Annotated in this window: 35 protein-coding genes, 1 tRNA gene and 1 pseudogene (1 of these 37 running past the window's edge); 16 read left to right on the forward strand and 21 right to left on the reverse strand. The window is 67.0% G+C overall.

Annotation, left to right across the window (positions count from 1 at the left end; genetic code table 11):
- The 6 genes and pseudogenes from ACO6D6_RS14145 to ACO6D6_RS14170 form a co-directional block, all read left to right on the forward strand.
- Positions 1-108, forward strand: a pseudogene (locus ACO6D6_RS14145) (transposase); the annotation flags it as partial.
- A gap of 180 nt (positions 109-288) precedes the next feature.
- Positions 289-2,964: a hypothetical protein gene (locus ACO6D6_RS14150; RefSeq protein WP_484785888.1), complete on the forward strand. Its 2,676-nt coding sequence runs from the start codon at positions 289-291 to the stop codon at positions 2,962-2,964.
- Positions 2,965-3,040: 76 nt separating this feature from the next.
- Positions 3,041-5,317 carry a hypothetical protein gene (locus tag ACO6D6_RS14155; protein ID WP_484785889.1) on the forward strand — a complete coding sequence of 759 codons (2,277 nt, stop codon included), beginning with the start codon at positions 3,041-3,043 and terminating at the stop codon, positions 5,315-5,317.
- Between the two features lie 145 nt (positions 5,318-5,462).
- On the forward strand, positions 5,463-8,108 hold the full coding sequence (locus tag ACO6D6_RS14160; RefSeq protein WP_484785890.1) for a hypothetical protein: 2,646 nt from the start codon (positions 5,463-5,465) through the stop codon (positions 8,106-8,108).
- Complete coding sequence (locus tag ACO6D6_RS14165; RefSeq protein ID WP_484785891.1) at positions 8,105-9,214, forward strand: tyrosine/phenylalanine carboxypeptidase domain-containing protein; 1,110 nt, start codon at positions 8,105-8,107, stop codon at positions 9,212-9,214. Before ACO6D6_RS14160 ends, ACO6D6_RS14165 begins: the two co-directional genes overlap by 4 nt.
- Positions 9,215-9,229: 15 nt before the next feature.
- The gene (locus tag ACO6D6_RS14170; protein ID WP_484785892.1) at positions 9,230-10,204 is read left to right on the forward strand and encodes a hypothetical protein; all 975 of its coding nucleotides are present in this window, start codon (positions 9,230-9,232) and stop codon (positions 10,202-10,204) included.
- A gap of 356 nt (positions 10,205-10,560) precedes the next feature.
- On the opposite strand, the gene ACO6D6_RS14175 is transcribed toward ACO6D6_RS14170, so the two are convergent.
- From ACO6D6_RS14175 to ACO6D6_RS14185, 3 genes are all read right to left on the reverse strand, one after another.
- Entirely contained in the window at positions 10,561-12,348 is a 1,788-nt protein-coding gene (locus ACO6D6_RS14175; protein WP_484785893.1) for an AMP-dependent synthetase/ligase, read from the reverse strand.
- A 164-nt stretch (positions 12,349-12,512) separates the two neighbouring features.
- Positions 12,513-13,754 carry an ATP-binding protein gene (locus tag ACO6D6_RS14180; RefSeq protein WP_484785894.1) on the reverse strand — a complete coding sequence of 414 codons (1,242 nt, stop codon included), beginning with the start codon at positions 13,752-13,754 and terminating at the stop codon, positions 12,513-12,515.
- Between the two features lie 107 nt (positions 13,755-13,861).
- Positions 13,862-14,680, reverse strand: a complete 819-nt coding sequence (locus ACO6D6_RS14185) for a MerR family transcriptional regulator (RefSeq protein ID WP_484785895.1) — start codon at positions 14,678-14,680, stop codon at positions 13,862-13,864.
- Positions 14,681-14,765: 85 nt separating this feature from the next.
- Here ACO6D6_RS14185 and ACO6D6_RS14190 point away from each other — a divergent pair, with 85 nt between their 5' ends.
- On the forward strand, positions 14,766-16,127 hold the full coding sequence (locus ACO6D6_RS14190; RefSeq protein WP_484785896.1) for a glycoside-pentoside-hexuronide (GPH):cation symporter: 1,362 nt from the start codon (positions 14,766-14,768) through the stop codon (positions 16,125-16,127).
- Between the two features lie 282 nt (positions 16,128-16,409).
- On the opposite strand, the gene deoD is transcribed toward ACO6D6_RS14190, so the two are convergent.
- Together deoD and ACO6D6_RS14200 are read right to left on the reverse strand one after the other, a co-directional pair.
- On the reverse strand, positions 16,410-17,132 hold the full coding sequence (deoD, locus tag ACO6D6_RS14195; RefSeq protein WP_484785897.1) for a purine-nucleoside phosphorylase: 723 nt from the start codon (positions 17,130-17,132) through the stop codon (positions 16,410-16,412).
- Between the two features lie 200 nt (positions 17,133-17,332).
- Positions 17,333-17,414, reverse strand: a tRNA-Tyr gene (locus ACO6D6_RS14200).
- Positions 17,415-17,652: 238 nt separating this feature from the next.
- Between ACO6D6_RS14200 and ACO6D6_RS14205 the strand changes: the two genes are divergently transcribed.
- Complete coding sequence (locus ACO6D6_RS14205) at positions 17,653-18,144, forward strand: YajQ family cyclic di-GMP-binding protein (RefSeq protein WP_484785898.1); 492 nt, start codon at positions 17,653-17,655, stop codon at positions 18,142-18,144.
- Between the two features lie 105 nt (positions 18,145-18,249).
- On the opposite strand, the gene ACO6D6_RS14210 is transcribed toward ACO6D6_RS14205, so the two are convergent.
- Both ACO6D6_RS14210 and ACO6D6_RS14215 read right to left on the reverse strand, forming a co-directional pair.
- On the reverse strand, positions 18,250-18,870 hold the full coding sequence (locus ACO6D6_RS14210) for a class I SAM-dependent methyltransferase (RefSeq protein WP_484785899.1): 621 nt from the start codon (positions 18,868-18,870) through the stop codon (positions 18,250-18,252).
- Positions 18,871-18,879: 9 nt separating this feature from the next.
- On the reverse strand, positions 18,880-19,779 hold the full coding sequence (locus ACO6D6_RS14215) for a DUF808 domain-containing protein (protein ID WP_484785900.1): 900 nt from the start codon (positions 19,777-19,779) through the stop codon (positions 18,880-18,882).
- Between the two features lie 89 nt (positions 19,780-19,868).
- On the opposite strand from ACO6D6_RS14215, the gene ACO6D6_RS14220 reads away from it, so the two are divergent.
- A complete protein-coding gene (locus ACO6D6_RS14220; protein ID WP_484785927.1) occupies positions 19,869-20,777 on the forward strand; it encodes an exodeoxyribonuclease III in 909 nt (302 codons plus the stop codon).
- Here the strand turns inward: ACO6D6_RS14220 and mptB are convergent.
- Positions 20,753-22,240, reverse strand: coding sequence for a polyprenol phosphomannose-dependent alpha 1,6 mannosyltransferase MptB (gene mptB / locus ACO6D6_RS14225; RefSeq protein ID WP_484785901.1), 1,488 nt, complete (start codon positions 22,238-22,240; stop codon positions 20,753-20,755). The genes ACO6D6_RS14220 and mptB overlap by 25 nt on opposite strands.
- 281 nt (positions 22,241-22,521) lie before the next feature.
- Between mptB and ACO6D6_RS14230 the strand changes: the two genes are divergently transcribed.
- Together ACO6D6_RS14230 and ACO6D6_RS14235 are read left to right on the forward strand one after the other, a co-directional pair.
- Positions 22,522-24,393 carry a 2-oxoacid:acceptor oxidoreductase subunit alpha gene (locus tag ACO6D6_RS14230; RefSeq protein WP_484785902.1) on the forward strand — a complete coding sequence of 624 codons (1,872 nt, stop codon included), beginning with the start codon at positions 22,522-22,524 and terminating at the stop codon, positions 24,391-24,393.
- Positions 24,393-25,430, forward strand: a complete 1,038-nt coding sequence (locus tag ACO6D6_RS14235; RefSeq protein ID WP_484785903.1) for a 2-oxoacid:ferredoxin oxidoreductase subunit beta — start codon at positions 24,393-24,395, stop codon at positions 25,428-25,430. The genes ACO6D6_RS14230 and ACO6D6_RS14235 overlap by 1 nt, the downstream gene beginning before the upstream one ends.
- Positions 25,431-25,501: 71 nt before the next feature.
- Here the strand turns inward: ACO6D6_RS14235 and ACO6D6_RS14240 are convergent, their stop codons facing one another.
- Positions 25,502-26,851 carry a hypothetical protein gene (locus ACO6D6_RS14240; RefSeq protein ID WP_484785904.1) on the reverse strand — a complete coding sequence of 450 codons (1,350 nt, stop codon included), beginning with the start codon at positions 26,849-26,851 and terminating at the stop codon, positions 25,502-25,504.
- A gap of 374 nt (positions 26,852-27,225) precedes the next feature.
- Here ACO6D6_RS14240 and ACO6D6_RS14245 point away from each other — a divergent pair, with 374 nt between their 5' ends.
- The 5 genes from ACO6D6_RS14245 (at position 27,226) to ACO6D6_RS14265 (ending at position 39,202) form a co-directional block, all read left to right on the forward strand.
- Positions 27,226-28,077: a DUF4132 domain-containing protein gene (locus ACO6D6_RS14245; RefSeq protein ID WP_484785905.1), complete on the forward strand. Its 852-nt coding sequence runs from the start codon at positions 27,226-27,228 to the stop codon at positions 28,075-28,077.
- Positions 28,078-28,141: 64 nt separating this feature from the next.
- Complete coding sequence (locus ACO6D6_RS14250; protein ID WP_484785906.1) at positions 28,142-32,755, forward strand: hypothetical protein; 4,614 nt, start codon at positions 28,142-28,144, stop codon at positions 32,753-32,755.
- Between the two features lie 494 nt (positions 32,756-33,249).
- A complete protein-coding gene (locus tag ACO6D6_RS14255) occupies positions 33,250-34,335 on the forward strand; it encodes an ATP-binding protein (protein ID WP_484785907.1) in 1,086 nt (361 codons plus the stop codon).
- Complete coding sequence (locus ACO6D6_RS14260) at positions 34,332-37,634, forward strand: DUF5682 family protein (protein ID WP_484785908.1); 3,303 nt, start codon at positions 34,332-34,334, stop codon at positions 37,632-37,634. Before ACO6D6_RS14255 ends, ACO6D6_RS14260 begins: the two co-directional genes overlap by 4 nt.
- On the forward strand, positions 37,631-39,202 hold the full coding sequence (locus ACO6D6_RS14265; protein WP_484785909.1) for a hypothetical protein: 1,572 nt from the start codon (positions 37,631-37,633) through the stop codon (positions 39,200-39,202). Before ACO6D6_RS14260 ends, ACO6D6_RS14265 begins: the two co-directional genes overlap by 4 nt.
- Positions 39,203-41,732: 2,530 nt before the next feature.
- Here the strand turns inward: ACO6D6_RS14265 and ACO6D6_RS14270 are convergent.
- The 12 genes from ACO6D6_RS14270 to nuoE form a co-directional block, all read right to left on the reverse strand.
- Positions 41,733-43,964, reverse strand: a complete 2,232-nt coding sequence (locus tag ACO6D6_RS14270) for an Ig-like domain-containing protein (RefSeq protein ID WP_484785910.1) — start codon at positions 43,962-43,964, stop codon at positions 41,733-41,735.
- A 592-nt stretch (positions 43,965-44,556) separates the two neighbouring features.
- Positions 44,557-45,507: a polyprenyl synthetase family protein gene (locus ACO6D6_RS14275; protein WP_484785911.1), complete on the reverse strand. Its 951-nt coding sequence runs from the start codon at positions 45,505-45,507 to the stop codon at positions 44,557-44,559.
- A 14-nt stretch (positions 45,508-45,521) separates the two neighbouring features.
- Positions 45,522-47,093, reverse strand: a complete 1,572-nt coding sequence (gene nuoN, locus ACO6D6_RS14280; protein ID WP_484785912.1) for an NADH-quinone oxidoreductase subunit NuoN — start codon at positions 47,091-47,093, stop codon at positions 45,522-45,524.
- Entirely contained in the window at positions 47,093-48,610 is a 1,518-nt protein-coding gene (locus tag ACO6D6_RS14285) for an NADH-quinone oxidoreductase subunit M (protein WP_484785913.1), read from the reverse strand. Before ACO6D6_RS14285 ends, nuoN begins: the two co-directional genes overlap by 1 nt.
- A gap of 16 nt (positions 48,611-48,626) precedes the next feature.
- The gene (gene nuoL / locus ACO6D6_RS14290; RefSeq protein ID WP_484785928.1) at positions 48,627-50,516 is read right to left on the reverse strand and encodes an NADH-quinone oxidoreductase subunit L; all 1,890 of its coding nucleotides are present in this window, start codon (positions 50,514-50,516) and stop codon (positions 48,627-48,629) included.
- 28 nt (positions 50,517-50,544) lie between these two features.
- On the reverse strand, positions 50,545-50,844 hold the full coding sequence (gene nuoK / locus ACO6D6_RS14295) for an NADH-quinone oxidoreductase subunit NuoK (protein ID WP_484785914.1): 300 nt from the start codon (positions 50,842-50,844) through the stop codon (positions 50,545-50,547).
- Positions 50,841-51,659 carry an NADH-quinone oxidoreductase subunit J gene (locus ACO6D6_RS14300; RefSeq protein ID WP_484785915.1) on the reverse strand — a complete coding sequence of 273 codons (819 nt, stop codon included), beginning with the start codon at positions 51,657-51,659 and terminating at the stop codon, positions 50,841-50,843. Before ACO6D6_RS14300 ends, nuoK begins: the two co-directional genes overlap by 4 nt.
- Positions 51,656-52,210 carry an NADH-quinone oxidoreductase subunit NuoI gene (gene nuoI / locus ACO6D6_RS14305; protein ID WP_484785916.1) on the reverse strand — a complete coding sequence of 185 codons (555 nt, stop codon included), beginning with the start codon at positions 52,208-52,210 and terminating at the stop codon, positions 51,656-51,658. The genes ACO6D6_RS14300 and nuoI overlap by 4 nt, the downstream gene beginning before the upstream one ends.
- A complete protein-coding gene (nuoH, locus tag ACO6D6_RS14310) occupies positions 52,210-53,499 on the reverse strand; it encodes an NADH-quinone oxidoreductase subunit NuoH (RefSeq protein ID WP_484785917.1) in 1,290 nt (429 codons plus the stop codon). Before nuoH ends, nuoI begins: the two co-directional genes overlap by 1 nt.
- Positions 53,496-55,889, reverse strand: coding sequence for an NADH-quinone oxidoreductase subunit G (locus tag ACO6D6_RS14315; protein ID WP_484785918.1), 2,394 nt, complete (start codon positions 55,887-55,889; stop codon positions 53,496-53,498). Before ACO6D6_RS14315 ends, nuoH begins: the two co-directional genes overlap by 4 nt.
- Positions 55,886-57,202 carry an NADH-quinone oxidoreductase subunit NuoF gene (gene nuoF / locus ACO6D6_RS14320; protein WP_484785919.1) on the reverse strand — a complete coding sequence of 439 codons (1,317 nt, stop codon included), beginning with the start codon at positions 57,200-57,202 and terminating at the stop codon, positions 55,886-55,888. Before nuoF ends, ACO6D6_RS14315 begins: the two co-directional genes overlap by 4 nt.
- A protein-coding gene (gene nuoE / locus ACO6D6_RS14325; RefSeq protein WP_484785920.1) for an NADH-quinone oxidoreductase subunit NuoE crosses the window boundary here: on the reverse strand, positions 57,199-57,671 show its 3' portion. Its footprint extends 268 nt past the window's final position; the window shows 473 of its 741 coding nt (coding positions 269-741); its start codon lies beyond the right edge, outside the window — the gene reads right to left on this strand; its stop codon occupies positions 57,199-57,201. The genes nuoF and nuoE overlap by 4 nt, the downstream gene beginning before the upstream one ends.

Here is a 57,671-nt window from a genome sequence, read left to right on the forward strand (position 1 = left end):
CTGGGCATGGCCGTTGGTGACAGCGAATCGACCGACTTCTGGACCGAGTTCCTCAGAGGCCTGCGCCAGCGCGGCCTCAACCCCACCAACCCGCAACGCCCCGAAGGGACTTGACCATCTTCCACGTCGCCTCGGCGATTGTGAGGCACCGGAGGACGCAAGGCGACACTCCATGCACCGTGCATGCCGACGGAGAGGACATGGCTCACGCGCTTTACCTGCGATCTCGTCCGTCAGAATCTCGTGAGGCGCCAGGCAGAGCGCACCCTTGTCGCGTGAGGAGCAAGCATGGCCGTACCGGATCGAATGCCGCGACTCCCAGCGGCGCTCTCGACCAGTTCGCGGTTCGCGGATCGTGTCCCGGAATCAGAGGCTCTGCGCGCGAGTCTGGTGGTGCAACGCTCCGCCATTGATCGCGACGCCATCGACGGCCAGGTGATGAACAACGTCCTCGTGTTCTTCGGGTTCGCGGGAGTTGGGAAGTCGATGTTGTCGTTCAAGCTGGAGGAATGGGTTGACGGCCGAGACGTGTGTGCTCACCTCACATCAGAAGTTGACGGCTGGCGTGACCGTACCTGCCCGGAAGGGTGTCCGCAATGGGGTCCGGCTCCGACCGACCTAGGACCCCTGGCCACAGTGCGTTGGAACCTGCGAGCGGTAGAATCGCTCACCAACCCGGTCCCCTTCTACCTGCAATTACGCAGGTCGTTGGCTGCAATCGGGGTCGCCACCCCGCGGTTCGATGTCGGCGTCGTAGCCATGGCAACGAAGTTCCGGCCCAACGCGAGCCTCGATCCCGACGGCCCGCTGCGCGACCTGGTCACCATCGCGAACGAACGACTAACCGCCCTGTTTCCGGGCCGGGCACCCGCCGCGAACGACGATATCGCTTTGGAACACAGGCTGCTGCAACTCATAGCCCAACCCACATCCGCCGGTAACGACGCACGGGACGACCTCGCGCGAGCCGTCGCGGCGATCCAGACCGGGGGCACCGAATCTGCGGCCCTGTGTGAAGTCGCGGCCTGGCTGGGGTGGCTCCTGAGCAAGGACCTGCAAACCCTGCCTCCATCGGAGCGCCCAATCGCCGTCGTGTTCATCGACACGTTCGAGGACCTCCTCGATCCTGCAAGGGCCAGCGATGAGCGTGTTGTCAACGCGGTCGTCGGCGCCCTGCCGTACTGCCTTTTTGTGATCACCGGGCGCCGTCGCGTGCCCTGGGATCAGCGCCGAGTCAACCTCGGATACTCGGGGCCCGACACCTGGCCGTCCCTGGCTCGAACCAGGGATGACGAGCCCGAACCGCGCCAGCACAGCATCGGGACGCTTCACCCCGACGACGCGCGAATGCTCCTGGAAGACCGGCTCCGGGAGGTAGGCGTGTCCCTGGCCGACGGTCTCTGCGATCGGCTGGCCGAGTCGGCCCAGCTCCCCATCCATATCGACGCCATCGTCACCTTGGCGAGCAACCTCATGAGGGATGATCGCGGCCGCGTCCTCACCGACGATGACCTCGGCGGCGCCCTCGAACACGTCCTCGACACGTTGATCGCGACATACCCGCCGGTCGAAGCCCGTCTGCTCCAAGCAGCAGCTCTGGCGGCGCAGTTCGACGGCCCGCTCCTGGCACGCATGGCAGGCGAGACCGTGTCCGTGGCCGAGCGCTTCCTCGACAACCCGCTGATTCAGAGGATCCGTGACAAGGAATTCTTCCAGTACCACCTCCACGACGAGGTCCGCCGTATCGTCCTTGAGGCGGCCGACAGCGTCCAGAACGCCTGGAGCGCCGAAGACCGGCGCGCCGCCGCCAAGCTCGGCTTGGACTACCTGGAACAGGAACTGGTGAGGGCCCGGGATGAGGACGACTCCGAGCGTCGGATCGTCGTCCACACGACCGGCTACCGACTCGCGCTCCTCGTCGGATTGGAACCCGAGTGGGTGCTAAAGGAGTTCGTGCGTAGCCCATCGCGGGTGCGAGTCCGGCAGCTGCTCGGCGGCATTGATTGGGGACCTGGCGAACTGGTCCAGACCGCCCACTTCAACTCACTGACCACCATGCCCGCTGTCAAGCGGATCCCTGCACTTCGAAAGTACATCCCGATGTACCGGTCGGCAGGGCTGAAGCAATCGGGTCGGTTGTGGCTTGCTTACGCCCTACGAGACGCCGGCGACTTCGATGCGGCAATGCGGCTCATCCGGGAGCTGTGGGATGAACAACCAAAACGGACATACGCAGCGCAGCGGGTGGTAACTTGCTTGCTGGGGCGCAGGTTCAGCGATGCCGTGACGGAGTTCCTCACGCTCGGCGAACCGGCCGGACAGGTCATGGGGCGATTATTGCGAGACGTTGGCTGGCCGCAGTACGCGGTCCAGATGGCCGAGGCACGACGCGATGGAGCGATCGCCCAACGGCGATCGCGACGATGGATCACCGAACTGCAGACCGCCGTCGTCGACGCCAAGGGATGGGCGGGCACCGTCACCCAGAGTGAACTTGAAGCGTGCTACCGCGAGGCCCTCCTACTCGACCGGAAAGACGGTAGACGGCACTACTGGATGTGGCGAGCCCTCGCAGGGCTCTTCGACGATGACACCGTCGCAGAGTGCTGGCGCGAACTCGACATGATCCGCACCAGCCTCGGGACTCGACCGAACTCAGTGAACGACGCCCTGCTTCTGGTCTCGGGGGCGAGGCTCCTCGCCACCGGTGACGCGGCGTACGCAGACCTGGTGGTCAACGACGATGAGGTGCAGGCCACCCCAGTCCGGGTGCCGGCCGAGTTCTTGTGGGAGCATCTGCACGACCTCGGACTGGTGACGCATCGGCTGACGATCCGGCCAACCCAGTGGATCGGCGACCGACAGGCCATCAAGGAGCGCTGGATCGCGATCTTCCAAAGGATAATTGACGAGGCGCGCCAAATCGTAAAGTGTACAGGCCCAGACCCCTCTGTCAATCACTAGTGAATGCCAACGCGTCGATGGCCAAATTCGCACCAGGCGCCGCGGGTGCCAATGTCTCGAAGATTAGGAGGAACGCATGCTTGGGTGGATAATTCTGGCTTCGCTGCTCGCCGGCGACTGGCTGATATGTCTGCTGAGCGATCGTGGCACGCGCGAACATCTCGCCGCCTCCGTGGTCCGCCGACTAGTCGGCGTTGACGCATCTTTCGAAACCCTCCGTCAAGTTCATGGTGCCGGAGAGGATGTTCGACCGGTAGCTATGACACGTATCGCGACGAGCATGTTTTTTCGTCTGCAGTATGGGATCTATGGAAGCGGCTACATCGTGATGGGGGCACTGGTTGTTTTCGGCGTCCCTCCCGTGATTGTGGCTGCCGCTGGGGGGCTCGCGCTGGGTCTACGGGGCGCCTTTCCGAATCTTGGAAAGCTGGTATCTGGCGAGGCGGAGCACATGACTGAGTGGGCGCCGCGGCAACTGGTGTGGTGGGTTGCCGCTGTCATCTGCCGAATTATAGGTGTGTTTCTATCCCTCTATCTCATGTTCTCAGGGGCCTCCATGATGGGGGATGTCTACTCGCGAGACTCTTTGATTGCGATGACGTGGGGGGTAGTGATAATGCACCTAAGCTCACTTCCGGTGAAGCACTTCATGAGACGGGCTGGAAAGCGGTCACACCCCTCCTTTGCCCTGGATGCTGACGATTCAACGGTGCTGTTACTGCGATCATTCTCGGATGATGACATGTCGATTCGGGCAGCAAGCGGTGTGGCTCCGATGCTCTCGCCTCCAGTGCCTTGGGCCGACATCCGGTTCGAAGAGGTGATCGCATACAGCTGTGGGAAACTGGGGAATCTGGTGGCGATTGGGCGACCTGGTGAAACGCTACCCGAGCTTGGGGCGGCCCGCACGTACTGGGCGGACGATCAGTGGCAGGATGCTATTCGCCGCACGGCCTTGAGGTGTCGCGCAATCGTTGTTATCGCTGGAGCATCCGACGGCCTGCGGTGGGAGTTGGAGCGACTGCGAGCGTGGCGTGTCCTGGGTAAATGTCTCGTGGTCCTACCTCCGGATCCGAATGGGAAACGCGCCTTGGCACGCTATGCGCAGGTCGTGGAGCTGCTATCGTCCAGCGGTTCAAAACTCGACGGCAAACCCGTCTCATCCCGGGTTGGGGTTCGCGTGGACAACGACGGCAACCTTACTCACTACATTTCCGATGGCCGCGATTGGGAAGCCTACGCGGGCATGTGCTCCCTTTTCGATATCGAACTTTCTGGAGGCTGGGACGCGTCGGCGCTAAATAGCCAGAAGACTTTCGCGGATTATCTGACCGATCCGGCCCTCAAGGGGGTCGATCCGCTGCGCGCACTCCGGATGGCCAGCTTTGGGTACGAGAAATCATTTTTGACCCCTAGGCAGGACGCTCACGATTCCTTTGACCCCTTGCTGACGGAGGGACTGCCTGCACCCATGCTGGCAGAACTCCACCAGAGCCTGCTGAAGATCATCACAAGTTGGCACGGCAAAAGTGGTGATGACCCGATGAGCGCCTGCGATCATGTCCTGGGCGAAGCAAACGAGGAGGAGCACCCGGGACTTTGCGCCTTCGTCCACGCGGTCCGAGCTCACGCCTTCGCGAAGCGAGGGGACAAGCATGGCGCCCGTAAGGATGCAGGCCGCGCACTGGATCTAGCTAAGTCATGTACCAAAGTCGTATCATTGCCCATGACGAGGGTGAAACCACCCGAGATTTCACACCGTGCTGAACTAGTGTTTCTGCATATTGCAATTAGCGAAAGAAAAATCGATCAAATCGTTAAGCGCGCTCGGCGAGCATCTGAGTTTGCGGCACTGGCGGAAAAACGTGATGCTGAGATCAAGGCCTTGTTGACTGGGGCACGTGCTTGCTGTGCCAACGATTCGCACCCGAAAGCCGAGGAGCTCGCCAAGGAAGCCCTTGACCTATCTGTTATCATTGGAAACAGTTGGCTCGAGAGTGAATCCCAGTTGTTGTTGTGGAGGTCGTACCGCGTCACGAGGCGCATGGAGGATGCCCTGAAGGCGATTCAACGATGTGTGGAGCTTTTCGACTTGCTCGAGCAAAAAAGCAGAAGCATCAACTCGCGTCTGTTGATGGCATCCACACTTTCGGCGGCAGGGCGACCGGAACAAGCCGGGTTTTGGGTCCGCGATGCCATTTCCCGATTGTCCGCTATTCGCGACAGGACACATCGCCAAGAATTGGCGTTGAGCGTCGAAAACGAGATTGGTTACCTTGAGGAGGCGGGGCTGCGGGAGGGCGACGAGTTGCGTGACCTGCTCCAGCCGTTCCGCCAGCACGTGGAGGAATGAGCCGGCTGGAGTCATGGGTGTGCCTGACCGGGCCGCTACGGTCGGCACTGCAACCTGCGAGTGCCGACCTGTGACCTACGCCATCGTCCGTCAAGTAACGAGCGAAGGAACGTTGCGCTTGCTGTGTCGTGGATAAGGAGTTGCGATGGCTGTTACGGATCGGTTGCCGGTCGCCGTCGGAGGTGGGTCTGCGACCTCCCGGTTCGCTGACCGGGTGGTGGAGTCGGAGGCGCTGCGTCTCAGCCTCGAGGTCCATCGGCACGCTATCGACTCCGACGTCATAGACGGCCGGGTCATGAACAACCTGCTCGTGTTCTACGGTTTCGCCGGGGTGGGGAAGTCGACGCTGTCGAAGAAGCTCGAGGGCTGGCTTTCCGGGCGTGAGGTGTGCTCGCACACCGGACCACGCGGTGGGCGGACCTGCCCCGAGGGATGTCCCGAGTGGGGACCGCCACCGACCGTGCCCGGCGTCGTCACTGCCCGATGGGATCTGCGCGACGAGGAATCCCAGACCAACCCCGTCGTGTTCTACCTGCGGCTTCGCCGCGCCCTCGCCGACGCCGGCTACCGCACCCCACGCTTCGACGCCGGCATCGTCGCGATGGCGGTCAAGTTCCATCCTGAGGGGGCCGAGCCGCTGACCGACGTGATGCGGATCGCTGAATCCTTGATCGCGGAACTGTTTCCCGACTGGTCCCCGCCCGAACGGGCCGAGATGCGCTACGACCAACGACTCCTCAAACTCCTCAAGGCCGAGGGCGCCCCCGTCCACGACGCCAGGCGCCGCATCACACAGGCCGTGGGCGTCATCACCACCGGCGAAGCCGACTCGATCAAGCTCCGTGAGGCCGCCGGCTGGGTCGGGTGGCTGCTGTCCGACGACCTGGAGCAGCTCGAACCGGAAGACCGACCGCTGCCAGTCGTCTTCATTGACACGTTCGAGGTCATTGAAGACGAGCGGCATCCGGAGCGAGAACAAATGGTCAACGCGGTGGTCGGCGGTCTGCCGTTCTGCCTGTTCGTGATCACCGGCCGCGAGCGCGTCGACTGGGCCACCACCTTCAAAGGCCTAACCCACGGTGGCGCCGGCACCTGGCCGTCGCTGACCCGAACCGCCCTCGGGGATCTCGAACCGCGCCAGCACAACATCGGAGAGCTCTCCTTCGCCGACGCCTTCGATCTCCTCCAGTCCTACCTCGCCACGATCGACGCACGGCTGGACGATGGGCTGTGCCGGAGGCTCGCGACCGAGGCACGCTGGCCGATCCACATCGACGCGATCGTCACCCTCGCCAGGGAGCTAGCCGCCGAGAACCCGGGTTGCCTGCTCGTCGAAGAGGATCTCGAGGGCAAGATCGACCGGGTGGTCGGCCGGCTCCTGGAGCGCTACCCCGAGGATAAAGCCGACCTCCTCCAGGCCGCGGCCCTCGTCGCCCAGTTCGACGCTCCCCTGCTCGCCGCCATGACCGGCGTCGGGGTCGGCACCGCCCAACGTTTCCTCACCAACCCCCTCGTCCAAGTGGTCCGCGACAAGGAGCACTTCCAATACCACCTCCACGACGAGGTGCGCCGCATCGTCAACCAGGCCGGCACCTTGGCCCGCTACGCCTGGAGCGAGGTGGACCGCACTGCCGCCGCTCAGCGCGGCCTCGACCACCTGGAGCAGGAGCTGAACGACGCGTGGGCGGCGCACGACCACGAGCGTCACATGGTGGTGCATGCCGCCGGGTATCGCCTCGCGGTCCGGGCCGGTTTGGAACCGCGATGGGTGATCTCCCAGTTCGGCAAGGGTCCGTCGCGCCTGCGGATCGCGCGCTTGCTAGGGCCCATTGACTGGGGAGACTCGCTGCTAGTGCAGACCGCGTACCTGAGCGCCGTACTAGCCAAGGGACCTTCGGTCAGGGCGGCGGAGTTGCGGGAGTTCCTGCGGCGGGACACGACGATCGCGGTTAATCGGACGGCGAGGCTGTGGCTCGCGTATGCGTTGCGCGACAAGTCGGATTATCAGTGGGCCCTTGACCTGCTGCGTCAACTCTGGGAAGAAGAATCGGCCAACGTGTATGCCAGCCAGATCGTCGTCACGTGTCTCACGGGGCGCCGGTACCGGGAGGGGATTACCGAATGGCTTACCCTCGGGGAACCAGCTGGGCTTCCGATGGGACGATTGATGTACAACCTCGGGCTCCCCGATATCGCGGTCCCCATGCTGGAGGAGCGCATCTGTCGATCTCGGGAGCGAAAGCAGTCCGAACACTTCATCTCCCAGCAGCGCACTTTGCTGGCCGAAACCCGCGCCTGGGCTGGTGCATCAGACCCCGCCGAGCGCGACTCGATCATCGAGGCGCTGGAGGAAAGCTACCGCGAATCCCTGCAACTCGAGCGCCGCGACGGGCAACGTTACTACTGGCAGTGGCGCGGGTTGAGGGACATCTTCGACGATGACAAGGTCGCGGAGAGCTGGAACGAGCTGGGCCGCGTCACCGACCCCGAGGGGGCCTTCTTGAAGGAGGAACGGAACGCGCGCCTTGTCGTCGCAGGGTTGCGGCTACTCGCCACAGGAGACGACACCTACGTCCGCGAAGTCCTCGACAACCCCACTGGCATCCCCGACGACCGGCCTCCGCGCGTCGACTTCCTCTGGGAGCACCTGCACGACCTCGGGCTCATCGATACCCCACTGCCGAGCTTGGATACGCAATGGGTCGGGGAACGCGAGACGATCAAACAGCGCTGGATCACGCTTTTCCACCGCGTAATCGACGACGCACGAGCCCGGAAGGGAACGAAATGACTGATTTGCTGACGGCCTTCGAACACCTGGGAAAGGTCGTGCGCCCCACGGCCTGGGGCAACCCTGTAGATCTGCCCGCCATCCGCGCCGAGCTGCGGGCTCGCGCAGGCCGGCCCGGCACCACCGACGCTCCACGCACCACCTGGACGTACGAGTATCCCGACCTCGACAAGGTACCCGACGCCATCACCGCCTGCGAGGCCGCCCTCAAGGCCGCTGACCTGCACGAACAGGAGGTCTGGGCGCTCCAGACAGTCCTCGAAGAGGCTCGCGACGTCTCCTCCGAGGCCAAGAACCACACCGCCGAGCGCATCACCGACCACACGACCAAGGTGCACGGCAGCATCACGCCCGACGACGTTGCCGCCGCACAAGAGGTCCTGCAACGCCCCGCCGACCCCGGGCAGGAAAAAACGGTCGACGCGGAGAGCGTTGCCGAGGCGATGCGCACCTGTTTGCAGCGGCTTGAGATCGAGGGCTGGGAGGTAGTCGTCGACCCGGACATGGCCGCAGACATGTCCGTCCTCGGCGGAAAGCACCGCGTCAAGGTCCGCGCCGACGCCACCTTCGCCCCGTGCGCCGTCCAGCAACTACTCGTACACGAGATCGGCACCCACGTCCTACGCCGCCACCGCGCCGAGGGGCAGCGGACCCCCGTGGCCCGCTACGCCGTCGGCTCGGCCATGCGCACCGAAGAGGGCTTCGCGGTGTGCCGCGAGAACCGCGCCGGCGTCAACTTCAACGCCCGCGACCGCGTCTACGCCGCCCGTGTCCTCGCTGTCGACATCGCGCTGCGGACCGGCATCGTCGATGTCGTCAACGCGCTTGCCGAACACCTCGACATCGATACCGCCGTAAGCATGGCCGTCCGCGTCAAACGCGGCCTGGAGAACCCGCATGAGCCCGGGGCGAACGTCAAGGACCACGTCTACTTCACCGGCTCCCGCATGGTCGAGGAGCACCTCAAGGCTCACCCCGACGATCTCGGCCTCCTGTTCGCCACCAAATGGCCCCTGGAGGAACTCCCCAGGGTAAAAGCCTTAGTCAACGCCGGACTCGTCGCCCCCATCCCACCCGAACTCGCCGACCCTGGCATCGTCCTCTAGCCGAATGGAGCACCCATGATCATCGAGTTTCGCATCTTCATCGCCGCACCCTCCGAGATGGAGGAGCAACGCGAGGCGGTGCGCGACGTCATCGCCAAACTCAACAACGACCCATTGCTGCGCAACCGAGTCTCGCTGCGGCCGATCTCGTGGAGCAGCCCCAACGGCACCGTGCCGATGCTTGCGCGCCACGACCCACAGGAGACGATCTCGCAGAACCTGCCGCGCCCCTGCGACTGCGACTTCGCCGTCGTCATCCTCGGCTCCCATCTGGGACACCCACTACCTGACCGGTACGCCGACGAATTGGGGCTGCCCGAGGTAACCGGAACCGAGTGGGAGTACTACGACGCTATGAGCGGCGCCAAGCGAGCAGTCCACCCTACCGAGGTGCTGCTTTACCGTCGCCGCTGCGACGCGGCCAAGGACGCACGAGGGCGACGTCTCGTCGAATTCTTCCAGAAGCTTGAAGACCTCAAGCGCGGCTACAACCAGTTCGACGAAACCGCCGACTTCACCAAGAACCTCGAGCACCACCTCCGCAGCCTCATTGCCCAGCGACTGGAGCAATTCGCCGACGCGGCCACGATCGCCCGCTGGGTGGAGTCGCCGACAACGCCGCTGCCGCACTGGGTGCCGCAGGTCCTGGGCGACATCACACAGGAGAAGACGCGGAGGTCAGCGGTGGCGAAGGCCGTCGGGACGCTGATCTGCGCCAACGACGACATCGACCACGTCCTGACCGTCAGCGAGACGCTCGGGGAGAACTCCGGCGGGTTCGAGACCGCCGAACAGCTACGGCTGCACTACGCCAAGCTGTTCCCGCTCATGACGCAAAGCCAGGGCGGCCGGGCCGTCACGGTGTTCGAGCGCCTCGCTCGCGACGACGTTCTTACCGAGGAACAGCGGAAGGAGGTTGCGGCGGGCGCAGGTCGCATGGCGAGCCTCCTGCCGGTCCTGGCCGAGGACCGGCCCGCCGCCGAGAACTGACAAAGTTCTCGCGGGATCGTGAGAAAGGCTGGAACCCCCCTTGGCAGGACCTTGTAGGGGCTTGAAGGACATTCCCGCATCGCCCCGATCCCACTTGGCCAGGATGGGCGTCGCACTCTCCGCGCTGACCCTCGCTCTCGACTGAAGTGCAGTGCGTTTCGTGGACAAACCCACCACCGGGTAGAACAACCGTGGCAGGGTTTACCCGCCGGGTACTGGAGTAACCTCGATTCAGGCTGCCCTTTCGTCGCAGCCCGGCTCAGCTGGCTTTGGGGCCTTCACAAGCTGGCTGGATTCCACCTGAGTGATGCCAGACACGATTTCCTATTCGCTCAGTGAGACCAGTCAGCCGACACTCAACTGGAGCGCCGCCTCCGTTCCAGTGCCTCGTACATGCCGTCGATGAGTTCCTTGAAGCGCTCCTCCACCTGCCGGCGGCGCACCTTCAACGTCGGGGTGAGCAGGCCGTTGTCCGTGGTGAGGTCGCCGTCCATCAGTTCGGTGGCGCGGGGTTTCTCCTGGCTCGGGAGTTTGTCGGTCAGGGCGGTGACCCGTCGGCGCAACTCCTCGGCCAGTTCGTTGGACTTCAGCCAGTCGGCCACCTCACCCGGCCACTGCATCAGTTTCCCGAGCTCCTCCACGTGCGGCAGCGACGGTTTGACCAGCAGCGTCACGCAGGGCCGGTTGTCGCCGAGCAGGACGGCATGCTCGAACAGCGGGTCGGCGAGGATGAGGCCCTCGATGGGTTGTGGCGCGACGTTCTTGCCGCCAAGGGTGACGATGATGTCCTTGATGCGGTCGGTGATTACCAGGAACCCGTCGACGTCGACGTATCCGGCGTCCCCGGTGTGCAGCCAGCCGTCGGAGTCGATGGCGGCGGCGGTGGCCTCCTCGTCGTTCCAGTACCCGGCCATCACGTTCGGGCCGCGGAACAGCACCTCACCGTGCTCGCCGATGTGCAGCTGCCCGCCCTTGAGCACCCGCCCCGTCGTGCCGGTCTTGAACCCGCCCGGCGAGTTGAAGGTCACCAGCGGCGAGGCCTCGGTCAACCCGTAGCCGGTGTAGATGGGCATCCCGACCGCCGAGAAGAACTCCTCGATCTCCTTGCGCAGCGGCGCCCCGCCACAGGCCATGACCGCCTTGTTGCCCCCCAGGGCGACGCGGATCGAGGACAGGACGAGCCGGTCGGCCATGCCGAGCTGGGCGCGCCAGAACCACACAGGTTGCCTTCCCTTGCGGTAGGCCCGCTGGTTGCGGGCCCCCACCCGCAGCGCCCACTTGAAGATGCCACGTTTGATCCCCGAGGCCGCGACCTTCGCGTGCGCCGTCGCGAACACCTTCTCGTACAGTTTGGGGACGCTCACGAGCAACGTCGGTTTCGCCTGCACCAGGGCATCGGCGACGGTGCGGGCGTCGGGAACGTAGGTGTTCATGCAGCCCTTGAGCAGGACGATGCTGGTCCAGGCCCGCTCCAGCGCGTGCGAGAGCGGCAGGAAACACAGCGAGTGATCCTCCGGCCCGAAGTGGAACATGTCCTCGATCGCCTCCTTCTGGGCGATCATCGCGGAGTGCCTGAGCATCACCCCCTTCGGGTCGCCGGTGGTCCCGGAGGTGTAGATGATCGACGCCAGATCATCGGGACCCGCCTCCGCGAGACGGGCCTCCAGGGCCCGGGCGTCGGGTTCGGCCCGGAAGTCGTCGTAGGCGACGACCCGTTCCGGCATGCCATCCCAGGGTTCGAGAATCACCAAGTGCTCCAGCTCGGCCAGGTCATCGACGACCTCCAGGACGCGTTCGCACTCGCTGCGACCACCGACGAACAGGATCCGCATCCCCGAGTCGGTGGCGATGTGCCGGATCTGTTCCGGGGTGGAGGTGGCGTAGATGGGCACCGGAATGGCCCTCACGGTGGCGGCGCCGAAGTCGATCTCCGACCACTCAGGGCAGTTGTTCGCGAACAAACCGATGCGGTCACCCGGCCGGATTCCCCGGTTGAGCAGCCCCTGCGCCGCCTCGTCGATGCGCTCACCGAACTCACGGAAGGTGTGGGTGCGCCAGCCGTCGCCGACCCGGATCCGGGTGGCTGGGCGATCGGCGTGCTCGGCGATGGCCGCGCGCATCTGCACGGCGAGGTGCTGGATCATTGGTCCTCCTGGTCGGGAACCAAGGATAGAGGGTCATGGCGACGGCGAGTCCCCTAGGACCTGTTGCGAGGAGTGTCGCCCGGGCGAGGAAGCACCGGAAGGGATGTCGGATCACCCGATCCGGTGCTTCCGCAGCCGGGCATGACTTCCGCACCAGGACCCGGCTACGGGCACAGCCGGTGGAGCCCGCACGTGACCGTGCCATCGTCCAGGGTCAGGACCGGGCCCGTTCCGGTGAGGATCAGGCGGAACGACGGTTCCCCGTCGATCTGCTCCAGCGCGGAGGTCAGGGCCCTGTGCCCGTTCGCGATCCGGGCCCCGGCCAGCTTGACCTCAACCGCACCCCAGCGGCCGTCGGGATGCACCACCACGGCGTCGATCTCATAGCCGTTGGAATCCCGGTAGTGCTGGATCCTTCCCCCGAAAGCACCCGCCAGCACCGCCAGGTCGTGGTGAACCGCGCTCTCGAACAGGGCGCCCGCGGTAGCCGGGTCCTGTCGCAACGAGGACATTGGCGCCTGGAGGGCGACCGCGGCCAGCGCGGGATCGGCCAGGTGCAGTTTCGGGGAGGTCCGGAGCCTGGCCCGCGAGCGCAGCTTCGGCGCCCAGGGTTGTTGCCGCTCGACGACGAAAATCCGGGCCAGCAGGTCCACGTAGCGGCTGACGGTCGCGGCCGACAGGTCCGGTGCGATCGGCGCGAGATCCCGGGCCAGGGTCTGGAAGGAGACGGCGGAGGCGCTGCTCGCGGCGATGGCGGTGAGCAGTGCCTCGACCACCGCGGGTGAGTTCCGGATCCCCCCGAGCCTCGACAGATCGGTGCGGATGACCTCGTCCAGATACCCACGCAGGAGCAGGGTCGCGTCCTCGGGCGGGGCCTCACGCCAAGCCGGGAAACCGGGGCGCAGAAGCCGGCCTAGAACCTCCTCGAAGGTCAGCACATCCGGTTCCCCAGCCGGCCGCTCACCTTCGAAGAGCCCCGACAAGGAGACCGCACCGAACCCGGGGTCGTGTTCCCACCAGGAGAGGGTTCGCATCCGCTGGCGCATGAAACGTCCGGCTCCCGTGTGCCGGGTGTGATCGTCCGCCGGGGTCGCAGATCCGGTGAGGATGAACTGCCCGGGGGCGGATTCCCGGTCGACGGCACGCCGCACCTGGTCCCAGACCTCGGGAATGATCTGCCATTCGTCCAGCAGGCGGGGACGGGCACCGACGAGAAGCTGCCCCGGGGCGAGATCGTTGAGCGCCCGCGCGGCGGGATCGTCCATGAGCACCGACGATCCCGCCGCTTCCAGGGCGGTTCGGGTCTTCCCGCAGGCGCGCACGCCCTCCAGCATCACAGCTCCGGAGATCCTGAGCGCGCGCCTCATCGCGCCGTCCATCACGCGTGGAAGATAAGCCCCGGTCATCGTCCGCCTCCTTGGCCTTGAGTCCGCAGACATTCTAGGCATCAGTTTGCAGACATTCTAGGCATCAATTTGCAGACGCTGTGGGCGTGGATTTGCAGAATCCGTTCTCAGGCGACCGGAACACAGACCTCAGTGAGGTACTGCTCCGGATCCTCGGCCTGAACCGGGCCGACGATGTAGCGGTTGTACATGGGGCCGGTGATCTTCAGCCCGGAGCGGGTGATGTACTCGGCGAGTTCCTCGTTGACGGGGCCGAACTGGTCGTAACCGCCGCGGAAGGCCGCCACCACGACCCGCTGTTCCGGCAGCTCCCGGATCACGAGCGGTTCGGACGCGGCGGCGCCGGGGGCGACGGGTTCCCAGAGCTCGATGTCGATGTCGGATTCGCGGTACTCGGGGTCGTGGAAGGTGGCCCCGCAGGGCTCACCGGTGTACACGAGTCCCTGCGCCTCGAACGCTTCCATGAGCTTCACCCACGCCTTGGGTTCGTCGGTGTAGGCGTCGATCTTCGTGCGCAGGGCGGCGACGAGCTGCGCGGGATGGGTGGTGATGGTGATGTCGGCCATGGTGGCCCTCCTCGTGGTGTGGGAGATGAGTCGGTCGATCTCGGCGATGCGGCGACGGACCGCCTCGGCATCGGCGACGAGTTGATCGCGCTGCACGGCGAGCGCGCGACCCAGCGCCTCGGGGTCGTCGCGTTGCGGGAGCAGGGCGGCTATGGCGGAGACGGAGAACCCGACATCGCGCAGCTGACGGATCAGCGTCGCGTCGCGCACCTGCGAGGATGCGTAGAACCGGTGGCCGGTGAAGTCGTCGGTGGTAGCCGGGCTCAGGACGCCGTTGGCGTCGTAGTAGCGCAGCATCCGCACCGACAGCCGGGTGAGGGTGGAGAACTCCCCTATGCGGATCAGTCTCGTCTCGGTCATGACACCATCGTGGTACCTGACACCGTGTCAGGGTCAACCGGGCCGGATTCCCCATCCGGCCTCGCGACCTGCAAGACTCTCCGCCATGAAACCGGCTCCCTGGCGCAATCGGCTGAGTTTCGGGCTGGGCACGCTCGGCCGCGACATGTCAGCCGCGCTGGTCAGCATGTACCTGATGTTCTACCTCACCGAGGTGTTGCACATCTCGCAGTCGGCGACGGCGGTGGTGACGGTGGTTCTGGTGGCGATGCGGATCTTCGACGCCCTCAACGATCCCTTCATGGGTGTCATCGTCGACAACACCCGCTCCCGGTTCGGAAAGTTCAAGCCGTGGATCGCGCTGGGCGCGGTGCTGTGGGGGGCGGCCACGCTGGGGATCTTCGTGGACCTCGGGCTCTCGGGGGCGGCCTTCCTGGTGTGGTTCACCGTGGTCTACCTGGTGTGGTCAGTGGCCTACACCATCAACGACATCTCCTTCTGGGGCATGCTGCCCGCCCTCTCCCAGGACCTGAAGGAACGGGAACGCATCGGGGTGATCGCCAGGATCTGCGCCAACCTCGGGTTGTTCTCGGTGGTGGTGGCGGTGGTGCCCGCGACGAAGGCGCTCGGCGGGCTGTTCGGCAACGAGCAGCTGGGGTGGCTGGCCTTCGCGGCGCTGCTGGTGGTGCTGATGCTGGGTTTCCAGTCGTTGACGCTGCTGTTCACCAGGCAGCAGGTGACGGTGGGTGCCTCGCAGACCCCGTTCCGGGAGCTGGTGCGGGTGATCGGCCGCAACGACCAGCTGCTGTGGGCGGCGGGGGCGATGTTGTGTTTCATGGGCGGCTACATGACCGTCACGAGCCTCGGCATCTACTACTTCAAGTACGTCTACCGCGACGAGGCGACCTATTCGGTGTTCGCCGCCATCCTTGCGGTGACGCAGCTGGCCGGGTTGGCGCTCTTCCCGCTGGTTCGGAGGTTCCTGCGTCGTTTCCAGATCCACACCCTGGCCACCCTCCTTTGCATGGTGGGGCTGGTGGTGTTCTGGTTCGCGGGTTCGTCGCTGACGGTGGTGGCGGTCGCGGGGGTGCTGCTGTTCACCGGGCAGGCCTTCATCCAGCTGCTGATGCTGATGTTCATCGCCGACTGCGTCGAGTACGGGCAGTGGAAACTGGGGCGCCGCAACGAGTCGGTGACGTTGGCGGTGCAGCCGTTCATCTACAAGGCCTCGAACGCCATCGGCAGCGGTTTCGTCGGCCTGGCGCTGCTGGTCTCCGGGATCAGCGGCGCCCGAGTGGTCGAGGACGTGACGGCCGCCGGCGTCGCCGCGTTCAAGTCGGTGATGCTGCTGGTCCCCATGGTGCTGATCGCGGCGAGCTGGCTGATCCTGCGCGCCGGGTACCGGCTCGACGAGAAACGCTACGCCGAGATCCTCGCCGAATTGGAGGGCGGGGAAACCTCCGCCTGACGATCTCCCCTCCCCGGGGCGAATCCATCTCCCCGACCACACTCGCCTTGGTTTCGACACGCCCCACTCGCTGACGCTCGTGAGGATCGGCTCAACCAGCTTCACCATTTCCAAGCCGGTTGAGTCAACATGTGAGCGCCTTTCTCCTCCGAAGCTGGTTGAGCCAGCACGTGAGCGCCCGGTAACCAGACCCGACCCCGGCCACCCAACCACGCGCAAGAGGTTTCGACACGACCAGCTCGCCAAACGAGCAGGCCGGCTCAGCCGGTTTCTCGCGACGCCCTACTCGCGGGCCAGCAGGGCGGCCACCGCTATCTCGAGGGCGTCTTCGAACATGGTTTCGCGTTCGGTGGCCGTGAGGTCGGCGGAGTGGTCGAGGAGGTGATCGGAGACGGTCAGCACCGCCAGGGCCTCGGCGTTGTTGCGGGCGGCCGCCGCGTACAGACCCGCGGCCTCCATCTCGACCGCGAGGGTGCCCAGCTTCGACAGCTCCGGGATGATGTCGGTGCGGGGGTGGTAGAAGTAGTCGCTGGTGAAAACAGAACCGACGTGAACCGCCCTGCCGCTGCCCCGTCGCGCCTGCGTCACGGCGGCGGCGAGCATGTCGAAGTCCGGCGCCAGCGACAACGTCACCCCGGGGACCGCGACGGTGGCCACCGAGGAGTCGGTGTGCGCGGCGGAGGCGATCACGACGTCGCGGACATGCACCCTGGGTGAGAAGGCCCCGCAGGTGCCGACCCGGCAGATGCGCCTCACCCCGTGGCGTGAGAACAGTTCGGTGGCGTAGATGGACATCGACGGAACCCCCATCCCGGAGGCGGTCACGGTGACGGGAACCCCGTCAAGGGTGCCGGTCCAGGTTCCGATACCCCGGACATCGGAGACCAGCTGGGCGCCGTCGAGCCGGTTCCGGGCGATGTGTTCGGCGCGACGCGGGTCGCCGGGCATGAGGACCAGAGGGGCGATCTCACCGGTTTCAAGGGAGAAGTGCGGAGTTGATGACATGACAAGAGCCTAGCCACGTGCGATGGCCGGATGGATGCCACCGGCGACGTGGTGCTGAGAGCACCGGAACTCTCCGACGCCGAACCCCTCCATCTGCTTTTCCGGGATCCCGGGTGGCGGCGAGGCCCGCTGCCATCGTCGCGGGACGGTTACCGGGTCGTGAAAAAGTTCAAGCCCCGGATCCATCCGATCCGGGGCAGTGGCAGGTGTTGGATTTGAACCAACGTAGGCAACGCCGACGGTTTTACAGACCGCTCCCTTTGGCCGCTCGGGCAACCTGCCGAACACTGGCTGACCAGCGACGGAAAGAGTATCAGTGCCGGGGCGGATACGTCCAACCCGGGGTGCGAGCGGGCTCCCGTGAAAAGTTTTGAGGCTGTGGTGAAAGGTTTTGTACCGTGTACCCCACATTTTCTTTCCAAATGACATAACTCGCGGGCGGTGGGGGACGGGGTGGCGGCGGGGAGAGGGACCGGGTGGGGCTGGCACAATGGGTGGCCCACGATCCGAGGAGGAACCCATGGCAGCGGACAGCTCTTTCGACGTCGTCAGCAAGGTTGATCGCCAAGAGGTGGACAACGCGCTGAACCAGGCCGCCAAGGAGGTGTCTCAGCGCTTCGACTTCAAGAACACCGACTCCTCCATCCGCTGGTCCGGGGAGGCCATCGAGATCGAGTCGAGCGGTGAGGAGCGCGCGAAGGCGGTGCTGGATGTGTTCCAGTCGAAGCTGATCAAGCGCGGGGTCTCGTTGAAGGCCCTCGACGCCGGCGAACCCCGCATCTCCGGGAAGATGTGGAAGATCACCTGCACCACCAAGCAGGGCATCAAACAGGAGGACGCGAAGAAGATCTCCAAGCTGGTGCGCGACGAGGGCCCCAAGGGCGTGAAGGTGCAGATCCAGGGCGACGAGCTGCGGGTCAGCTCGAAATCACGCGACCACCTCCAGGAGGTCCAGCGCCTCATCAAGGAGGCCGACTACGACTTCGCCGTGCAGTTCGTGAACTACCGCTGAACCGGCGGGGCCGCCAGCTCGGCCGTAAGCGGCGGGAATGGGGTCGATGACACCGGGACCACCCGTCCCGTGGCTGCTGGGCCACCGCGGTGATACCGCGACCCGTCAGGCCTTCGCGACCGCCAGGAACATCGGGAAGTCCTGACGCTCGCCGTCGACCTCCTTGCCGACCACCCCGGCGTCGTGGAAGCAGATGTCGCGGTATCCCGCCTCATCCAGCCAGCCACGCAGCTCGTCGCGGCAGAAACCGTGATGACCGTGGAAATCGACGGCCGTGGCGTGGTAACGCTTCGCGGCGTCGTGGTCGAGGTCGGCGATCACCACCACCCCACCCGGGGTCATCGCCTGGCGCAGCGCCCTCAACAGGTCCGGCACGTCGTTGACGTGGTGGAGGAACATCTGCGCCAGCGCCAGCTCGTAGGGTCCACCCGGGATCCCCTCGGACAGGTCGGCCACGGCGGCGCTCCAGTCCCCCAGCCCCTCGGATACCAAGGCCTTCGACGCGACCTCAACCATCGCCGGTGAGGAGTCCAGCAGGGTGGTGGACCCGAGCACGTCGTGCAGGCAGCGGGCCAGCATGCCCGTCCCGGAGCCCAGCTCGACAGTCACCGGATGCCCGTCGAGGGGCACCACCGAACGCACCACGGCGGCGACTCTGCGGACCCTGGCCATCCGTTCCAGGTCGTCGTCCCAGGTGGCGGCCCGTTCGTCAAAATCTTCACCCATGACCTGAGCCTACCGGGCGGGTTCGGCGGCCCGCTTCGGAATCAGGTGGATCACCGCGACGATCACCGCTCCGATCACGAGGCCGAGCACCGCGGAGCAGGCGGTTTCCACCACCCACTCCAGCGCCTCACCGGCCACCGGAGCCGAGGCGGTGGAGTGGGCCAGACCGTGAACCAGCCCCAGGGGCGCATCCCAGCCGAGCTTGGCGGCACCGTCGAGGAGGATGTGCCCACCAACCCACAGCATGGCGGCGATCCCGATCACCGAAAGCGTGGCCAGCAGCCTCGGCATGGCGGCCACCAGGAAACCCCCGAGCGCACGACCCACCCCCTTGCCCTGCTTCAGTTTCAGGCCGACGTCGTCCATCTTCACGATCAGCGCCACCACACCGTAGACCAGCACCGTGATCAGGATCCCGACCAGAACCAACGTGATCGCGCGGCGCCAGAAACCCTCCTCGGCGAGGGAGTTCAGGGAGATCACCATGATCTCCGCGGACAGGATGAAATCGGTGGTGATGGCGCCGTTGACCAGGACGTTCTCGTCCTTCTCGCCGCGATCCGCCGCCGGCTCGTTCTCTTCGCGGTGCCCGGAGACGGCCTCCCAGACCTTCTCGGCGCCCTCGAAACACAGATAGGCGCCGCCAATCATCAGGATCGGGGTCAGGATCCAGGGAATGAACTGGCTCAGGGCCAACGCCACCACCAGGATGATCGCCTTGTTCCGCAGCGAACCCTTCGCGATCCGCCAGATGATCGGCAGCTCCCGGGCCGGGCTCAGTCCCGTGACGTAGCGCGGGGTGACGGCGGCGTCATCGATCACGACCGCCATTGCCTTGGTGCTGGTTGCGCTGGTCAGTTTCGCGATCATCGCCACGTCATCCAGCAGCGCAGCCAGGCCTCCGGCCATGTGTTTCCTCCAACCTCTCGGGTCGTCAAAAAAGGTAGCATCCCGGCCAATCACCCCCGCCGGCATTAACATGCGACGCCATGAGCAACCTGCGTCTGATCTCCCACAACGTCAACGGCATCCGCGCCGCGCTGCGCCGGGGCCTGCACGATTTGTGGCGACGCGAGGAGGCCGACGTCCTGTGCCTACAGGAGGTGCGCTGCCGCCTCAGGGACCTGCCCGCCGGCGCCTTCGACGGACATCACGTCGCCTGGTCCATCGGCGAACTGGCGGGTCGCAACGGCGTGGCGATCCTGACCCGTGACGCACCGGAACGGATCGCCACCCTCGACGGCACCGCGGTGATCATCACGCCCGACGGCATCCCCACCGAGTCGGAGGTGGAACGGGTGGGCAACCGCGACCTGGCTGCCTTCGCCGGTGAGGGCCGCTACGTGGAGGTCGACCTGGCCGGGCTCCCCATCCGCGTCGCATCCCTCTACCTGCCGAAAGGCGCCGTACCGGAACATCACGCCCGGAAACCAGAGGAGGCCGACACCCCGAAGTACGAACGGAAGATGAAGTTCCTCTCAGGCCTGGCGCGTCACCTGACCCGGGCCCGCAGATCAGCGGCGCAGGCCGGGCGCGAGTACGTGATAGTCGGGGACTTCAACATCGCCAACACCCGGCACGACCTCAAGAACTGGCGCTCCAATCAGCGCACCGACGGTTTCCTGCCCGAGGAACGCGACTGGTTCACCGCCCAGCTCGGGCCCCGAACCCTCGTCGACGTGGTGCGTTCCATGCACCCGGACCAGGACGGCCCCTACTCGTGGTGGTCGTGGCGGGGCCAGGCGTTCGCGAACGACGCGGGCTGGCGCATCGACTACCACCTGGCGACGCCGAAGCTGGCGCGGGCGGCGGTCAGGGCGGAATCGCTGCGCGAGGCCGACTACGACTCCCGGGTCAGCGACCACTGTCCCGTCGCCGTGGACTACGACTCGGCCAAACTCTCCTGAGGGGCCTTGGCGTCCCATCTCTGGGTGAGTTCGTGGGCCTTCACGGATTCCCAACCAGCCCAGATCAGCAGCAACGCAACCAGCCAGGTGCCGTTTCGGACCGCGAAGACCATGGCCTCGTAGGCCAGCAGAACCGCGGAGATGATGATGGCGATCCGGAGCCGACGGGTGTTGGGACGGGTCATGGGGAACAGCACCCCACCCCACAGCAGGTACCAGGAGTGGAGGGCCGGGAGGGTGAACGCCGACAGCAGCAACCCCCACCCGGTGAAGTTGAGGGGGCGGCGTCCGAGGTGCCGGATGGCCAGCCACACGATCCCGATGGCGCAGACCAGGAGCCCGAGGGAACGCATCGCACCGACGGCCGCCTTGCCGCCCTGGTCGATACCCGCCTGGTTCAGGAGGTACTCGACGGCCTCCCCGAGCAGATTGAACGGTGAGGCGCTGGTCACCTTGCCGGGAACATCGACCGCGTTCACCCACCCGAATCCGAGCCCGGTCACGACGCTCAGCAACGCGAACACCGCCACCGAGACCGCCAACGACGCCAGGGCCCGGGCCGCGGCGATGGCCAGCGGACGGGGTTTCCACGAGGTCCAGGGGTGGGTGATGAAGGGCAGGGCAACCGCGACGAAAACCGCGGGCTGTTTGATGGCGGCCCCAACCCCGACCGCGACCGCCCCCCACCACCAGGTGCGCCACTTGGTGGTGATCCAGATCCCCATCATCGCCAGACCCATCATCAGGGCGTCGTTGTGGGCGCCACCCACGAAGTCGATGATGACGATGGGATTGGCCAGGACGAACCAGCTGGCGGCTGCCGGGTTGATGCCGAACCGTCCCGCGATCCTCGGCAAGGACCAGCCGATCATCCCCACCCCGATCAGCGCGGGCAGCCGCATGATCACCGTCGACCAGTAGGGATCGAACCCGACCAGCACTATCAGCCAGTGGTTCAGCCGGAGCGCCAACGGTCCGTAGGGGGCGGGTGTGTCACGCCACACCCAGGCCACCTGGTCGGCGAACTGTCCGGGAAGGATCCCGGGCCCCACCAGGTAGGGGTTGAGATCGTTGTTCAGCAACCAGCCCTGGGCCGCGTAGGAGTAGGCATCGTGGCTGAAGATCGGCGGAGCGACCAGCATGGGGGCCGCGACGATCGCGAGCACCGCCCAGTGGCGCAGCTGCGGCTGTCCCCGCGACTCCCTTCGCGCCGGGCGCACTCTCAACCAGAACTCGAGCATCAGGGCAAGCCCGGCCATGGTGATGATGGTGCCGATCCACGTCCACTCGACACCGGCCAGCCCGTACGACGCCATCGCCCGGGTCAGCGGGGAGACCCGCGGCAGGTAGGCGGGGGTCAGTGACCCCAGCACCAGCAGCACCGAACCCAGGCACCCCACCAGCACCGCGCGCGCCCTGAAGGCGTCCTTGAACGCCTTCAATCCTCGCGACGCCGCGGGCATCAGAACTTCCCCCGTCGCCGCGGCCGACGGGCAAGACGATCATCACGGACGCCCGGTTCACGGGGCACCGAACTCCCCCCGCGCGGCGCGTCAAGGGGACGCACCGGCGATTCAAGGGAGAAGTCGTTGATCCGGGCCATGAAAGGCATACTACGGGGCGGCGACACCAAGGACGTCCTTCGTCCCCACCGACCCCACCCGTTCGGGTCCCGTTTCGTTCGGGTGAGGATGTCACCGGATGCGCCGCTATACACTTGCCCGGAGCTTTGAGACTGAGAGGGTTGTTCGTGGCTGAGACGCGATCACTGGATCGGGTGGTGATCCGATTCGCCGGGGATTCCGGCGACGGGATGCAGTTGACGGGGGATCGTTTCACCGCCGAATCGGCATCGCTCGGCAACGACATCGCCACCCTGCCCAACTATCCCGCGGAGATCCGCGCCCCGCAGGGCACCCTCCCCGGGGTTTCCTCCTTCCAGGTGCACTTCGCCGACTATGACATCGTCACCCCCGGCGACCGGCCAGACGTGCTCGTGGCCATGAACCCGGCTGCCCTGAAGGCCAACCTCGGCGATCTGCCCAAGGGCGGGGTGATCATCGTCGACGAGGGCGATTTCACGAAACGCAACCTGGCGAAGGTCGGATGGGACACGAATCCGCTGACCGACGGTTCCCTGGCCGACTGGAAGGTTCATTCCCTGGACCTGACGGGCATGGCGACGGCAGCGGCGAAACCCTTCGGGCTGGGCCGCAAGGACGCGGGCCGCACGAAGAACATGTTCGCCCTGGGATTGTTGTGCTGGCTGTACTCCCGCGACACCTCCGGCACCATCGACTTCCTGAAGACCAAGTTCGCCTCGAAACCCGAGATCCGCGACGCGAACCTGGCGGCCTTCCGGGCGGGGCACGCCTACGGGGAGACCACCGAGGTCTTCGAATACCGCTACCACGTGGCCTCGGCCCCCATGAAACCCGGCCGCTACCGCCAGATCACCGGGAACCTCGCCACCGCTTACGGTTTGATGGCGGGTGCCGACCGTGCCGGGATGCAGCTGTTCCTGGGGTCCTACCCGATCACCCCCGCCTCCGACATCCTCCACGAGTTGAGCCGCCGCAAGGACACCGGTGTGATCACGGTGCAGGCGGAGGACGAGATCGCGGGCATCTGTTCCGCGCTGGGTGCCTCCTACGCGGGCCTGCTCGGGGTGACAACCACGTCGGGGCCCGGCATGGCCCTGAAGATGGAGGCCGTCGGCCTGGGTGTGATGACCGAGCTGCCCCTGGTGATCGTGAACGTGCAGCGCGCCGGACCATCGACGGGGATGCCGACCAAGACCGAGCAGGCCGACCTGTTCCAGGCGATCCTGGGACGCAACGGCGAATCCCCTGTGGCGGTGCTGGCCGCCCGCTCCCCCGCGGACTGTTTCACCACCGCCGTCGAGGCCTGCCGGATCGCGGTGAAGTACCGCACCCCGGTGATCATGCTCACCGACGGCTACCTGGGCAACGGGGCGGAGCCCTGGCGGATCCCGGATCTGGACGAAATCGACCCGATCGTCCCCGGTTACGCCACCGAACCGAACGCGACCGACCCAAAGGGGAAACCCGTCTTCCATCCGTATCTGCGCGACGAGAACCTGGCGCGCGCCTTCGCGGTGCCCGGCACCCCGGGGCTGGAACATCGCATCGGGGGGCTGGAGAAGAACTCCACCACCGGCGCGATCTCCTACGTCCCCGAGAACCACGACCTGATGGTGCGCACCCGGCAGGCGAAGATCGACGGCATCGTCCGCGACATCCCCGACGTCGAGGTCCACGACCCCTCGGGACGGGCCCGGTTGCTGGTGCTGGGGTGGGGTTCCACCTACGGGCCCATCACGGCCGCCGCACGCCGGGTGCGGCTGGCGGGTCGCGAGGTGGCGACGGCGCACCTGCGTCACCTCAACCCCATGCCCGCCAACCTGGGAGAGGTGCTGCGCGGCTACGACAGGGTGTTGGTGCCCGAGATGAACCTGGGACAGCTGGCCTTCCTGCTGCGCGCCCGATACCTGGTGGATGTCCAGAGTTATTCGCGGGTGCGGGGGCTGCCCATCTCGGTGGGTGAGCTGGAAGCCGACCTGACCGCCGAGATCGACTCACTGGAGGTGGAGTGATGCACGGGCTCGCCGGGATTCCCCTCGCGCAGGCACCGCAGACCCGGAAGGACTACACCAGCGACCAGGAGGTGCGTTGGTGTCCCGGTTGCGGCGACTACGTGATCCTGTCCACCTTCCAGGCCATGATGGCCGACCTCGGCATCGCCCGGGAGAACACCGTCGTGATCTCCGGCATCGGATGCTCGTCACGGTTCCCCTACTACGTGGACTGCTACGGGATGCACTCCATCCACGGCCGCGCCACCGCCATCGCCACCGGGGTGGCGGCGGCCCGCGAGGACCTCAACGTGTGGGTGATCACGGGCGACGGCGATGCCCTGTCGATCGGCGGCAACCATCTCATCCACGCTCTGCGACGCAATGTGAACATCAACATCCTGCTGTTCAACAACCGCATCTACGGATTGACGAAGGGGCAGTACTCCCCCACCTCGGAGCAGGGCAAGCTGACCAAGTCCTCGCCTTACGGTTCCCTCGATGTGCCGTTCAACCCGGTGGCGTTGGCGCTCGGCGCGGAGGCGTCGTTCGTGGCGCGCGCCGTCGACTCCGATCGCGCGCAGCTCACCGAGGTCATGAACGCGGCGGCCCGGCATCGCGGCGCCGCCCTGATCGAGATCTACCAGAACTGCCCGATTTTCAACGACGAGGCCTTCGACGCACTGAAGGGCCCGGAGTCGGCGAACGCGCTGATCCGGCTCCGCGACGGTGAACCCGTGGTCTTCGGCTCCGAGGAGCAACTCTGCGTGGTCCGGGAACCCGACGGGGGGCTGCGGGTCACCGAAACCGCCACCGCCGCCCCGGAGAGGATCGTCATCCACGACGCGGGACGGCAGGACCCGTCGCAGGCCTTCGCCCTGGCGCAGCTCACCGACCACGGCGTGATGCACCGCGCCCCGGTCGGGATCTTCCGGCAGGTGGAGCGTCCCGCCTACGACGACCTGCTGCGCGCGCAGGTGGCCGAGGCCCGCGCGGAAAGTCCGCACGACGCACTGCAGGCCGCCATGTCGGGAAAGACCTTCTGGGAAATCGGCTGAAAATCCGTTGAAAGGGCGTTGCCCGGCGATCCCTCATGGGCCGCCGGGCCAAGATTCTGACGGGATTTCTCCTATCTCTCCTCCCACATCACCTTAGGGTTTTCCTCGGCAACGTTGAGCGATGCCGTCGGGAACCTTGACCCCTTGCCGGACAGGAGTTTGCAGGGACCCGATCCGCTCGAATCGGTGCAGGTGGCGGTGACCTGAATGTCGCCGAGATCCCGGGCCGAGATGATGGTGGGCACCGAGGTGCCGGGCTTGGGAACGACATTCTCCAGCTTGGTGGCGTTCTCGGAATCCTGGGTGCGTGTGACGCTGCCCTCGGCGACGGTTCCGCCGTTCTGGGTTGTGGCGCTGATTGCGATGTTGCAGCCGGGGTCGAGGGCCTTGGAGGCCAGGCACGCCTTTGCCTCGGTCACGACTTTCTCACGGAACAGGGTGATGCCTGCCTGGCTCACCTTGAGCTTGAGGTCCGACGGCGACGCGCTGTCCTTCCCGGTGGTGACGACGACGGTGGTGTTCCCGTCGACCTCGAAGTACTTGTTGGCGGAGGCGATGACATAGCTTCCCGGGAACACCGCATGGCGGCTCTCGCCGCTCTTCGCCTTCACGCCGTTCACGGTGATGTCGACCCCCTTGAGGGAATAGAGCCCCACGCTGGGAATCGAAGTGAGTATCTTTTCACTCCCGGTACTCACCTTGTACTTGTCGCTGGCCGATTCGCCGCCCACCTTGTAGGTGACGGAAACATCGAAAGTGCTGTACTCCCCGGTGGGTTCACCGACGTTGATGTCGGTGATCGGGGCCCGGGTCAACGAATCCTTCAGCACCTCGTCGGTGAGCAGCGAATCATCGTACGAAATGGAGTACAGGAGTTTCTTGGCGTCTTCCGCACGCCCCTCGGAGATCGCGGTGAGGTAATTCGTGGCGATGGTCCTGGCGGTTTCCCTGGGATCCGCCGATTTCCCGGATCCCCCCGCTCCACCGGCGGCTCCACCACCGGAACCGCCTCCTCCGGGAAAAACGCCCGAGATCACCAGCGCCAGCGCCACGACCACCACCACGGCAGCGGCCCCGATCCCGACCCACAGACCGGTTTTCGAGTTCTTCGGGGAGGATCCCGGACCCTGTTGGAAGTAAGGCCCCTGCTGGGCGTAACCCGCAGCGTAGGGGGGAGGTACGGGATGCCCTTGCGCCGCCGGTCCCTGCGGGGCCTGCGGCGGTCGGGACCACCCCTGTGTGGCCGGCTGCGGCGGCACGTTCATGTTTCCCGGATACCCCTGGTACCCCTGGGGAGGTCCTTGATACCCCTGGGACTGCCCCTGCCCCGGGGGGATGAACTGCGGCGCCCCCGGCTGCTGGGCGGGCCCTCCGGTTCCGCCGGGCTGGTTGGGGGTTCCCGACCCATTCGGTGTTGACATCGTGTTTCCTTCCTCACCTGCTTGCGGAGCGGTTCATTCGGCTCGCAAGAACCGATACTTCATCGAATCGGGTTCGTGCGCCGATCATTGCTCGTCTCCACCCCGACACGCTACAACGAGCGACCCCCCTCGCAGAAGGTTTTCGAAAATCCGGCCCCGGGATTTCCGAACGGTTCGGTCGTCCCTACCCGCCATGACCGGATCCATCCGACCGGACGGGGGCGTCGTGACCACGGCTGCCCGGAACAGGATCTCGTGGTGACCACCCAGCGGAACCCCATCACCGGCCTCGAACGAACCCACGGGCTGACGAAACAAGATCCCGGCCGGGCCCGGGCCGAGTTTTGTCGGGGACACCCGATACCTTGTGGCGCATGCAGTGGATCCCAACCGGCACCGGACATGAACTGGCGATTCGTGACGGCGTGATCGTCGCACGGAACAGCAAGGGCAAGGAGTTGGCCTCGGTGCCGCCAGCCGTGAGGAAAACCGCGGCGTGGGAGGACCTGGACGCGGCCCTGTCCTTCCTGCACACCCACGACGCCGAGGCCGGGGCGGAGGTGGAACGCTGGTTGTTGCGTTCCCTGCCGGTGCCGCGGGCGGTGCTGGCCGAGGTGTGGGCCGATGAGGCGTGGCGTTCCTGGCTCACCGACCTGGTGGTCGCCGCAGACGACGGCAAGGTGGCGGGTTTCCTCCGTGCCGCCGACCCCGGCGGCCTGGGCGTGGTCGACCTGGACGGTGAATCCGTGACCATCACCGCAGAACGGGTGCTGCTCCCCCACCCCGCGCTGCTGGCCGATCTCGACGACCTGCGTGAGTTCGCCGTGGAACTGGGCATCAAGCAGCGTTTCGACCAGCTGTTCCGCGAGGTGCATCGCCGCCCCGACGACATCGCCCCGGATGTCGTCGAGCTCGCCCAGTACGCGGGTGGCGAGTTCGAGCAGCTGCGTTTCGCCGCGGGTCGCGCGTCCTCCGCCGGTTTCAAGGTGTCGGGTGGCTACGCCACCTGTCTGTGTTTCGAGGATGGTGAACCAGTGACGGCCCGGTACTGGATCGGGGCGGATTCGCCGGAGTTCGAAACGGTCACGGGGGATCTGCACTGGGTGCGCGACGACCGCATCGTGCCCGTCGCCGAGGTCGGTCCGCTGGCCTACTCGGAGGGGGTGCGCATGGCGGCACACATTTTCGCGGGCCGCAAGGTGAAAGCGGACAAGGACGAGCGGTGATCCCCGATTCCCGCATCCGCGACCTGAAGAAAAATTGTCAGTCCCTCAGTCTAAGGTTCCCCGCATGATCACAGATTCCCGAGCCGCAGAGCTGGGCGGTGTTTCTCCCACCGCCGTCCCGGATACCGTCGCCCTGCAGGCGCGTCGTTACGTCCATCCCCAGTTCGAGGGCCGCACCGTGGTGCGCCTGGCCCGGGAGAACCTCGCAGAGGTGGAGGACCTGAGCCTGGGCGTGCTGGGTTTCACCCCGGACGGGGCAGCCGGGGTGGGTCACGTCCGCAACCGTGCCATAGGTTTCCCGGCCTGGCCGATCATCACCGACCCGCCCAACGCCCGGCACGCCCTGAACCTGGTCGGTGATCTCAACCGGGCCGCGAAACTCGCCCGGAGCAAGGCCGGCCCGGCCAAGGAACTCCTCGACGAGCTGGCAGGGCGGCTCGGGAACTCCGCCCCGCACTTCCTCCCCACCTTCCTGGAGGAGGGCGCGCGGATCTTCCTGCGCAACAACAACCACACCTACGCCATGCAGTTCTTCAACAAGGCCCGCGAGGCCGAGCGGGTGCACGGTCTGGTCATCGACGAGGAACGCCACCGCCAGGTGCTTCTGGAGTTCGCGCTGGCGGGGGCGCTGAGCGCCAAGGAACTCACCAACGAATCCAAGACCCTCCTCGAACGTCACACCCCCGCGGACGCCCTTGAGTTGTTCCTAAAGTTCAACATCGACCGGGTCCGCGGCGGCCTGCCGCCCTACGCGGCTCTCCCCGCGGACATGCGCCGCCTGATCAGGGCTGCCGGGGCCGACCGGCTGGAGGTGGAGACCAGGCTACTGTCCGCGTTGCTCGGTTCCCCCGCCATCGAACACGCCCCCACCATTTTCTGGGACGGCTACTCCAAGCCCCTGGTCCAGCTGGCGAAACAGGACGAGTCGGTGCGCCAGAGGCTGCTCGGCCTGGCCCCGGACAGGATGCGTCCCGACATGTGGATCGACGTGCTGGAGGCCACCGGCGTCGCCGAAGAGCTGCGTTCCGGAAAACACGACGCGGCCACCTGGGCCGAACGCTACATCCGCATGCTGCAGGACCAGTGGGATACCGATTACCCCAGGAAGCTGTGTCTGCTGCTGAGGCAGCTGCCCGGCCTGCGGGGAGCCACCGTCACGTTGTCGAGCAACCTGTGGAGACTCGAACCCGAGGTGCTCGATGCGCTGCTGGATGCGGGGGCCCGGGTGGCTTTCGAGGAGGACCCGGGTTGGAGGAAACTGGACTTCCGCCGCTGGGCCGAGCAGCAGGAACGCCCCGATCTGGAACACCTGGCCCGCAGCGAACACGCCGCGCTCGGACTCGACAACATGGGACGGATGATCGGGCAGGGGCACCTGCACCTGCTGCTGTCCCATTCCGGCACCCGGGAGATCCTGGGCCGCTGGGCCGCCCCCAGGCTGGGGAAGGACGCCACCACTCTGGCCGTGGCGGCGGAGCTGAGACGGCTGCAGCCGCTGTTCACCCCCGAGGGCCGGGCCGCCTATCCGGAGCAGTTCGCCGCCTTCATCTCGCACCTGGACGCCCCGAAGCTGCTGGCCGATGCGCTGCGCGACGGGGTGCTGACCGAATACACCTGGCCCGAGTTGGAGAAGGCGGCCGCGGAACTCGGTGACGACGTGACCCTGCACGAATCCTGGCCCGCCGTCGGTGTCGCGAAGAACGGCCGCGTCATCTGGGTGGAGGGCGACAGGCGCGTCGCGGAGGCCACGTTCACCATTCCCAAGGGCGTCCGCCCCGAGGACTGGCACTACATCCTGGTCGACGGGGTGACGGGCTGTTACTACCGGGACAGTTCCTACGACGAATGGTTCGTCTGGTCCAATGATCCGGCCCACCCGCGCAAGGCACCCTACGTCTGGCGGGTTTCCCGGAACACCCAGTCCTTCCCCGTCGCCTCCGGACGCCTGATCGGGCAACGGGTGCTGCGGGTCGGGGACCAGGAATCACCGTTCGGCCACCTGAAGCAGGTGTTGCACGACGGCAACACCTACTGGGTGGGCGACGACGGGATCCGGGAGGTCGATCCCGAGACTGGGAATCCGGGACGCGAATCGCTGCCGAACGGTCTGGCCGAGCTGGTCGAGCCACACCTTCGTGACGGCTGGAAACTGTCTGCCAGCAACCTGCTGTGGACCCCGGTCACCGTTCCCGGTTCCCCGCTGCCCCAGAAGGAGGGTGTGCACGGCTGGGTGGTGCTTACACGGGAGGACCAGCGGCGTTTCCTGGGAATCGACGGTTACCGACTGGATACCGACACCGGCGAGGGTTTCTTCACCGCCCGGGTGAGCCGCCCGGGCGGTGGGTACTGGCTGGTCGGCAGTTCGAACTGTCTTCACCGCGACCCCACCTGCGAGCGTGTCCTGTCCACCTCCGATGCGCTGGGGCAGCCACATCTGCTGTCGCAGCTGCCCAGGGTGGGATGGCACCATCTCCGGGTGCGCGACGAGGCCGTCAGCGCCAGGCTGCGCTCGGTGACCCCGGAGATGGCCACGGCCCTGCTGGCAGCCACACCCGCCGCGAACCAGCGGCAGGGATGCGATGCCGATGACCTGAACTTCCTGCTGGAGGACACCGACGGTGTGGTGGATGAACAGTTCATCACCGAGGAGGCCCGCGCCGCCGCCGAGACCTTCCTGGGAACGACCGACCCGGCCTTGGTGGATTCGGTGATCTGGCTCACGGCCCGCGTCAAGAAGATCGTCGATGAGGGCCGGGCCCTGGCCCGGGAGGCCGCGGAGGAGACGGCGCCGGGCACCTTCGCGGAGTGGGAACCTTCTGACGACTTGGCCGTCTGGAACGTGCTGGGGTGGCACAGCGGAGCAACCACATCGCGTTCCACCATGCTGGCCCTGGCCCGCCGCCTGGCCGGCGAGCAGGTGAGGGTCAAGATGGTCCGTTCCAGGCTGTACCTGCTGCTCACCCATCCGGAGGTGCTGCTGGCCTGCGCCGCAACTCCGTTCCGGGAGCGCGACGGGATCGGCGGGGCCGCCGCGGCCGTCGCCGCCGTGCTGGACGCGGGCCTCTACACACCGGAGGGTTGCGTCTTCGATTTCCCGTATCAGTGGAACGACCCGTCCCCCTGCGAGATGGGGGCCCTGATCGAGACACCCACCGGTCCCGCGATCGCCCTGGGTAGCGACGACGAGGACGACAGAATGCCGGTGTTCTCGTCGAACGCCCCGGGGCTCGACGACAACAGGATGCTGGTGTTCTCGCCCACGGGCGGGATACCACCTCACGTCAAAGGGCACGAAACCGCGCCCCGCCATAGTTCCCGGGGGATCTCACCCGAAGCGTTGGTGGCCGCCTTCGAGGAGCTGCTGTCCGACGGTCCCGCCCCGTGGGACCCGGCCCGGAGGGACCGGCTGGCCGAGGGCCTGGGCTGGTCGCCGGCGGCGGCCGGTGTACTGCTGGCGGGCCTGCCGAACCTGAACAGCTGGGAAAACAACTACCTGCCGAAACCCGTGCGGGAGCTCCTGGGCCTGAAGGTCGCGGAGGCGGCCGGTGCGCGTGAGTTCCTGAAGGGCCTGGGCGTGTGGGTCCTGGTCGAGCTGCTCGCGGCCGGGGCCCAGGATCCGGTCAGGACGGTCCGCGAGGGCCTCGACATCGAGGCCATGATCGAATGGTGGAAGACCTGGCAGGGTGACCGCGTCCAGCTTCCCGAGGAGCTGCTGGCCGCGGCCACCAAAGAGTTCCGGTGGGGCGGGGCCGATCGTCTCCGCAAACTGGCGGAACAGGAGGAACTGGACGATCAACACCTGAGCACCTGGCTGTGGGCGGCCACCAGGGTGGACCGCTCCGATGCGCTCGGCCCTTGGCTGGCCGACCGTTTCGACGTCATCCGGGCCGGATGCGAAAAACCGTCATCCGGCTGGGACGAGTACACCAACCACGGGAAGATGCGGGTCCTCCTGGGCCTGTCGAAACGCACCAAACAGACCCCGGTGGGGTCGAGCATCTCTCAAGGGGCCTGGACCATCACCGCCGACAGACACTACGACGCGATCTCCTGGGATCCTGCGAAGGTCACCGACTGGGAAACGGAGGCCACCCTGGCGGCGAGCATCCCCGAGGACCTGAGTTTCCAGGACAACCTGCTCAACCGGATCAGCGTTTTGACGGGCGGTTTCGACGCCATCCAGGAGGATTTGCGTTCCGGAGTCCCCGGGACCCAGCAGGACCCTCTCGTATCCGCCCCCCGGGTGGTCGCCGAGGTCTCCGAAACCCTCGGCCTGCCGGAGGCCTCCTCCCGTTACTGGCTGCAGCTGCTGGCCCTCCACAACCCGACCGACAGGAACGTTGAGAGCTGGAACGCCTGGAAGAAAACCGCCCGGGTCGAGGCGGCGGCCCCGCTGCTGGAGAAAGGCCTCGTCCTGGAGGCCAAACGCTCCCGGGCGGGACGTACCCTGTTCCTGCCCGGGGGTTGGCAGGAGGCCAGCTCCCCCCACCTGCCCATGGAGGTCTGGAAGGCCCCCTTCTACGATCTCCTGGACACCCTGAAGGTGGAACCGAGACAGAGCGTGGTGGTGCCGCTGGTCCCCTACCATCAGCTGTTCACCGAAGCCTGGCGTCGCTATCGCGAGGGCGACGTCCCGGGCTACGAGGAGCTGCGCACGGAACGCCACCGCCGCCGCTGACCGGCCGGGTGGAACGGAAACCGTAATTGCTGGTTCCCGGATCGCCGGATCGGGTGGCATAGCCACCCGATCCGGCGACCGGCACCGCTCCGGTCACGGCCAGAACCTGCCCCAACAGACCGGACCGTTCGACTCCCAACTCCGGCCCCCTCCCCCTCCTTCCTTGTGCACGAAACGCGGGCGGAGAACGGTTCAACGTCGCGTGACGACGTTGAACCGTCGAACCTCCGCGAGTCGCGCACGGGAGGAGCGGGACAGGTGGCCCAGCCGGCCGACTCTCACGTCGAACCTCCGCGAGTCCTGCACGGGAGGAGCGGGACGGGGTGATGTGAAGTGAGGGTGTTCGGGGAACCCGTGTGCTCCGGGGGCATCCGCATACATCCCCCGAGGCCGCCCCAGCCGCCGGGGGAACCCGTGTACCCCGGGGGCGTCGGTTTTTGTCGGGGCCTCCTGCTAGCTTGATCCGCGCATGTCAGGAAACCCGAGGAGGTCCCATGGAACAGGTGCGGCAGGTGCCGCCACCGGAGGTGCGCCACGCCGAGGAGTTGGCCCGGCTCGCCGAAGAGAAGGGCCCCCGACCACCGGGTTGGCTGCTCACCCCGCAGGCGGTGGTGGCCTTCGTCTGCGGCAATGACAGGTTGAAGATCAGCCGGAAGTTCGTGGGGGACGTTTCCCTGGTGGAGCGGTGCGTCATCACCTTGGCGGGTGAGCGGGCGCTGCTGCTGGTGGGGGAACCGGGCACGGCCAAGTCGATGCTGTCCGAACTGTTGTCGGCCGCGATCTGTGGCACCAGCGGCCTGACGGTCCAGGGCAGCGCGGGCACCACTGAGGACCAGCTCCGCTACGGCTGGAACTACGCGCAGCTGCTGGCCAAGGGCCCCAGCGAGGACGCGCTGGTGGATTCACCGGTGCTGGCGGCCATGCGGACCGGACGGGTGGCCCGGGTGGAGGAGATCACCCGCTGCCTGCCGGAGGTCCAGGACGCGCTGGTCTCGGTGCTCTCGGAACGCCGCCTGGCGGTGCCGGAGCTCGGCGAGTACGCCGTCCACGCCGCCCCGGGTTTCTGTGTCATAGCGACGGCGAACCTGCGGGACCGTGGCGTCTCGGAGATGAGCGCGGCCCTGAAGCGCCGTTTCAACTTCGAGGCGGTGGAGCCGATCGCCGACGCGGGCGCGGAGATCGCCCTGGTGAGGGAACGCACCCGCCAGGCCCTCACCGCGGCGGGTGCCGGATCCAAGGTCGACGAGGTGGTGGTCGAAACCCTGGTGACGGCGTTCCGGGAGCTGCGTTCCGGGGTGAGCCAGGAGGGCTGGGCGGTGGAGAAACCGTCGACGGTGCTGTCCACCGCCGAGGCCGTGGCCATCTCCGGTTCCATCGCGCTGGCCGGGGCGTTCTTCCCGCACGCCCGAGACGGGGTGCGTCTGATCCCGGGGCAGCTCCTCGGCGCCGTCCGCAAGGACGACTCGGAGGACGGTGCGCGTCTGCTCGCCTACTGGGATTCCGTCGTGAAACGCCGCGCCGCCGAGGGCCGCCACACGTGGGTGCAGCTCTGGGAGCAGCGGCACGTGCTCGAAGCATGACCACGGAAACCGAGATCGCGGAGCTGACAGGCTGCCGGGCTCCGTTCCTGATCGGGATCAGGCACCACTCCCCCGCCATGTCGGTGGCCACCCCCCGCCTGTTGGAGGGGTTCGCCCCGGACGTGCTGGCCGTCGAGCTGCCCACGGAGGCCGCCGAATGGCTGGACTGGCTCACCCATCCCGAGGCCACCGCGCCGCTGGCCATGGCCTTCAGCCGGGACGGGAACCTCAGTTTCTACCCATTCGCGGACTTCTCCCCGGAGCTGGTGGCGCTGCGCTGGGCGCGGGCCAACTCGGTGCCGGTGGTCTGTCTGGACCTGCCGGTCGCCGTCCCGGAACCCGAGGAGGCAACCGAGGATTTCCCCGGCGATTCCCGGGGGCGCGACGCCCTGTTCGCGCGGGTCCGGACGAATGACCCCCAGGAGGCCTGGGACCGGCTCGTCGAGGCCCCCGCGCCCGGCTCCGCACCGGAGCAGTTGCGGGTCGCGGCGCTGACCCACGGCTGGGCACTCCGGAAGGCGGAGGGCCGGATCGACGCCCACACCCGGGCCCGCGAGGAACGAATGAACCGGGTGCTGGGCCGGGAATTGTCGGCGGGCCGCCGAGTGGCGGCGGTGGTCGGTTCTTTCCACGCCGCCGCCCTGCTGGCCCCGGAACCCGGCCCTCTCGATGTCCTCGACGGCTCCGATGTGGTGGGTTGCCTGGTGCGCTACACCTTCGCCCAGCTGGATTCCCGTTCGGGCTATCCGGCCGGTATCCGTGACCCCGGTTGGCAGCAGGTGGTTCTCGCCTCGGAGCTGGCCCCGGACAGGCTCCGCGACGAGACCACCCGGCTGATCACGGAGATCACCCGGCGGCTGCGCGCCGCCGGGCATCCCGCCGGGCCCGGAGAGGCGGCCGAGACCGCGCGGGTGGCCCTCGACCTGGCGGCCCTGCGGGGTTTGGCCGCCCCGTCGCGCCGGGAGCTCATCGAGGCGGCCACCACTGTGCTGGCCCAGGGGGAGGTGCTGGGGCGGGGCCGGGTGGTGGCCGAGGCCCTGGAGCAGGTGTTGATCGGGGATCGTTCCGGCCGGGTGGCTCCCGGCACGCCCGTCTCGGCGCTGCGGGCGAACGTCCTGGCAGAGCTGGAGGCCCTGCGGATTCCCTTGGAAAAGAACGAACAGCTGTATCTGGAACCGCTGCGCAACCCCCGGGACCTGCGCCGCCACGTGCTGCTGACGCGCCTGTTCACCGGCGGCATCACCTTCGCCTCCCCCGTCAGCCAGGGTCTGTCGCGCGGGGCGGAGATGGTGGGGCTGAGTTGGGATCTGAGGTGGAGCACGGCAACGGATGCCAGCATCGAACTGGCCGCGCCGCGCGGCCTGACCCCCGAGCAGGTGGCGGCGACGGTGCTGCTCACCCGGAAGGTCGAAACCCCTGAGGAGGCCACCGCCCTGCTGACCGAGGCCGCCGGATGCGCCCTGGACTCGGCAATGGGGCGGGCTCTCCAGCTCGTGGGTCCGCTTGCCGGGCGAGTCGGTTTCACGGATGCCGTCGCGCTGTCGGTGGCCCTCGCAGAAGTGGCTTCGTCGCACATTCCCGGTGCCTCGCTGCTGCCGGAGCAGCAGCGGATGCGCGCCGCCGAGCTGCGCGACGAGTTCACCTCCGCCGCGGTGCGAGAACTGCGCGGCATCCGCGGTTCCGATGATCCCGAGGACGCCAGGGCCCTGGCGGTCTTCGTCGCCCAGGGCGGCTCCCACGCCCTGAGTCTCGGGCACGCCCTGGAACAACTCGCCGGGGACGGTTCCCCCCTGATGCAGGGGGCGGCCGCCGGGCTGCTGCTGGATGACGATTCCGCCGGCCGGGTGGCGTCGTGGCTGGACGCCCCCACCCCGGAAGCGCGCCGGGCCCTGCGCAGGAGGCTGGTCGGGTTGCTGACCACCGCTTTTCCCCGCTTTGACTCGTCCCCGGCGACGATCGCCCTGGTGGATCGGGTGGGTGCCATCCCCGACGACGAGTTCGTCTCCCTGCTGCCCGCGCTGCGAGGCGGCTTCGACGTGCTGCCCGAACAGGCACGCAAGGCCCTCCTGACCGACCTGGCCCGCGAACTCGGGCGTGCCCGTGACCTGGTGCTCAGCCCCGAGGAGACCCTGGCCGCCACCCGCTACGACACCGCGGCCCGCGACCGCCTGGCCGCTCTCGGGCTGGCCGACCTGGCCTTTCCCCCGGCGGAACGGTGGCGGCTGGTGCTGGGCACCGAACGGGAAAGGCTGTCGCACCAGGGCCGCCGGATGGCCTCCGCCCTGGACGAGTTGTACGGCCGCCCGGACTCGGATTCCCTGGACGGCTCACGTCGCGGCGCGGGGAACGGCCCGTCGCAGCTGGGGGTGCGGCAGTGGCAGGACGAGATCGAGGTCCTCTTCGGTGAGCACGAGGTGCAGGAGATATTCGGACAGGCCGCCGCGAAGGGACGCGGCGACGTGGTGGAACGGCTCGATCCGGATTCGGTGCGGCCGTCGGTGGACCTGCTGGCCACCGCCCTGTCGCTGCACGGTGCGCTGCCGGAGGCGCGGCTGGCAAAGCTGCGTCCCCTGGTGGCCCGGCTGGTGAAGGAGCTGGGCGCGGAGCTGGCGATCCGGCTGCGCCCGGCCCTGAGTGGCCTGGCGACGGGCCGCCCCACCCGGCGTCGCACCGGAAGCCTGGATCTGGACCGCACCATCCGGGGCAACCTGCGGCACGTGGTTCCCCTCGACGGACGGCCCCAGGTGGTTCCCGTCCATCCCGTGTTCCACGCCCCGATGGCGCGCGACATCGACTGGCACCTGATCGTGCTGGTGGACGTGTCGGGTTCCATGTCCGAATCGGTGGTCTATTCGGCCCTGACCGCGGCGATCCTCGCTGAATCTCCCGCCCTCAGCGTCGATTTCCTGGCCTTCAACACCAATGTGCTGGACTTCACCGGCCACGTCCACGATCCCCTGGCGCTGCTGTTGGAGGTCTCGGTGGGGGGAGGCACGGACATCGCATCCGCGCTGCGGGTGGCGCGATCACGGGTGAAGGTGCCGTCCCGCACCCTGCTGGTGTTGATCAGCGACTTCGAGGAGTTCGGTTCCGACGCTCCCATGCTGGCCGAGGTGGAGGCCCTGGCGACCTCCGGGGTGACGTTGCTCGGCTGCGCGGCCCTGAACGACACCGGCACCGGCGTCTACAACGCCGGGATCGCGGCGCGGGTGGCCGGGGCCGGGATGCGCGTCGCCGCGGTCTCGCCGCTGGACCTGGCCCGCTGGGTCGGCACCGTGGTCAGGGAGGGATCGCGATGAGGATCTCCCCCGCGTTGATGGCCTCCATCACCGATTCGCTCGCCCCACGGGTCCGCAGGCGGGTGGACGCCCTGCTGGCCGATCCGGTGCCGATCGGTCCCGAGATCGGTTTCGGGAACGCGACGGTTCGCCTGGCGGACGTGGCGGTCGCCACCTCGGAGGAGCACATCACCTGCGACTGCCTGCTGTCCCCCGGCTGTGCCCATCGCGCGGCCGTCGCGCTCAGCCTGGATGTGACAGACGACGAGACCCCGACCGCCCCGGAGGCACCGCCGATCGACCCACGCAACCCGGCGGAGCGGTTGCGCAGGCTCACGGAGGAGGCCGCCCGGGCCGATGCGCGCACCATCACCCGGGAGCAGTCGGCCACCGCCGACCTGGCCTGGGAGCACCTGACCGAGGTGCTGTTGAAGGGCGCGGGAAGACTGGGGGCCGCTCAGCGCACGGGTCTGGCCGCCGATCTGCACCGGATGCGCATCCACGGGCTGGTCGTCGCGGACCGGGCCTTGACGGGTTTCGTGCACTCCATCGGCCGGGCCCCGGGCCCCAGGATGGAGGCTTTCTCCGCGGCCCTGCTGAACCTGCACCGGCTGCGCGGACTCACCGAGGGACAGGACGCAAACGAGCTGCTGGGCAGGCCCCGGCAGCCCTATCAGGACATCGGCGGGCTCACGCTGACGCCGCTGTTCGCGGAACCGGTGATCGCCGCCTCGGGGTTCGCCGGCACGCAGATCACCTTCCAGGATCAGTGGAAAAACACCTGGTCGCTGACGCGGTTGCGTCCCGGCACCGCCCGCGACGTCCCCGCCCGTTACGAGGCCGGGGAGAGCTGGGGAGGGATCAGCGAGTCCCCCTTCACCCTGTCCAGGCACCGGGTGCTGGTGGCGGACGCAACGGCCCGTCCTGACGGCCGCCTGGGTGGTGGGCAGCAGGTCCGGGCCGCCTTGCAGGCCCCCTGGAACGCGTGGGAAAACGTTCCGGAGGGTTTCGAGGTGGTCTCGGGCGGGATCGAGACCGGAGACAGGCATGGACTGCTCGTCGCCGGGCGGCGCCTGGAGCTGCTTCCCGCGGCCCGGACGCTCGGGGCCGGGCTCGCCACGGAACTATTCGGCAGCACCGGAGCCACCGTCACCTGCCTGGTGCGCGAGGATCAGCTGCTGGGCCTGACCACCCCGGGCGACGGCCCGATCCGGATCCCCGAACCCCTGGGTGGGCTCTGGTGGCCGGGCCTGGATGTCGTGGCGCGATCCTGGGTGGGAAATCTTCCCGCTTTCTCCGACGACCCGGACCCCGGGGATGTCGCCGAATGGAGCATCGATTCACCGCGGGTGACGGAGACCACGAAGCGTTGGTGCGAGCGGGTCCTGGACGCCGGACCCGGTGCCCTGTCCTCGCCGCTGCTGACGAAGGACGCGGCCTGGCTCGAAGCGGCCGGCGCGCCCTTCGCCTCCCGCCTGCTCACCGGCCTGGCGGAAGCCACGAGGCGGGGACGACGCCGGTTCGACGGCACCTGGGAGCAGGACCCGGACGCCCTGGCCCGGGCCTGGTTGCGGCTCAGCGAGTATTGAGGGTCAGCAAGTGTTGAGTGGACACGGAGAAGCATGTGGAGGGGCCAGACTCATCCAGCCAAGGCCCCTCCCTCAAGGACGCCCCCGCGTCACATAGCCTCGGGGTCGACACCGCCCACCGCCGTTTTCCGAAGCCGATGGCTTCGGAAAACGGCGGGAGAACCAGAATCATCCCCCGGCTCGCTGCCGCTCAGGCTTTTCCCGAAGATCCACCGGTTGCCGTGTGAACCACCGGTGCACCCGTGGGGACGGTCGACGGGCCACGCATGGCGGCCATCCCCCATGACGACCATGCACGCACCCCGCGTGTCGACCTGTCTCCCCATCCCGGAATCCCCTGAACCCACTCGCATGAATCGGCAGCGCGTTGAAGCTATCAGGAAACCCTGTCCTCCGAAAGGACGACAACAACCGATTGCTTGCCGAACGGCCAACCGGTGGGAGGGGCAGGATTCCTTGGGCAGAACTGAATCCCGCCCCTCCACAGGGGGCGCAGCGCACCATTGCGCCGCCTGCCGCGGGGGGACGCGGCCCTTCACCCCAGGGCGCTCTCGGCGCCCCGCTTCGAGTGCTCGCCAAGAAGCCGGAATCACTCGCTCAAATCATTTTTCACGACACGATTGAATGGCCGTGGACAAATCTCCCACCCCGAGTTTCGATGCCCGATGCCCAAGACCTCCGCCGGGGAGGTTTCCCACCCGGGACAAGCGGCGTGGAATCATTTGGACCCAACAGCGAAGAACAGACCGCCCCCTCTGCGCACCGAACCCGGGCGCGTTTGATCTTCCGGACTGTTCACATTCCCCACCCGGCTTCACATTTCTCGGGCAAGAAGCGACATTGGCTCACACAGGAACCCTCACAGTTCCCTTTCTCCGCACCCCGGCAGGCCGCACCGGGCCACGGGAACGAGAAAATACCTGCGTTCCGGAAAAATCCGGAGGGAATGCCGCGCCGCGCACCGTACCCGATCATCTCCGACCCCCCGTTTCCCTGCTGGGTATACGACACTTCTGCCGGCCAGCGCGCCGGCCACCGCAACCACGCACAGCAGCCCCGCAACCGGGCCGGGCCGGAACGGTTCCTCGGTCTCCGGTCCCGTAGAATCCGGGCTGGTCCACCTCCGCTGGTCTGCGATGAACACCCGGGGGCTCGTCCCCGCGGAGACGAGCGCGGTCCGCTCGCCGTTTCCGGGGACGAGGAACCCGGGCATTCCGGCCGCGCCCCCCGGATGCGCACCGAATGCCCAACCGGAAACCGGGGAATCGTCCCTCACAGAAGCCGGAGGAGGGAAAGATTTTTGCCCGGGGCGAATCCTCCCGCCGCTCACGAGGAGAGCCTGTTCTCCTCCCGGGGTTCCGGAGAAACTCGCTCCCCGTCCGCCCTGCGAGATCTTCTCGCCCGAGGCCGTGCTGGCCCGCTGGTTCGATGCCGATGGACGGTCCCGGAAAGCGTCGCTTTCATCAAAACCCAATCCTGGGAATCGAATGGGCGGGAAGAGACCAGCCGCCGTCTCGGAGGCGATTCGTTCCCCGAGCTGCACCGGATTAACCCGCGGGTCTAGCCGGCTTTCCTGAGTGGTTGCCCCCCGATGCTGTTCCATTTCCCCGGGGGCCATCCCACCCCCGGCCGCAGCCCACGTCCCGGCCACCGAAATTGCAACCAGAACACCAGCCGCAATCATTCCCGGAAGGCCGCCGGACCCTCTGGCATTGCGTTTACCCCCGAACTTCAACCCGCCCCCATCTCTCCAAGGAGTTGAAACTTTGAACAGCAGGCAACCTAACAGAAGTTACCCTTTTCCGCATGAGCGACGCCTGAAAACTCTGGCCGTTCGGCCAGGAAACCCCGTGTTTCCGGCCCGAAAGTCAGCCACCGGGACCGGCGGTAATGAACAGAATTTTTGCTCATTGAGCGTTGAACGAGGAATGCCCGGGATTTTGAAGAAGAGGTGAAACAAAATGCACGGCGCCGGCGAATGACCGGATCGATTGCCCGGCCCGGCGGATGGTGAGCGTTCGGGCCCCAGGACTTTCAGGCGGTTTCGCTCCCTGGACGGGAGTCACGCTGCGCTCACCCGGCCACCGACACGCCGGAGTGTCTTCGCTCGTCCTCGTCACCTCACGGGAACGAGGAACCGACGAGAACACAGGCGGACTGAGCCGTGAGCACCCTGCAGGAGGATGGACAAGGCGGGCTGGCCGTTGGGCATCGTGGGGCCCTTCAGGGGTTCTTGGCGAAGTCCGGTCCCACGATGACCCAGCCAGGTCGCTGACCGATCCGGCCGCATCACCGCGGGAATTGCCGCCACGCCATGGGACTCTCCCGAAATCCCCGGCATCGCACGATGCATCGCAAACACGCGCAGGCGTAGCGGTCCGGCGAGTTTCCCCCATCCCCTTCTTCCGCGCTTTGACGAAGGCGACCGGGAGCCCGGTGCGGCATCGAGGGAAACGCATCCTGTTGTCGTTTCCAAAGCGATTGGGCCCCGATCCCAGAGGATCGGGGCCCAATCAGCACAGGCGCTGGGTCAGGAGCCGGTCTTCGGCAGACCCGGCTTCACGGGGACGGGCTTGGTCGGGGTCACCGTGGGGGTCGGCGTAGGAGCCGGCGTGGGAGCGACCGGGACTTCGCAGACGGGCACCTTGACCTCGCCGGTGAAGACGGCGGTCTTGGCGTCGATCCGCTTCCAGCCCTCCGGCATCGGACCACCGAACTCGTGGCCGTCCTGAGCGGTGGCGGTGACGGTGACGTTCACCTTGCCGTCAGCGACCTTGATCACCGGTTCGCCGTAGGTGATCCCGGGGGTTTCGGCCACCTTGACGGTGGGCTGCGACGGGGTGGTGGAACCCGGGGTGCAGACGCCGGGGTTGATGGCGGGCGCCACGGGAAGGTCGCACGCGAGCTGGGTCATGGTCTTGGTGTAGGTGACCACGCCGTTGACGAGCACCCAGCCCTCGGGCAGCTTGTCGGTGTCGATCCGGTGGCCGGGTTTGGCCGTGGCGGTGACAACGACGGTGACCTGGCCGTTGGCGCTGGTGATCTGGGGCTCGCTGTAGTCGATCTCGTCGGTGTCCTCGACACCGGTCACCGACGGCGGCACCGGGGTCGTGGAGTCAACGGGGCACACCTGCGCGCCGACGGTGGGGATCACGGGGGTGACGGTCTTCACGCAGTCCGGCTGGGTGATGGTGGTGGTGAAGGTGTAGCTGCCGTCACCGTTGGCCTTCCAGCCTTCCGGCAGGTGCTGGTCATCGATCTCCTTGCCCGACGCGGGGGTGGCGGTGACCTCGACGGTCACCTTGTCACCGGAGGTGGTGATCTTCGGGGTGGAGTAGGTGATGCCGTCGGTCTCACCCACCTTGACGGTGGGTTTGGTGGGCTCGCTGGAGCCCGGTTTGCACACGCCGGGGGTGACCTCGACCGGGGCCAGTTTCGGGTTCACGTGGTTGGTGAGGGAAACCTCGACGGTCTTGAGGCCCTCGATGGTTACCTGGGCGCTGTTGGCGTCGGGAACCCCGTCCTTGACGCCCTCACCCGAGAACACCGGGTCGCCGTAGTCGTTGTCGCCGCTGGCGGGAACCTTCTCGGTCAGGGTGACCACGGTGCCGTTCGGGACGTTGTTGAGGGTTTCGAGGGTGCCGTCGGCCTTCACCGTCAGCTCGCCGCTGCGCGTCTGGCCCTTGTACTCGTAGGACCAGGCCACCGGGTAGGTGGTGTCGGCGGAAACCTTGCCGCCCACGACCGCCTTCTTCACGGCGAGATGCCCGACGGTGTCACCGGAACCGGTGCCGCCGCCCGAGACTTCCTTGATCGCGGTAGCGGCGCGCTGCTCGGCGTCCACGGTGGCCTTGTTGGTGTACTGCGCCCCGGGGGAGATGGCCCCCTCGGTCTTCACCCGCATGTCGAGGATGAAGATCCGGTCGGCCTGGAAGTTCTGGCCCTTGTTGTCGATGACGGCCTTGAGCACGTCCTTGTCCTCGTCGTGGCTGATGGTCAGCGACGGGGTACTGGAGCTGTCAAGTTTGTGGAAACAGCCAGGGGTATTGGATTCGTTCCAGCACTCCGGGGTGTTGGGAATCCAGTAGATGTTCGGGCTGCCCTCGGCCAAGGTCAAGTTGGTGCCCTGCACCTGGTAGTTGTCGGTGATGGTCATGAGGGAACGGTCGGCGACCTTGGAGCCGGGAACCACGATCCTCCAGTGGATGGCGGTCTGGTCACTGCCGGGGAACCAACCGGACTTGGAGATCTCGGTGGGAACCTTGGGGTTGTAGCCGATGCCCTTCTGCCCATTGGGAAGCGGCACCTCGACCTTGACGCTGTTGCGGAGGACGAAGGTGACCTTGTCCGCATTGGTGAGTTTGACCACCTGGGCCCGCACCCACAGCGATCCGCCGACGTTGTTCTTGCCCTCGACGTTTGCGTTCAGGGTGCAGATGACCTCGTTCCACCCAACCTCGCAGGTGCCGTAGGTCAGCGGATCGCCCTCCTTGCCCTTCAACTCGAAGCTTCCAATGGCGCCGTCTAGTTCCTCGGGCAGGCCGAGTTTAAAGGTGTCCCCGGCTTTTCCGGTGCCGTCGGGAATCCTCCAGTTCGCCTCGATCTTGATGCCGGTCCAGAGATAGAGCTTGGAGCTGTCATCGTCGACCCGCGAGATGCGGATGCTCCCCGGATCGATGGCGTCCACTTCGGTGGCCTGCGCAACGGGACTCCCGACGATCAGACCGGCCACGCCGATCAGGAACGCGAGCAGGACTGCCATCGGCCTCCACCTGCTGCGAGGTTTGGTCCTCTTCAACACGTAGCTTCCCTCCCAAATCATATTTGTACTTCTTGTCCTCCGATCGGCTGACCACTCGGGGGCTGACGAACGTTAACACAAACTTGCCGAGATTCACACTATCAGGGCAGCCCCGGGCAGGGAGAGACCTTGGCTTTCGTCACACATGAGTCCTTTCGGCAACTGGTCCGAAGTGAGGGGTCCCCGGATGCGTCACGGCCCGGAAAACAGCAGCTTGAAACACAGGGCTCCGGCCGTTCGCCATCCAGGACCCGGTGGGCATCCCGAGAACTCGCCACAACCGACTTAGGCAACCCTCAGAAATTGCTTTGTCGAGGTTGCCGAAACGATGAGGAGTCATACCGCGAGGACACCACGCCGTCGAGGACGCAGCCCGGACGGTTCTCCCGAACCCGGGCACGCGCACAACCGTCGCAGGGATGGTGCCGCCGGCCCTGGCTCCGAGCCGGGATGATCGTGGACTGCAAGCCCGCACCATTCCCGGCAGGTCCGACCCACGGCGTTGTCACGCCTCCGACCGGCCGGGGCCGAACCTGATTTCCCGCGGACGGGATCAGGCGGAACGTTTCACCAGGTCATCGCAGACCTGGAGCAGCAGCTGTTTCGCTTCCCCGTCGGGAAGCGGCGCCAGGTGTTGCCTCGCCAGGTCGGCGTGACGGCAAACCTCGGCCCGCGCCTTCTCGATGACGGGATGGTCGCGCAGCATCGCCAACGCCTCCGCGAGGGCCGCGTCATCGCTCAGATCCCCGGCGAGCAGGTCCTTCAGGGGCTGGTCCGCCGGGTCACGGGAGGCCTCCAGCAGCAGCGTCGGCAGCGTCGGTACCCCCTCACGCAGGTCCGTGCCCGGGGTTTTGCCGGTGACGTCGCTGGTGATGTCGATGATGTCGTCGCTCAGCTGGAACACCAACCCGATCTCCTCGCCGTAGGCGGCCAGGGCATCCCGGATTTCCTGCGGCGCCCCTGCGATCATCGCCCCGAACAGCGCGGACGCGGCTATCAGGGAGCCCGTCTTGTCGGCGATCACCTGCAGGTAGTGCTCCAGCGGCGCATCCCCCGTCCCCGGGCCCCGGGTCTCCGCGATCTGCCCCTGCACCAGCCGGGTGAAGGTTTCGGCCTGGAGCCGCACGTAGTCGGTGCCGAGATCCGCAACCAGGATCGACGCCTTCGCGAACAGGTAGTCGCCGACCAGGATCGCGATGGAGTTCCCCCACCGGGAGTTCGCGGACTGCGCGGAACGGCGCATCTCGGCCTCGTCCATGACGTCGTCGTGGTAGAGGCTCGCGACGTGGGTCAGCTCCATCACGAGAGCGGCCTTCAGCAGCCTTTCCTCGTCCACCTCGCCACCGAACTCCGATGCGAGATACACCAAGTGGGGTCGGAAACGTTTTCCCCCGGCTGCTATCAGGTGACTGGCGGCCTCTGTGACGAACGGGGAATCGGCCACGGCAACCTGCCGCAGCTGCTCCTCGAAGCGGACCGTTAGGGCTTCGATGTCGAGGGTCAAGATAGCTCCAGGGGTCAGCGGATGAACTGGGCGGCTCCGGCCGCCAGATCAAGAATGCTACCCGGAACCAGACCAAGGATGACCGTCGCCACAGCGGACACGGCGACAACGATCCAAGTCCAGCCGGAGGCCCCGGCCACCCTGCCCTGTTCGCCGCGTTCGGGTTCCTTGAACCACATCGCCACCACGACCTTCAGGTAGAAGAAGGCGGCCACGAGGCTTGCGATCACCGCGACCAGAACCAGCCAGCCATACCCGCCCTGCCAGGCAGCGGCGAAAACCACCAGTTTGCCGACGAAACCCGCGGTCAGCGGGATACCGGCGAAGCTGAGCAGGAACAGGGTCATGACCCCGGCGACGAACGGGCTGGTCCGTCCCAGACCCTGCCAGGCGGCGATCCCGTTCGCCTCTCCCCCGGCCCGCCGAACCATCGTGATGATCCCGAACCCACCGAGGGTCGCGAACCCGTAGGCCAGCAGGTAGAAGGAGATGGACCCGACCGACGAGACACCACCCTCGGCCGTGGCACCGACCGCGGCGACGAAACCAGCCAGGATGAACCCGGCGTGGGCGATCGACGAGTAGGCCAGCAGGCGTTTGATGTCCTGCTGAACCAGGCCCACCACCGCACCGACCACCATGGTCACGACCGCCACGATGGCGATGATCGGCTGCCAGTCCCAACGCGCCCCGCCCAGGGCCACGTAGAACACCCGGAGCAGCGCGGCCACGGCCGCCGTCTTGGTGGCGATCGCCATGAACCCGGTGACGGGGGTCGGGGCACCGGTGTAGACATCCGGTGTCCAGGTGTGGAACGGAACCGCACCCACCTTGAAAAGCAGCCCGACGGCCAGCATCACCAGACCCGCCAGCAGCAGCACCCGCGGCGACTCGTCGGTGACGATGGCCTGCGCCACACCGGCGTAGGCGAAGGTACCCGCGTAGCCGTACAGCAGCGCCACACCGAACAGGAAGAACGCAGAACTGAACGCACCGAGCAGGAAGTATTTCAGCGCGGCCTCCTGGCTGAGCCAGCGGCGGCGCCGCGCCATCCCGGAGAGCAGGTACAGCGGCAGGGAGAAGATCTCGAGTGCGACGAACAGCGTCAAGAGGTCGTCGGCGGCCGCGAACAGCAGCATCCCGAACAGCGCGAACAGGATCAGCGGGAAAATCTCGGTGTGCTCGCGGTTCTGGCGTTCGGCCTCCCGCTCCATCGGTGAACCCGGCACGGTGGCGGCGGATGCGGCGAAGGCCGACACCCCTCCCGCCACGACGCGTTCGGCGAACAACGCCACCCCGCCCAGACCGACCAGCAACAGCAGCGTCCAGAAGAAGTACGTCGGCCCGTCCGCGGCGATGTTCCCGGGCGCGACGACCTTGAAGTCCCCGACCACCCAGTTGTGGACGGTGAACCCCATGGCCGTGATGACCGTGAGCATCGCCAGCCCCGCCTGCACGGGGTAGCGGTAATCGCGGGGAACCACGGCCTCGACGAGCACCCCCAGGGTGGCGCCGACCAGCAGCACGATCAGGGGCGCCTCGAGCATCCAATCCATGACCGGAACAGTGATCTCAAGCGGGCTCATCAGTTCTCTCCCTGGATCGTGGGGGCGGGATCGGTCTCACCGGCGGTCTGCATCACGTGCCGTGCCGCGTCATCGGCCACCTGGAGCAGCGGCTTCGGGAAGAAACCGAAGAAGATCAGCAGCACCAGCAGCGGCGCCACCGCGAGGCGTTCACGCAGGTTCAGGTCCTTGGCGACGCGTTTGCGCACCTCGTCGGGTACGGAACCGGTCATGGTTCTCTTGTAGACGGTGAGCACGTAGGCCGCGGCCAGCACCATTCCGAGGGTGAGCACCGCGGCGTGCACCGGGTGGCGCTGCCAGGAACCGGCCAGCACCAGGAACTCCGAGACGAAGCTGGACATACCGGGCAGGGCGAGCACCGAAAGACCCGACATCAGCAGGAAACCGGCCAGCACCGGAGCGGTTTTCTGCACCCCCCCGTAGGCCTCGATGGCGGCGGTGCCGCGGCGTTTCACGAGGAAACCGACGACCAGGAACAGCGCCGCAGTGGAGAAGCCGTGGTTCAGCATGTAGAAGATCGACCCGCTCAGCGACTGCGTGGTCAGCGCGAACACCCCGAACACCATGAAACCGAAGTGGCTGACGGAGGTGTAGGACACGAACCGCAGCAGGTCGGGGCTGCCGAGCGCCATGAGGGCGCCGTAGAACATCGAGACCACCGCCCAGACCAGGATGAAGGGCGTGGCCCAGTGCGAGGCCTCGGGGAAGATTGTCAGGCAGATCTTGATCATCCCGAAGGTGCCGATCTTGTCGAGGATGCCGACCAGCATCGTCGACGACCCCGTGGTGGCCTGCTCGGCGGTGTCCGGCAGCCAGGTGTGCAGGCCCGCCATGGGCGCCTTCACCGCGAACGCGAAGAAGAACGCCGCGAACAACCAGTGGCCGAGGTCACCACCCAGGTCGAGGGCCATCAGGTCGCGGATCAGGAAGCTGGGCTCCCCCGCCCCCGCGGAGACCGCGTACAGCCCGGCGACACCAACCAGCATCACCAGACCACCGGCCAGCGAGAACAGCAGGAATTTCACGGCCGCCGCGGCCCGTTCCGGCCCGCCGAAACCCGAGATCATGAAGTACATCGGGATCAGCGTGGCCTCGAACATCACGTAGAACAGCAGCACGTCGCTGGCCAGGAACACCAGGAGGGAGAGCCCTTCCAGCGCCAGGGCGAGGGCGAAGAAGGTCCGCGTCGACCAGCGGGCCCCCTCCGCTTCTCCGACGTGCCACTCCGCGATCAGCACCAGCGGGGTGAGGATGACGGTCAGCAGCACCATGATGGCGCTCATGGGGTCCAGTTCCAGGGCGTAGGAGGCGCCGATCATCCGGATCCACGGCAGCGTCTCCGACAGCTGGTTGCCGAGCCCCAGGACGAAGGCGACCACGCCGAGACCGGTGGTCGCGAAGGCGAAACACAGGCCGACGGCGCGGGCGGCGGCGCCGCGCACGCACGTCAGGACCAGGGCGCCGAGCAGCGGCAGCAGCGCGAGAATGCTCAGGAGGGGAATCGAGTCGTTGATCACGTGAGTTCTTCCTTCCTCAGACCAGCTGCCCGAAAACCACGATGGCCCCGAGGATCACGACGCCGATCACCAGCGTCAGACCGTAGGTGCGGGAATAGCCGTTCTGTGCCTTCCGCAACAGGCCCGCCAGGCCTCTCGTTCCGTACCCGGAACCCCGGACGAGACCGTCGACCACACCCTGGTCCGCGAGGCTCAGGGCGGTGGAGATCCCGGCCACGGGCCAGATCACCGCGTAGGTGTTCACGGCATCCCCGTAGAGGTCGTTGCGACCGATCAGCACCAGCGGGTTGCGGGTCCTCGGTGCCTGTTTCGGGATGAGACCGCTGTGCAGCCACCAGCCGAGCGCGACGCCCGCCGCCACGACGACCAGCGTGATCACACCGATCCAGCTGAAGGCCAGCAGGCTGGTCTCGTGGGGATGCGCCCCGGTGGCCGGGGCCAGCCACCCCTGGATCCAGTTGTTCATCAGCAGGCCGGCGCCCAGCGAGGCGATGGCCAGGATCACCAGCGGGACGGTCATCACGGCCGGGGATTCGTGCGGGTGCACGTCCTCCTCCCAGCGGCGGCGCCCCAGGAAGGTCATCATCATCAGGCGCGTCATGTAGTACGCGGTGATGCCCGCGCCGATGAGCGCCAGGACACCCAGGATGATGTTGCGTTCGAAAGCGGCCTCAATGATGTGATCCTTGGAGTAGAAGCCGGCGGTGAACGGGAACCCGATGATGGCCAGATACCCCATGGCGAAGGTCAGGAAGGTCCACCGCATCGCCCTGGCCAGGGCCCCGAAGTTGCGCATGTTCACGTCGTCGTTCATGCCGTGCATCACGGACCCGGCACCGAGGAACATGTTCGCCTTGAAGAAACCGTGGGTGAGCAGGTGGAAGATCGCGAAGGCCGCGCCCACCGGCCCGAGGCCCGCGGCCAGCATCATGTAGCCGATCTGCGACATGGTGGAACCGGCCAGGACCTTCTTGATGTCGTCCTTGGCGGTACCGATCCAGGCGCCCGCCAGCAGCGTCACGACACCCACGATCGCGACCGCCAGGGTGGCGGCCTCGCTGATCTCGTAGATCGCATGGCTGCGCACCACCAGGTAGACGCCCGCGGTGACCATGGTCGCGGCGTGGATCAGGGCGGAGACCGGGGTGGGGCCCTCCATGGCGTCGAGCAGCCACGACTGCAACGGCACCTGCGCCGATTTACCGCACGCCGCGAGCAGCAGCAGGAAACCGAGCAGCGTGGCGGTGGCGAGGCCGGCCCGCGGCATGCCCGCGTTGACCTGGGAGAAGGCGGTGCTGCCGAACAGCGACAGCATCGTGAAGATGGCCATCGACATTCCCAGGTCGCCGACGCGGTTGACGACGAACGCCTTGCGGCCCGCGGCGGCCGCGGAGGGTTTGTGCTGCCAGAAGGAGATCAGCAGGTAGGAGGCCAGACCGACGCCCTCCCAGCCGAGGAACAGCACCAGGTAGCTGTCGGCCAGCACCAGCGTGAGCATCGCCGCGATGAAAAGGTTCAGGTAGGCGAAGAACCTGCGGCGCCGCTCGTCGTGGGCCATGTAGCCGATCGAGTAGATGTGGATCAGCGACCCGACGCCGGTGATGAGCAGCACGAACAGGATCGACAGCTGATCGATCAGCATCCCGAAGCTGAGGTTCCAGGATCCGGTGCTGATCCAGTCGTAGAGGTGAACGGTGACGGCCCGCTGCCCCTCGTCGGCGCCCAGCATCGAGCTGAACAGCAGCACCCCGATGGTGAACGATGCCAGGCAGCAGGCGGTCGCCAGCCAGTGCCCCCACGAGTCGGACAAACGCCCGAGGACCAGCAGCAGCGCCGCCCCGGCCAGGGGAATCGCGATCAGGAGCCAGGCGAGGCTGAACAGCCCCGTTGCGGGTACCGTCGCCATGGTTTCCAACAACAGCACGGCAGCCTCCTCAGAACTTCAGCAGGTTCGCGTCGTCGACGGAGGCCGAGCGACGGGCGCGGTAGACGGCGACGATGATGGCCAGGCCGACCACGACCTCGGCGGCGGCCACCACCATGACGAAGAAGGACGCCACCTGACCGTCGAGTCCGCCGTGCTGGCGGGCGAAGGTCACGAACACCAGGTTCGCGGCGTTGAGCATCAACTCCACGCTCATGAAGGCGATGAGCGCGTTGCGACGCAGCAGGAATCCGAGTGCGCCGACGGCGAACAGCAGCGCCGCCAGCACCAGGTAGGCTTCGGTGCTCACTTGGCCTCTCCTTCCAGTTCAGCGGCAACCTTCTTGATCTCACCGAAGGTGGTTGTCGTCGGGTTGCGCAGGTCGTCGACCGCCACCACCGCGCCACGGGTGGTCAGGGTGCGGCTCACCGACTTCTCGGCAACGGTGCCGTCGGGAAGCAGCGCGGGCGCATGAATGGCGTTGGAACGGGCGTAGACGCCGGAGTTCGGGTCCGGACCCGGGTGCACGCCACCGACCGCGTAGCGTTCGACACGGGCCTCCATGTGCTCGGCCTGGCGCCTCGGCTCGCGGAGCCGGTCGCCGTGGGCCAGCACCATGGCGCCCACCGCCGCGGTGATCAGCAGCGCCGAGGTGGCCTCCAGCAGCACGACGTAGCGGGAGAACAGCAGGGCGGCCACGCCCTGGGTGTTGCCACCCTGGACCTCGTTGGCCTGCGTCAGCCCCACCGGGCCGCCGACGAAGGCCGCCTGCCCGACGGCGAACACCAGCAGACCCGCCAGGCCGAGCACCGCCAGGATGCCCGCCACCCGCTGGCCCCTGAGGGTCTCCACCACGGAGTCGCGGCTGTCGACGCCGATCAGCATCACAACGAACAGGAACAGCATCAGGATGGCGCCCGTGTAGACGATGATCTGCACCACGAACAGGAACGGGGCGTCCTGGGCGGCGTAGAGGACCGCGAGCCCCACCATCACCCCGGCCATGCAGAGGGCCGAGTGAACGGGTTTGCGGGCGACGACGATGCCGATGGCGAGCAGCACCATGATCGGCGCGCACACCACGAAGGCGACGACCTCACCCGTCAGCGGGGGAAGGGGAATCATTTCACCACTCCTTGCTCGGGTGCCGTTCGGGTGTCGGGCTGGCCGGTGGGCGGCAGCCCCAGGAAGTAGGCCTTCTCGTTGTCGCCGAGGCGACGCGGATGCGGGGGCTGCTCCATGCCCGCCACCAGAGGCGCCAGGAGGTCCTGCTTCTCGTAGATCAGTTTCCCGCGGGTCTTGTCGGCGAGCTTGAACTCGTTGGTCATGGTCAGGGCGCGCGTGGGGCAGGCCTCGATGCACATCCCGCAGAAGATGCAGCGCAGGTAGTTGATCTGGTAGACGTGCCCGAACCGCTCCCCCGGCGAGAACCGCTGCTCGTCGGTGTTGTCGGCGCCCTCGACGTAGATGGCGTCGGCGGGGCAGGCCCAGGCGCACAACTCGCAGCCGACGCACTTCTCCAGGCCGTCGGGCCAGCGGTTGAGCTGATGCCGGCCGTGGAAGCGCGGCAACGTCACCTTCTCCTTGCCCTTCTGCGGGTAGCCCTGCGTGAAGGTCTTGCGGAAGATGGTGTGGAGGGTGATGCCGAACCCGGCCCACGGATCGAAGATTCCCATTACTTCTCCTCGTTCTCGGTCGGCTCAACGATTTCGGACCGGATCACCCCCGCCAGCTCGGGCAGCACCTGCCCGGGCCTGGGCGGCACCGGATAGCCGCCCGCGAAGGCGTCGAAGGGCTCATTCGGATCCACCGGGGGCACCCGTTCGGGTTCCTTCTTCCTCGGCGCGAAGGCCACCAGGATCGCCACGAGCGCGACGGCCAGCGCGAGGGTGTAGCGCGGCGCGAGCGCGATCATCACGATCCACAGCAGGGAGATCGGGATCAGCCGCTTCCAGCCCAGGTCCATGAACTGGTCGTAGCGGAACCGGGGCAGGGTGCCGCGCAGCCACACGAACACGGAGAACAGCAGCTGCACCTTGATGACGAACCAGATCGGGCCGAGCCACGCGTTGTTGAGGGGTTCGATGAGGTTGAGCGGCCAGAAGGGCAGGTAGCCGCCCAGGAACAGGGTCGTGCACACCGCGGAGACCGTGGCCATGTTGATGTACTCCGCCAGGAAGAACATGGCGTAGCGGAAACCGGAGTATTCGGTCAGATAGCCGGAGACCAGTTCGGACTCACACTCGGGCAGGTCGAAGGGGGCCCGGTTGGTCTCGCCCACCATCGCGATGCCGTAGATCACGAACGAAGGAGCCAGCAGCAGCGCGTACCAGCCCATCATCCCGATGTTCGCCTCGCCCTCCACGAACGGCAGCCGGAAGATGATCGGCGTGCGCTGCGCCTCGACGATGCCGTAGGTGGACATGGTGCCCGCCTGCAGGAACACCCCGACGATGGACAGCCCCATCGCGATCTCGTAGGAGATCATCTGCGCGGAGCTGCGCATCGCGCCCAGGAAGGCGTAGGTGGAACTCGACGCCCACCCCGCCAGCACGATGCCGTAAATGCCGATGGAGGCGATGGCCAGCACGAACAGCACCGCCACCGGCAGGTCGGTGACCTGGAGGCGGGTGGGGACCCCGAAGATCTCCACCTGACCGCCGAACGGGATCACCGTCCAGGTGGTGAAGGCCGCCATGCCGGTGAGGATGGGTGCCAGGTTGAACACCCACTTGTCGGTGTGCTGCGGCCGGAAATCCTCTTTCACGAGCAGCTTCATGCCGTCGGCGAGCGCCTGGGCCAAACCGAAGGGACCGTGCATGATCGGGCCGAGGCGGTGCTGCATCTTGCCGACCAGGCGCCGCTCGTACCAGACGTTGAAGATCGTCCACAGCAGCAGGATCACGAACAGGGCGAGAACCTTGATGGCGATGAGCCACCAGGGATCCTGGAAGAACACGTTCATGCCTGATCTCCTTCATCGCTGGAGGCGGGTGTCAGGGTCACGATGGAACCGGGCACCACGCCGAGACGGCCGGGTTCCCCGGGATTCATCGGCACCCACACCACCCCGTCGACCATCTCCGTGAGCTGGACGGGAAGCAGCTGCGAGGACCCGGGGGCCTCGATCAAACACATCTCGCCGATCCCGAACGCGGCTGCGGTCGCCGGTGACATCCGGGCGACCGCGGGCCGGGCGGTCCTGCGCAGCGCGACCTCGAAGTCGATGCCGCTGGTGGCGTCGAGGGCCTCCCGCCAGGAGGCGACCACGACACCGCCCTGCGTCACCCCGGCGTCGAATTCGCGCGGAACCGCGACCCGCTCCCCCTCCCAGGGCCCGAGCTCCTGGAAGTCGGCCCAGGCGGCCGCGGAGGTGCGGAACCCGAGGTCGGATCCCATGGCGTCGGCCAAGGCCGAGAGGATCCGCAGATCGCTCATGGGATGTTTGGTGCCCTCGTTGACCAGGGCGACGGGCCGGATGCGCTGCTCCCAGTTCAGGAAGTGCCCGGCCTGTTCCTCAATCAGGCAGGCCGGGAAGACCACGTCGGCGACATCGGTCACGGCGTTGGCGCGAGTGGAGATGTGCACCACGAAGCTCTTGCGCAGCGCGTGCAGGGCGGAGTCGGCCTCCGGCATGTCGTAGGGGTCGACTCCCGCCACGAGGAACGCCTTCAGGTGTCCCTCCTGCGCCGAGGCGAACTGTTCGGCCGCACTCAGGCCGGGGTCGGTCGGCAGCGTGTCAACCCCCCAGGCCGCGGCCATGTCAACCCGCGCCTTCGCCGAGGAAATGGGACGGCCACCCGGCAGCAGGCCCGGCAGGCAGCCCGCCGCGATGGCACCCATGTCACCGGCGCGGCGCGGCATCCACGCCAGGCGTGCCCCGCTGCGGATCGCCTTGGAGGAGATCTCGGACAGCAGACCCGGCTGGCAGGCGGCCCGTTCACCGACGAGGATGATGGTGCCCTCCTCCAGCTCCATGGCCTCCAGGGTCTGTGCCTCGGCGCCGGGTGCTACGGGAATCAGCGTCGCGGAGAGTTTCTGCGTTCCCCGGGATGCGAACGGCGCGAGCGTGGTGACCTTGAGTCCGTTCTTGCGCACCGCCTTGCGGAGCCGCAGGAACACCACGGAGGTTTCGTCCTCGGGTTCGTAGCTGACCAGCACCACGTGCTTGGCGGCCTCGAGATCCGAGTAGGTGACGTCCATTCCCCGTCCCGCGACACGGGAGGCCAGGAACTCGGCCTCCTCCTCGGAGGCGGCGCGGGAACGGAAGTCGATGTTGTTGGTGCCGAGCACGGTGCGCGCGAACCGCGAGTAGGCGTAGGCGTTCTCGACGGTCAACCGGCCGCCCGGCAGCACACCGACCGCGCTTCCCGCGGCCTTCAACCCGGCGACGGCGGCGTCGATGGCCTCGGGCCAGCTCGCGACCTGCAGGATGCCGTTCTGCCTGACCAGCGGACGGGTCAGGCGGTCCTCACCACGTCCCGAGACGAAACCGAAACGCCCCTTGTCGCAGAGCCATTCCTCGTTCACCTCGGGATCGTCGCCCGCCTGGTGGCGCTTGACCTGGTGGTGCCGGTGGTCGGCGCGGATCTCGCAGCCACCCGCGCAGTGGTCGCAGGACGTGGTGGTCGACTTCAGGTCGAACGGCCGCGCCTGGAAACGGTAGGCCGCCGAGGTGAGCGCACCCACCGGGCAGATCTGCACGACATTGCCGGAGAAGTACGAGTCGTAGGGCTCGTCCTCGTAGAACCCGACCTGCTGCAGCGCCCCGCGCTCCACCAGCGCGATGAACGGATCCCCGGAGATCTGCTCCGAGAACCGGGTGCAGCGGGCACACAGTACGCAGCGTTCCCGGTCGAGGAGGATCTGCGCGGAGATGTTGATCGGTTTCGGGTAGGTGCGTTTCACCCCGCCGTAGCGCGACTCGCCACACCCGTGGCTCAGCGACTGGTTCTGCAGGGGACACTCGCCGCCCTTGTCACAGATGGGGCAGTCGAGCGGGTGGTTGATCAGCAGCAGCTCGAGTATGCCCTCCTGGGCGCGTTTCGCCACGGGGGAGCTGACCTGGGTGCGCACCACCATGCCCTCGGCCACCGGCACGGTGCAGGAGGTCTGGGGTTTGGGGAAACCGCGTCCGTTGCCCGCGTCGGGAATCTCGACGAGGCACTGGCGGCAGGCCCCGACGGGGTCCAGCAGCGGATGGTCACAGAACCGGGGAATGGCGGTGCCGATCATCTCGGCGGCCCGGATTATGAGGGTTCCCTTCGGGACACTGACCGGGACGTCGTCGATGGTGAGGGTGACGAGTTCCGGTTTCGGCGCCACCTTGGCTGCGGTGTCTGTTGGCTGGCTCACCGGGTGCCTCCTTCCGTCGCGAACAACGCGCTGCGTTCGTAGGGGAACAGCTCCCAGGCAGGCGTGTGGTAGCCCTGCTCGAACTCGGCACGGAAATGGCGCACCGCACTGGTCGTGCAGGCGACGGCACCGTCGGCCAGGGCGCAGAACGAACGGCCACCGATGCTGGTGCAGACGTCGAGGAGTTTGTCCACGTCGCCCTCCTCGGCGGTGCCGGCCTCGAACTTCATCAGCAGCTGCACCAGCCACCACGACCCCTCGCGGCAGGGGGTGCACTTGCCACACGACTCGTGTTTGTAGAACTCCACCCACCGCAGGGTGGTGCGCACCACGGAGGTGGTCTCGTCGAAGACCTGGAGCGCTTTGGTGCCGAGCATCGTGCCCGCCGAGGCCATGCCCTCGTAGTCGAGGGGGATGTCGAGGTGTTCGGGGGTCAGGATCGGGGTGGAGGAACCACCCGGGGTGAAGAACTTCAGCTCGTGGCCCGCGCGGATGCCGCCCGACAGGTCCAGCAGCTGCCGCATCGTGATGCCCATGGGGGCCTCGAACTGCCCGGGACGGGCGACGTGCCCGGACAGGGAGTAGATGGTCATGCCCTTCGATTTCTCCGTGCCCATCGCCTGGAACCACGCGGCCCCGTTGTTGACGATCGACGGCACCGAGGAAATGGACTCGACGTTGTTGATGACCGTCGGGGAGGCGTACAGGCCCGCGACGGCGGGGAACGGGGGACGCAGCCTCGGCTGGCCGCGCCTGCCCTCCAGGGAGTCGAGCAGCGCGGTCTCCTCGCCGCAGATGTAGGCCCCGGCCCCGGCGTGGACCATGACGTCGAGGTCGTATCCGGACCCAAGCACGTTCTTGCCCGCGTAACCGGCCTGGTAGGCCTCCTTGACGGCCTGCTGGAGCCGCCGGATCACGTGCAACACCTCACCGCGGCAGTAGATGAACGCCTGGTGGGAGCCGATGGCGTAGGAGGCGATCAGCACACCCTCGACGAGGGTGTGGGGGGAGGCCATCATCAGCGGCATGTCCTTGCAGGTGCCGGGTTCCGATTCGTCGGCGTTGACCACCAGGTACTTCGGGTTGGGGTTGTCCTGGGGCACGAAGCTCCACTTCATGCCCGTCGGGAAACCCGCGCCACCCCGGCCGCGCAGACCCGCGTCCTTGACCAGGGCGATCACCTCGGCCTGGCTCATGCTGAGCAGGGCCTTGCGCAGCGCCCGGTAACCACCCGTGGCCTCGTAGCGCGAGAGCTTCCAGGATTTGTCCTGACCCCACTGGTCACTGAGGACCGGGGCGAGCAGATCACTCACTTCGTCTCCTCCTCGGGCGCGGCCGGCAGGTTGTCGGGGTCGGGTGCGCTCCAACCCTTCTCGGCGGCGATCCGCCTGCCGAGGGTGGACGCGTGCCCGGCGGATGGGCCCTCGTCGGCGCGCCCGTCGGGGAAGCCGGCGAGCACCCGTTCGGCCTTCTTCCACGACGTGATGGTGGCGCCGCGCGGGGAAACCACCTCGTCGCCGTTCATGAGCGCGTCGATCAGTTCGTCGAGCTTCTCCGGGGTCATGTCGTCGAAGAACTCCCAGTTGACCATCGCCACGGGCGCGTAGTCGCAGGCGGCGTTGCACTCCAGGCGTTCCAGCGAGACCCGCCCGCACGGGGTGGTCTGGCCCTCGTCGATGCCCAGCCGCTGCTTGGCCCGTTCCATGAGGATGTCGCCGCCCATGACCGCGCACAGGGCCGTGGTGCACACCCCCAGGTGGTGGTGCCCGGCGGGCCTGCGCT

It is taken from the genome of Arachnia sp., from assembly GCF_057238465.1.

Bases quoted from the DNA above. Each gene is read 5' to 3' on its own strand.
- ACO6D6_RS14190 (WP_484785896.1), top strand. From the start codon at position 14,766: ATGAAACCGGCTCCCTGGCGCAATCGGCTGAGTTTCGGGCTGGGCACG.
- ACO6D6_RS14170 (WP_484785892.1), top strand. From the start codon at position 9,230: ATGATCATCGAGTTTCGCATCTTCATCGCCGCACCCTCCGAGATGGAG.
- ACO6D6_RS14210 (WP_484785899.1), bottom strand. From the start codon at position 18,870: ATGGGTGAAGATTTTGACGAACGGGCCGCCACCTGGGACGACGACCTG.
- ACO6D6_RS14175 (WP_484785893.1), bottom strand. From the start codon at position 12,348: ATGATCCAGCACCTCGCCGTGCAGATGCGCGCGGCCATCGCCGAGCAC.
- ACO6D6_RS14245 (WP_484785905.1), top strand. From the start codon at position 27,226: ATGCAGTGGATCCCAACCGGCACCGGACATGAACTGGCGATTCGTGAC.
- ACO6D6_RS14215 (WP_484785900.1), bottom strand. From the start codon at position 19,779: ATGGCCGGAGGCCTGGCTGCGCTGCTGGATGACGTGGCGATGATCGCG.
- nuoH (WP_484785917.1), bottom strand. From the start codon at position 53,499: ATGAACGTGTTCTTCCAGGATCCCTGGTGGCTCATCGCCATCAAGGTT.
- ACO6D6_RS14185 (WP_484785895.1), bottom strand. From the start codon at position 14,680: ATGACCGAGACGAGACTGATCCGCATAGGGGAGTTCTCCACCCTCACC.
- ACO6D6_RS14155 (WP_484785889.1), top strand. From the start codon at position 3,041: ATGCTTGGGTGGATAATTCTGGCTTCGCTGCTCGCCGGCGACTGGCTG.
- mptB (WP_484785901.1), bottom strand. From the start codon at position 22,240: ATGCCCGCGGCGTCGCGAGGATTGAAGGCGTTCAAGGACGCCTTCAGG.
- ACO6D6_RS14260 (WP_484785908.1), top strand. From the start codon at position 34,332: ATGACCACGGAAACCGAGATCGCGGAGCTGACAGGCTGCCGGGCTCCG.
- ACO6D6_RS14150 (WP_484785888.1), top strand. From the start codon at position 289: ATGGCCGTACCGGATCGAATGCCGCGACTCCCAGCGGCGCTCTCGACC.
- ACO6D6_RS14165 (WP_484785891.1), top strand. From the start codon at position 8,105: ATGACTGATTTGCTGACGGCCTTCGAACACCTGGGAAAGGTCGTGCGC.
- ACO6D6_RS14235 (WP_484785903.1), top strand. From the start codon at position 24,393: ATGCACGGGCTCGCCGGGATTCCCCTCGCGCAGGCACCGCAGACCCGG.
- ACO6D6_RS14265 (WP_484785909.1), top strand. From the start codon at position 37,631: ATGAGGATCTCCCCCGCGTTGATGGCCTCCATCACCGATTCGCTCGCC.
- ACO6D6_RS14180 (WP_484785894.1), bottom strand. From the start codon at position 13,754: ATGACCGGGGCTTATCTTCCACGCGTGATGGACGGCGCGATGAGGCGC.
- ACO6D6_RS14255 (WP_484785907.1), top strand. From the start codon at position 33,250: ATGGAACAGGTGCGGCAGGTGCCGCCACCGGAGGTGCGCCACGCCGAG.
- nuoN (WP_484785912.1), bottom strand. From the start codon at position 47,093: ATGAGCCCGCTTGAGATCACTGTTCCGGTCATGGATTGGATGCTCGAG.
- ACO6D6_RS14240 (WP_484785904.1), bottom strand. From the start codon at position 26,851: ATGTCAACACCGAATGGGTCGGGAACCCCCAACCAGCCCGGCGGAACC.
- ACO6D6_RS14300 (WP_484785915.1), bottom strand. From the start codon at position 51,659: ATGATTCCCCTTCCCCCGCTGACGGGTGAGGTCGTCGCCTTCGTGGTG.
- nuoL (WP_484785928.1), bottom strand. From the start codon at position 50,516: ATGGCGACGGTACCCGCAACGGGGCTGTTCAGCCTCGCCTGGCTCCTG.
- ACO6D6_RS14270 (WP_484785910.1), bottom strand. From the start codon at position 43,964: ATGGCAGTCCTGCTCGCGTTCCTGATCGGCGTGGCCGGTCTGATCGTC.
- ACO6D6_RS14205 (WP_484785898.1), top strand. From the start codon at position 17,653: ATGGCAGCGGACAGCTCTTTCGACGTCGTCAGCAAGGTTGATCGCCAA.
- ACO6D6_RS14250 (WP_484785906.1), top strand. From the start codon at position 28,142: ATGATCACAGATTCCCGAGCCGCAGAGCTGGGCGGTGTTTCTCCCACC.
- deoD (WP_484785897.1), bottom strand. From the start codon at position 17,132: ATGTCATCAACTCCGCACTTCTCCCTTGAAACCGGTGAGATCGCCCCT.
- ACO6D6_RS14160 (WP_484785890.1), top strand. From the start codon at position 5,463: ATGGCTGTTACGGATCGGTTGCCGGTCGCCGTCGGAGGTGGGTCTGCG.
- nuoI (WP_484785916.1), bottom strand. From the start codon at position 52,210: ATGGGAATCTTCGATCCGTGGGCCGGGTTCGGCATCACCCTCCACACC.